The following is a 56,759-nucleotide window of genomic DNA, read 5'->3' as shown; positions in this document are numbered from 1 at the left end:
GTATCCCCACAGTTCAGGTTTGCCTTTATTCAGGGGTTGTATGTAAAATAGCGTACTTTTAGGAGCAGCAAAAGCACTGCGAACTTCGTCTTTGTGGAGAACAAAGGTGCTGTAATCAGTTTTAACCGCGAGTTCAAGGATGCGTCCACTCTGGCTTCGCTTCACTACTGCCATAGCCTGAATTGTCTTAAATTTGGCATCGGGACTGTTTTTCACCTGCAAAAATTTCTGCAAGTCCTTGATAATATCCTTTAAAGGGGTTTCCTTGTGCCAACGAAACATATCCCACTTGCTTTCATTAAATCCTTGTTGGATATTAATAAATTTCTGGAAGTTCTTTTCATCTGCTAAACTTTGCTTAGACAAGTTCCAAAAATTAGTCGGAGCATCCAGTACAGGATGCAGATAGGGACGATCATCGCCATTCCAGACATCGCTGAAGGAGGCGGTGACGCCACCAGTGGTGGAAGAATACAGCGCGTCTACTAGTTCATTTTTATATGTTAGTACCTTACCCCTAGTTGAGGCGATCGCTTGGTCTGTTTTGGCAGCTGCTCCATTCAGCCCATAATAAACTTGGCAGTGAGTATCAGCACACAACTGATAGTTATCTGCGGCAAACCTGCGTAAATTTCTCAAGGCATAAGTCCGGGCGAGAATTGCTTGAGCTTCCAGGGACGCTTTTGGTGCATCCGTGCCTATTTCGTAAGGCAAAACCCCACGCAAATAAGTTTCTAAAGGTACTTGGTTAACTAGAGTGTATGTGCCATAAGCATTTGGCTGCAAATTCAGTTGCCCAGCATAAAGACGAGCATTTTCTGGTTTTTCGCTTTTATTCACCCGAATCAAATTTTTATCAGTGCTAATTTCTAAATCATTCGGGCTGTAGCGTTTACCATCCACCACCCAACTCACTCGCGGCACTTGTTTCAAAATTTTAGTATCAAGATATACTTTTTCTTTGGTAGAAGCTTGGATGTTGTGCAATAGCAAGCGTCGCAGTAAAGGAGTGCTGTAAACATCTCGTTTTGCCCAAACCTGCCAGCGTTCTGGCTGGGCTATTTCCACTTCCATTCCCTGAGAACGCCATTTATTAGCACTGTCTTCCGCAGTTTCAAAGGTGCGATATGTGCCCAAAACTACCACTTCTTCAACTGCTGACTGGGGTAAAGCTTGCATGAGAGTTTCCAGCTTTACAGGGTTCTTGGTAACTAGGATTTGCTGCTTGTTGCCCACTTTAAATCTTAGCTTTAAGCGATCGCCTTTTGTGGGTTCGAGTTGCAGCTTCGCTGTGGGTTGTGAGCCAAATCGCTGCACAATCCCAATTTTCAGTTCCATATCCTGGGTGTTGCTCTCAGGACCTGATGCAGCAGTTAGTCCCAATAGACAAAATGTTGTCAGCACAGTGCGGGAAAAACGCCAAAACGAAAATTTCATGGCTACCTGATTCTGCCCCTTAATGCGGTGTTGGAGCTGATTTTCTAATTGCTTTGTAGCGCGGTTTTTTTGTCGCATGAGTGCTCCAATGATATCATTACCAGTTTTGCCCAAAGTAGTTGCAAAACAAAGTCATAACGACTATGATTTATTTAGAGACAGAAAACAGAACTAGTTGGATAAACTCCTTATGGTTAGAGTCCAAGAAATTCCATTAAATCAGATAAAACGGCCGTTACCCCGTGTAAACGATCCAAATAAAGTGCAAGCTTTAATGGAATCGATTGCGGAGATTGGGCAGCAAGAACCTATTGATGTCCTAGAAGTAGATGGACAATATTATGGCTTTTCTGGTTGCCATCGGTATGAAGCTTGCCAGCGTTTAGGCAAAGAAACCGTTTTAGCCAGAGTCCGTAAAGCACCCCGGAGCGTTCTGAAGATGCACTTGGCATAGAGAATGGGGAGTGGGCATGGGGCATGGGTAAGCAGAGAGAGAGAAATAACTTTTAACTCCTAACTCACTGTGCCCAATACTCAACCCCCAATTACATATAACCTAATTAGGAGAAAATTATGTCATCGAAAGTAACAGTCAAAAATATAAATATCGGCATTGACGAGGCGAGTAGGGCTAAAATTGCCGAGGGTTTATCTCGCCTGTTGGCTGACACTTATACACTGTATCTGAAAACTCATAACTTCCATTGGAATGTTACTGGGACGATGTTCCAAACGCTACATCTAATGTTTGAGACACAGTATACAGAATTAGCTTTAGCAGTTGATTTAATTGCGGAGAGAATTAGAGCGCTTGGCTATCCGGCACCTGGAACCTACAGCGAATATGCCAAATTGAGTTCGATTCCAGAAACTCCCGGAGTTCCGAAAGCTGTGGAAATGATCGACTTACTTGTGGAAGGGCAAGAAGCCGTAGTCAGAACTGCACGGTCTATTTTTCCCGTGGTTGAGGAAGTTAACGACGAACCTACCGCCGATTTATTGACTCAGCGGATGCAAGTACATGAAAAGACAGCTTGGATGTTGAGAAGTTTACTGGAAGAATAGGGAATGGGGCATAGGGCATAGGGAATAGGAAATAGGGAATATGGAACAAACTAAACTTAATCGCCAATGTCCAATGCCCCTGATCAGTGCTGAGTTTTGAGTGCTGTTAGCGGATAGCTATGGTTTAGCCCGTGCTGAGTGGGGAATCTCACTTCTTTACTCGGAAAAGAGGAACTCGGAACTGTTTTGCCCAATGCCCAATCCCCGATGCCCCATGCCCAATGCCCAATGCCCAATGCCCCATACCCAAAAGTTGCAAGATTTAATGCAACAGGTAGGTATTTCTAGTTTTAAAGCGCTGAGTCGCGCTGCTGGTGTCTCAGAGCGTCAACTTTTGCGGTTACGCCAAGGAAAGCTAGAGCAGATGCGGGTAGATGTGCTGCTCAAGCTGTCGTCAGTGCTACAGATGTCATTGAATGAATTAAACGCAACTTTTTCAAGCGTAGAGTTGTTACAAGAGAAAGTAGCACCTACTCAGGAATTATTAGAAGAAATTGCAGATTTAAGAAAAGAGTACCAGCGATCGCAGCTGCAACTAGAACAGCAGCGAGAGATATTACTACAAGAATTCCAGCAGTCGAGTTTGCAACTGCTGGAGTCTTTATTATTGCAATGGCCAACAGCAGCACACAAAGCGCAAGAAAATCCACAGCTAGCAGCAGTCAAAATAGTACCGTTGGTGCAGAAACCCCTAGAAAAACTTTTACAGGCGTGGGGAGTAGAAGCGATCGCACCCGTGGGAGCAGAATTACCTTATAACCCCCAACTGCACCAATTAATGGAGGGAACTGCACAACTAGGTGAAATAGTCAAGGTGCGCTACACTGGCTACCTTCAAGGTGAGAAGCTGCTTTACAGAGCTAAAGTGAGTCCTGTTTAAGGGAGTTAGGACGCAAATTTTCGCTTCCCTTTTATATCAAGTTCGGGTGATTACTTGTAATAAAATCTATCAATGTAGGTTGGGTTGAACGGCAGTGAAACTCAACATGAACAAGGATCAAATGTAGGGCGAGGAGTATGTCAAGTATATCTCTGCGTTTATTCCATCAAAATCAAGCGCAGAGGATCTAAACGCACATACCAAGGAAAGGGTTGGTCTTTCATAGTCGCCCATTTTTCTTTGAAGACTTCAGCTTGCAGATGGTAATCTTGAGAATTCTTGGCAGCCGAATGTAATTTGAGAAACAACGTCATTCGATGGGGCGTTTCACTTGTGCCTACTACCCAGCAGGGAAAGGTATTTTGCTGTGATGAGTCGTTGGTAAAAATGAATTGATGGGCACGAATGCCGACGTGGGATAATTCGCTCTTGATTGGTTCAATTACTTGAAGAGTACAACCCCAATCAGTTGCCTCCACCTGTTGCGATGACTGGAGAACAGCACGGGAGAAGTTTTTGCATCCGGTAAGTTGGGCAACACTCACAGTAGCAGGATGCTCGAAAATCTCATGTTTATTGCCATAATGAACGGCTCTACCATGCTCCAATACCAACAGATTCGGGCAAATCCGATAAGCTTCTTCCATATTATGGGTAACAAATAAAGTCACACCTTGGTAGTTAGCAAGAGTTTCTGTCATTTGCTGCTCTAATTGACTACGCAGATGGGTATCGAGTGCTGAAAACGGCTCATCTAAAAGCAATGCTTCCGGTTGACTTGCCAATGCTCTTGCCAAGGCTACCCGTTGTTGTTGACCCCCAGAAAGTTGGTGCGGATAGCGATCGCCTAATCCCTGCAACTGCATCGCTATTAGTTGCTCCTCTACCTGCACCCTAATACTTCCAGCAGATAGTTTTTTGGGCAAGCCAAAAGCGATATTTTGCGCCACACTCATGTGTGGAAATAGGGCATAATTCTGCACTAAAAAACCGATGCGGCGATCGCGGCTGGGTAAATTAATTCCTTGTTCCGAGTCAAACAGTACTCTACCATTTAAAACTATGCGCCCGATTGTAGGCGTTTCTATCCCCGCAAGGCAGCGCAAAATCATGCTCTTACCTGCTCCAGAACCCCCTAACAATCCCAAGGGTTGCTCATCAGTAGTGAAAGCAACTTTTAAATGAAAGCTAGGAAGTATTTTTTCAATATTGACAAACAATCCACCAGATTCAAAGCTAGAGTGCGCCGTATTAAGAATTTCTCCCCCCGCTCCCGTTCGGCTGACGCTCCCGTTCGGCTGACGCTCACGGCCGAAGCCTGCTCCCCTCTTCTTTTCCCTCAATTCTTGCCAGAAGTTGACTGCAATAATTCCAGATAGAGAAATCACCATAATTGCGATCGCCCAAAACCACGCCTCGTTCATTGCTCCCGCTTCCACAGCAAAATAAATTGCCATTGGAATTGTCTGCGTTTGTCCGGGAATGTTACCAGCCAGCATCAACGTCGCGCCGAATTCTCCCAAAGCGCGGGCAAAAGCGAGCATTGTGGCGGCGACAATACCAGGTAGTGCTAGGGGGAAACTGATGCGCCAAAAGATTGTGGCTTCGGTTGCGCCAAGGGTTCTAGCTACTCGCAGCAGATTACCATCTATTTGTTCAAAGGCTCCCAGTGCAGTTTTATACATTAAAGGAAAAGAAACTACGGTAGCTGCGATCGCAGCACCATACCAAGTAAAGACGATGCTGAAGTCAAAAGACTGCATGAGTTTCCCTACAGGGCCATTTTTCCCAAAAAATAGCAGCAACAAGAAGCCGACAACTGTGGGCGGTAAAATCAGGGGCGCAATAAAGATACCCTCAATCAACGATTTACCTTTGCCACGATATCCCAGCATCCAGTAGGCAGCAGCGATACCCAAGAAGAAAGTGATAAATGTAGCAAGTAATGAAGTTTTGAGTGATATCCAAAGAGGCGATAAATCCAATGGCATAGTTGCGTAGGCAAGAATTAGCTCAATTAATCCCTAATTTACCAACTTTATTTCCAATATGTTGGGGAAAGTTGGTGAAATAAAAAAATCTCAAAAACAGGATATTCATATTGGAAAATATGTTTTACTCAGATCTTGTATCAATCTCAATTAGCCCGCTCCCGCCAAGAAATAAATTTCCTCTCTTAGAGGATGTTTGAAAAGTATTGGGCGAATAAAATAGAGCCTCCGGCACGCTGACGCGAACCCAGGTCGGTGGGTTTTGTCTGTATAGCCAAGCCAGTGCGGTCTTGGGGGTTTCCACGCCACTTGCTTTATGCCGGGGAACCCGTCCACCGCAGTGGCTCCCCATGAGCAACTGGCGTGTGACTTCTAGTCGCCAGGGCTAGTAATAAATTAGACTTGTTCATTCAACCTCTTATAGCCAAAGTCCACTCAAGCAGCCTTAAGCTGTTGCTCAGTCTTCTTTAGAAGACTTTAGCTATTAGCCTCAGAATTCATTCTAAGGCGGTTGTTGATAATAGTGCAAGATTCAAAAATAAAAGCACAACATTATTGTGCTTCTGTAAATTATTTGTATTCAGTTAATTTTGACAACAAGAGAGTTTCTTAATTATTCCAGTTGACTGCTATAGGCACTAAAACCATAAGCCAAAGTTTCTTTTAGAGCATCTGATGGCTTGAGACTTCTGTTAATAGCATTAGCAAATGGGACTGGAATTGCTTTAATAGTTTCCGGCAAAATTGCATATTCTTGCGTTGGTTCGACAATGTATTGTGGACACTTCGTTTTTATCCCAGCAGTCGCTAACATTTCATCTATTTCAGTAGAGGAATATTGCTTGAGATAAACTGGATTTCTGACGAATGGGTTCAGCTTTCTCACAAAATTATGAATAATATGAGAAGGACAAGATTTATTGTGAAAGGAATGATTAAAAACGAAAATCCCACCAGGTTTTAGTACGCGAGCTATGTCAGTCAACAAATTTCTTAATTGTGCATCTGGGATATGCATAAAGACGCAGTTAGAAATGACTAAATCTATAGAATTATCTTCTAAAGGCAATATTTCCGCAGAATCGCAAATCAAGTTAAATTCAGCTTCTGGGAAAAAATTATATTCTTGTTTAAACTTGATTAATCGCCGCAACAAAGGTTCAGAGATATCAATTCCATAATATTTTTCACATCTCAGATTTTTAGCTTTAGAGAGATGTAAAGGTGCGCGACCATAACCAGAACCAATCTCTAAAATAGAACCAACAGATTTATTCAACGGAAATTTATTCCAAGTACCTCCCGGCGTGCCAGTTAGCAAAGTGTAATCTTGTTTAATGGGCGATGTATCTGCAAGCTTTTCAACTTTTTGGGAACCATAATATGTTTTACCAATTGCGTCCCACGTTTTTTTATGTTGAGTATTATTCAACTGTTCATAGTCGCTAGGAAAATAAATGCCATCTCGTAATTCAAAGTCATTTAGACTGAATTTTGCATTTGCTAATTGATTCATTATGATTATTCCTCATAAATAGTTGAGTCTGTTTTCTGTTATACTCTTAACTCAGCATGAACCGCAAGTGATTTTTACTGAATTGCTTCACCTTGGCCTTTCTTTAAAGTCTATAATTGTTTTCAATTTGATAGAATATATAGCGGTTTTAACTTCGCTGCAATACAGTCTGAACCTCACCCCGTATTTGCTTCAGCAAACACTCCCCCTCTCCTTACCAAGGCTACGGTGTACACACAAGTCCTAAAAACCTAGTTTTGTAGGGCGTGTTATGCCGTTAGCCAAAAGATTCCTGAGAAAATGCGATGTCTACGACGGGCTGTTCGGCGTCGCGCTGATTAAATATTGCTAGGCGATCGCATTCTCAAGATAAAATTTAGCTCATAGCAACGTCGTGATTGACTGCAATCAAATCCCCTCCAAAGACCTACTTAGAACTGAGAGACATAAGTAAATTATAATACTAAGTGTAAAATTGTCCAGCAATCTCACTATCTTCTCTGAATAATTATTATATTTTGCGAGTTCAGCTAAATTTTTTCTAGCTGAAATAGTCTTCAACCTTTTCATCCCCCACCCCAGGATTGAGAGACAGGAAATTTAGTGATAGTCTATATTCGATGACAGGATGAAAAAAAACTCTTTGTATACCTAGTTCAAGATATCTATGAAGGAGACGAAAGTCTCTAACTCAGAATACTCACTGCTTATTCATCGCCCTTGGTTTTTTATCTGCAAGGTGCGGATAAAGATAAATTCAACATTAAAAATGTTACAGTTTACACTTTTGGTTCTTATGCCAGCAAAATTTTATATTCAGACAGAATGGGCAACTGGTTTTCTTCACTAAAAGTAGGCAGAAGATGCCCTACACAAGTTGCATATCTGCAATAAGACCAAATGGCTGGTCAATAGTTCCTAGCTATTTAGATATTCAGAAAAATCCATCACTATCCAATAATAGGTCTTGTCTTTGACATCAAAGATAGGCGAATTTTGGAAGTTGCGCCTTTACTCTGATTGTAAATAGCGCCCTGAAATTAGGAATTATAAAACTAGGACTTACACACTGTACAAATTAATCATGGTAATGCATTTACCAAAATAGATCGTTTCAGGCTTGATTAATCATTTTTTGATGGTAAATAGCCCCTAGAACAGATGTGGTTTTTCAAATAATCCATATTTGGTCTTTCCTGTCAATGCGTAACTTCTAAAAACAAAGAACGAAGCTGGATTTTTCCATGCTTCATGCTCATACCTGTTGAATGACTCATTAGACTGGTAATCATTCAGGTGTTTTTTAGTCTTATTTCAACCTCTCAAAAGTATCAGGAGTAAATAAATATGCAAGCAGCAAACGTAACTCTGGGAATTCCTAATTTCAACACTATGAATAACCAGGATTATATTGAACTAGAACAGCAATATGGTGCTGATAATTATCATCCTTTAGATGTAGTTATCACCAAAGGAGAAGGGGTATGGATATGGGATATAGAAGGTAAAAAATATCTGGATTTTCTTTCTGCTTACTCAGCATTAAATCAGGGTCATTGTCATCCTAAAATTCTTGAAGCAATGATCAAGCAAGCTCAGAAAGTTACACTGACTTCTAGGGCTTTTCGTAATGATCAATTAGGAAGATTTTATCAAAAGCTTTCTGAGATTTCTGGTTTGCCCAAAGTGCTACCCATGAATTCAGGAGCCGAAGCTGTAGAAACTGCTATTAAAGCCATTCGTAAATGGGCTTATAAAGTAAAAGGTGTACCAGAAAATCAGGCGGAAATTATCGTTTGTACTAATAATTTTTCTGGGCGTACTATTAGTTTGATTAGTTTCTCCACAGAAGAACAATATCAACATGGCTTTGGGCCCTTGACGACTGGATTTAAAGTTATTCCTTTTGGTGATGCTGAGACATTAGAAAAAGCGATTACTGCTAACACTGCTGCCTTTTTGGTAGAACCAATTCAGGGTGAAGGAGGTATTATCATTCCTCCCAACGGGTTTTTAAAGCAAGCAGAACAAATTTGTCGCCATCATAATGTATTACTAGTTTTTGATGAAATTCAAACAGGCTTGGGAAGAACAGGTAAAATGTTTGCTCATCAATATGAGGATGTTAAACCAGATGGTATCACTGTAGGTAAAGCTTTGTCTGGAGGCTTTTATCCAATTTCTGCTTTTATTTCCACTGATGAAGTAATGGGTGTATTTCAGCCAGGAGATCATGGTAGTACCTTTGGTGGAAATCCTTTAGCCGCTGCCATTGGAATTGCTGCACTTGATGTAATTCTGGAAGAACAATTGCCAGAAAAAGCCTTACAACTAGGAGAATATTTTTTGACGAAATTACAATCAATTGAGAGTTCATATATAAAAGAAGTCCGTGGCAAAGGCTTATTAATTGGGATGGAATTGTACCCCGAAGCTGGTGGCGCTAGACGTTTTTGTAAAGCCTTAGCTAAAGAGGGATTATTAGTTAAAGAGACTAGAGATAATGTCATTCGTTTTGCTCCACCCTTGGTTATTTCCCAAGATGAAATAGATTGGGCATTAGAAAAAATTGAGCCAGTTTTGACAACCACTTGTTAGTTTAATGTAAATTGAGTATCATAGGTGACTTGTAGTGTTTGAGAAGTCATTAGTAGCAAAATTGATCAATCGTCTCACCCAACTCATGAGTATCTGGGATTTGCATGTCAAGTTAAACAATCATACGGCAATCTGATCCCGGTTTGTCCTGGTACGACCACTGCGAAGCGCCTAGTACATTGGCAAGACTTGCCTTATAGTCGCGTGAGCAGACCGGATGATTTTGATTTTCAATAAAAAGGACAATCTACCATGAATCGTGAAGAACTTTTGCAACAGACTGTGCAACCAATTGACATTAAAGCTTTCGATGTCGTCGGTTTAGTAGAAGCAATGGGGAAGACGGCTTTCCAAGCTCGAAATTTGGGGCGTGCAGCGAAAATTTACGATGCAATGCTGCAAGATAAAGAATGCACGATTATTCTCTGTTTAGCGGGGTCTTTATTTAGTGCTGGACTTAAGGGAGTAGTCCACGATTTAATTACTCATAATATGGTAGATGCGATCGTGTCTACCGGTGCTAATATTGTTGACCAAGATTTCTTTGAAGCGTTGGGTTATCGTCACTATGTCGGCGACCCCTTTGCTGATGATGAAATACTAAGACAGCAACGGATAGACCGCATATATGACACCTACATTGATGAGGATCAACTGCGGGTGTGTGATATGACGATCGCCAAAATCGCCGAGAATTTAGATAAGCGTCCCTATTCTTCACGGGAATTTATCGCCCAAATGGCAGTTTATTTAGAACGTCGGGGTAACTATGGTCAATCTGTGGTGCAAGCCGCTTATCAACACCAAGTACCAATTTTTGTCCCCGCTTTTAGTGACTGTTCTGCTGGGTTTGGTTTAGTGCATCACCAGTGGAATTCTCCAGAATCTCATCTAACGATTGACTCGGTGCGAGATTTCCCGGAGTTGACGCAGTGTAAACTAGCTTCCAACTACACGGGATTGGTGATGATTGGTGGCGGTGTACCGAAAAACTTTGCCCAGGATACTGTGGTAGCAGCAGAAATGCTGGGGTTTGAAACGAGTATGCACAAGTATACAATTCAAGTCACGGTCGCCGATGAACGAGATGGAGCTTTATCTGGTTCCACACTCAAAGAGGCTCATTCTTGGGGAAAGGTAGATAAAGCTACAGAACAGATGGTATTTTCGGAAGCGACTGTGGCATTTCCGTTAATTGCGGGGTATGCCTATGGTAAAGGTAACTGGCGCGATCGCCAACCCCATCGTTTAGCTGAGTTATTCACTAAACCTCAATTAAAAATAGTGACTGCATAGCAATTTTCTAGGAGCAAGAGAATTTCTCTTGCTCTTCATTTTAATTAGTGCTAATCATTTGTTTGTGAGGCTGCGCCAAGTTTTCTTGGCTTCTTCTTTCTTTCTCTACTGTAATAGCAAGCCGTCGCCTGATCAGAGCGGCAAGTTCGTATACATTAGTTGATGGACTGCAACAATTGGAGGCTGTGATGGTAGAAGGGTTACAACGAAAACGGGTAGTAGTTGTAGGTGCTGGTTGGGCTGGTTTAGGAGCAACTTACCATTTGGCAAAGCAAGGTTATGATGTGACACTTCTAGAAGCAGGCCCCTATCCCGGTGGATTGGTGGCAGGTTGGCAAACAGCCGCCGGAAAATCTGTTGAAGCTGGCATTCATGGCTTCTGGTATCCTTACAAAAATATTTTTTCCCTAATCAATGAATTAGAAATTAATCCTTTTACTACTTGGACTCGTTCTTCGCAATATTCGCCAGCAGGTTTGGAAGTTGAATCACCGATTTTTCAAGACTTACCGCGACTCCCCTCCCCACTAGGAACTTTTCTCTACACTCAGTTTAAACGCCTGCCACTAATTGACCGCCTCAGCGCCCTGCCTTTACTTTATGCGGTTGTTGATTTTGACAATTCTGATGCAGCTTGGCGGCGCTATGACTTTGTAACTGCTCGTGAATTGTTCAAAGACTTTAACGTTTCTGCACGGCTTTACCGTGAGGCTTTTGAACCAATGTTATTAGTGGGCTTGTTTGCCCCTGGTGAACAATGTTCAGCCGCAGCAACTTTAGGGATGCTTTATTTTTTTATTCTGGCTCATCAACCAGATTTTGATGTAGTTTGGTGTCGGGGAACTGTTGGAGAAAAGATATTTCGTCCTTGGGTAGAACGCATCGAAAAAGCTGGTGTGCGAGTGCTACCCAAGCGACGGGTTACAGACTTAATTATTGATAGTAATCATCGAGCCAAGGGTGTAGTTTGCGGTGATGAAGTATTTGATGCAGATGCCGTGATTTTTGCGGTTGGGATCACGGGGATGAAGAAAATTGTCTCAACTAGCCCTAGTTTACAAAGTCGTGAAGAATTCCGTAATTTGAGCAATTTAGGAGCAATTGATGTTTTAGCAACACGGCTATGGTTTGACCGCAAAATTGATATTCCTCGTCCTTCTAATGCTTGTTTTGGATTCGACGCAAGTACAGGTTGGACATTTTTTGATTTGAATGCTTTACATGATGAATATCGGGATGAGCCGGGAACGGTGATTGAAGCTGATTTTTATCACGCGAATCAGTTTCTCAGTTTGAGTGATGAGGAGATTTTAACAATAGTTCAGGGTTATTTAGCAACTTGTGTACCAGCGTTTCGAGAGGCAAAGGTAATTGATAGCAGTGTAATTCGGCTACATCAGGCGGTGACTCATTTTGCACCTGGTAGCTATCGTTATATGTTACCCGCTAAGACAAGTTTTGAGAATGTGTTTATGAGTGGGGATTGGATTGTCAACCGTCATGGCTCTTGGTCACAGGAAAAGGCTTATGTTACTGGTTTGGAGGCGGCAAATTTGGTGGTATCTTATTTGGGAGAAGGTCAGCCATCTGAGATTTTAGCTGTAGAAGAGGATGAACTGCATATACAAGTGGCGCGATCGCTCAACCAAACCTGGCGCGATTTGGGCAAATCTATCCTGCCTGACTTTTGGTTGCCATAACCTGTAGGATACAACAGCTGTCATCCCTACTGTATGTATATTTCTCGCAATAAGAGTCAATTATTAATTGTAATCTAAATTCGGTAAGCTAAAGAAAGCGATCGCGATACCATCCTTATAACGTAAATCAAATTACATAAGCTTATGGAGCCAGACTCTTTACAAACCGAGGTAATTCTGACGCATCCGCGTGAGTCTCTCGGCAGAGTGCAACTTGATTGGACACCCCAACCCGGAAACTATCTCGATTTTGAAGGTAAAACCTACGCGGTTTTAGAGCGCCGCCACAAATACCAACTTAAAGCAGGACGTTACCGTTTGCATAATATTGCTATTTACGTGCAGTCTGCTAAACGACCATCTGAGAAAAGTTTGGTAGCGGGACGTTGGGTAATCGGTGATGCCACCTGCTGCTACAATGCTCATTCAGAAATTATTCGTTGTGCAGTCAACCCAGATGGCCCTTGCAAATCTTGCCGCTTTTATGAAAATAGACGCGATTAATCGCGTTTGTACAGGAGTTTGGAGTTATCTACCCGCACCAAAAACTTCTCCCACAGTTAAGCGGGTACCATTAACAAAATCCCATCCCGACTGGGGACGTTTACCAGCTAGCTGAACCTCTCGCAACAGCAACAAACCTTCCCCAGTTTGGACAATCGCCCCAATTCCTTTGGTAATGCTCACTACAACTCCGGGTTTGTCTGATATATTTGACAAATCAGGTAATTTATGCACTAATTTTTGTAATTCTGATGGGAGATCGCGATCGCCTACAGAACCAAGGGTAGCAGAAGCGGTGATTTTCAGCAGGTTGTCACGAAAGGTAGCCGTGCAGTTAGGGTAAAAGCCTCTAATTTGATTGTGTAATTGGATAGCGCTTTTTGACCAATCCAAACTATAATCTTGTTTTTGAATCAGAGGTGCATAAGTAGCTGCTAAATTATCTTGGGGAATTGGTTGAATTTCCTGACGTTCCAACTTCAACAGAGTTTCTACCAACAAATCCCCACCGAGCGCAGCTAGTCTGTCGGCTAAATCTTGGGCATTATCCAGTAATCCAATCGGTGTAGTGGCTATTTGGAGCATTGCCCCAGTATCCATCCCCACATCCATTAACATGGTCGTGATCCCCGTCTCCTTCTCACCGTTATACAAACACCACTGAATCGGCGCTGCACCCCGATATTTGGGTAAAATTGAGCCATGCACATTAATGCAGCTCAACTTTGGCATATTTAGGATTTTTGACGATAAAATCTGTCCATAGGCGACAACAACAAACACGTCTGCGTCTAATTGTTTGAGTTGGGTTAAAATTTTAGTATCTTTTTTTACTCGTTCAGGTTGCCATACTGGTAAATTGTGAGCAGTAGCGATCGCTTTTACTGGTGAAGGGATCAGTTTATTTCCGCGTTCCCGGCGTTTATCTGGTTGAGTAACAACTGCCAATACCTCAAATTCTGAATGATTCAATAACTTTTCCAACGTGGGCACAGCAAACTCAGGTGTACCAAAGAATACAATTTTCATTAATAATTAGTTGTTAATCGTTAGTCATTAGTTAATGGTAAATAATATCGGCTGTTTGGTGGTACAATATTTTCGTATTGGTGAAACCGAAGGCTGCAAGATTTAACTGAATAGTTAAGTTGACAACTGTAAAAGCTAGTATAAGCTGCATCTACCTTTAGTGAACCTAATCGTTTAGTGGTGTTTCGTCACGAGCCGCTAGAGCATCTACCGAGTAAATTTTGTTGTGTTTCTGAATCATTTCCCCCAAATTGGCGTTAAATGCAGTTAGGTTTCTAAAACACTATTGCATCTTCTAGCTATTTTTGTAGTTGAGATTGCAATTTATAACTTTAGGTTGCTGACAGCAGTATTTTCTGAGTATGATTTATTATGCGTCCGCTTTCTGAGCTTATTCACGTAACGCCTCACATTTACCATTACCGGGGTTTGCGCTGTTATATTTAGTGTATAACCTGACTTGTTTGCTGCGTACTAGCGATCGCTAGTACGATCCCCAATAACTGGATCATCTCATTCTTGGTTGCCAGCTTCATGAGCCACAAGTTATACCTTGAATATCCCTCGACTAATACCTGTTTTTGGTGTGGTTGGGTATAGCAACAGCAACATTATATATCGTGTAGTAATTACTGGGTTCTCAGTATAATTATTATACTCGCATATTTTTGGGAAACATATTCAGTACCTGAGTAATAAAAGGTGTAGACAATGATACTTAATTTTTGTAAAGCTCTGCAAACTTTGAATAAAATATTTAGTCATTGCTTTTAGTTTCTTGTTATACATATAATTACTGGCTGCCCCATTGCTGCATCGGTATTGCTTCAGACATAGCAACCGCCCCTTCTAGAGAGTTTACAAATGCTTAAACCCCTTTTGCTGTCAGGATGGTTCCGCGCGCAACCATTTTTCAATTATGTTGTCGTTGTGATACTTCTTACACCCTTGCTAGCGGCATCGGGTCACTCAATCCCCGTCAGATCCGAAGTAGCTAAACTAACTTCGATTACTGAAGGATCTGACTCTATATCAAAGGAAGTAGCTGTAGTTGGGGAACCTGAGATAGCTAAAATATTAAAAACAGATCAAATCGACTTGTTAACAGAAGAAGTTGACTCTGTGCCAGCACAAAATACTGCTGTCCAGGAACCGCAAGTATTACCAACGGATAAAATTGAGTCTTTGGATCAAGCAGATAGTTCTGTGTCAAAGAGCGATTTAACTGTTCCTGATCCTTTGGTAGCAGTTGAACTCGCACCATTAGCAGATGTTCCTGTTAGTCAACTTAATTTAATCCGAAAACTCAAAGCTGCTAATATCCAGTCTTTGAGAGAACAAGAAAATTATCTCAGTAGAGAAAAATCTTTTGCTGAATCATTGACAGCAACTCAAGTAGCACCAACTCTTAGAGAATCACAACCAACCACGACGACGGAAATACATGTTACTGAACCACGTGATCAACCCCAAACAGAACAAATAGATCCCATAGGTAGTCCTCATCCTATTCCTTGGAAATGGATCACAGCGACTCAAGAGGCTATTGGTTCCAAGGGTGGTTCGGGAGTGCGTCACTACCGCAGCATACCGGTAGTTTCTCCAGATGGTAAATATGCCGTTTATAGCCGAGTGCAACTAGAAGTAAAACCCCAAATGTATAACAGCCGTGTCACCAGCATTCTGTTTGTCCAAGATATGCAAACCAAGAGGTTGTGGGTGATGGCTTCAACTACTGCTGTTAGCGATCCTTTATTAAATACTAAAGCTGCAAAGGCGGCGTTGTCAGAAGAAACTAATACGAACGGTCAGATTGGGGTATTAGTTCCAGTTAGCTGGTCGGAAAAAGGCGATCGCTTCTTAGCACGCAAGTTTCAAGGTATATTTAATACAGGTGATTCGACAGATAGTGCAGTGATTTGGGATCGGCAAAAAAATCATGCTAATACAGTTGCTCCTGCTCATGAGGAAGATCATGAGCAAATTGCCGTATTGTTAGGTTGGAGTAAAAGCCAACCGGATCATGTGCTATTTCGTGCAGGTGAATTGGGCGAGGAAAACTGGCCACTAATGCAAGTTGCTAATGATGGCAAAACTATAACGACAACAGACAAAGATCAGCCGATTACCTTTGGTAAAAAGGTTACAGAAATTTGGGCAGGCCCACAAGTAGCCTACCGATAGTTTATTAAAAATCTTATATTCTCCCGTTGTCGTCACTAGCAACAACGGGAGATTTTTTTGGCGTTGCATAAAATAGGGTTGATTTTTGTGGGGTGGGCATCCTACCACTAATGTCAACATTATCGTGCGGCGCAAAACTTTTCAAACACTCTCTTAGACTGTACACCCTGTAATCCACAGCCTACAATGTTTCTGACCCCAATTAGTCAGAATTGCTTGACCAGGTTTTTTGAAAATTTTACTTTATCAATTTCTGTTATGTAACGAGAAAAGCATCAACCTGTACAGACTTTCTGTACAGCTGAAGCGAGAATGTACTTAATTCAATTTACAAGTAAAAACAGGACTTTTGATACTTATGGTTTCCGCTAGTTATACTTACACACAAGCACGAGAAAAGCTGTCTGAACTGTGCCAGAAAGTTACTTCAGAACGCGATTTTGTAATCATTACACGTCGGAATGCTGAAAATGTAGCTTTAATAGCTGTTGATGAACTTTCTAGTATTCTAGAAACTGCTCATCTTTTACGTTCCCCCCGTAACGCTGAACGTTTGCTAACAGCTTTAAATCGAGCTAAATCAGGAGTTGTGGAATCTCAAAGCTTGGATGATCTTAGTAAGGAGTTAGGATTTGACCAAAAAGAAGAACCTCAAAAACCAATCAAAACAAGAAATTCCAACAACTCCAAAGCAAAGAAAAACAGTATTTCAACCTGAATTTTTAGAAGACTTAAAATTTTGGGTGGAAAATGATCAACGAGTTCCCCTTAAAGTTTTGGATCTTGTCAAAGATACTTTTAAGGGGAAAGGTAAACCTGAACCTTTAAAATATTTAGATCCTAATACTTGGTCTCGCCGTTTAACACAAGAACATAGAATTGTATATCTTGTAAAAGATGATGAAATAAATTTTTTACAAGCTCGTTATCATTATTAACTATTAATTATCCCAAAATATAAGTAGGATTATTTAGTTTTGCGTAGCTTGCCGCACTTCTCTACGAGAGGCTACGCCAACGGCAAGGCTTAGTGACCACCGTAGGTCTTACCCTGAGCCTGCGCCGAAGGGCATCGCCCAAAACTTCTTGCAGGTTTTAGGTCATATCTCGGCTCAATACCTATCTGAGTCAGATGAAGATAGTTTTGCACTTGGCAAATGATAATATGTTGCAGAAAGTTGTGCCACCATCGCTGCACGAGATGACACCTCAAGCTTACGGAACATTCGCTTCAAAGCCTGCTTGACAGAATTTTCAGTAATCCAAAGTTCAGTCCCAATTTCTGCGTTGGTTCGTCCCAACGCAACCAACGCAGAAATTTGCAACTCACGAGACGTTAAACGATTGATTTTAAACGGTTGATGCTGCGCTTCTTTTGGAGTTGCACTTTGCGTTAATCGCATGGTTGTAGCCCAAACCGATAAGTGCAAGCAGATGGCGCTCAAATCAGCTAGATTTTGAGTATCAAAGGCAGGCATCGACTTTTCACGAGTGCAGCCCACGATACCTACTAATTGACCACGATCAATAATCGGTCCTGCCATCACATGCCAATGATCGGGACGAGGACAAATGATTGCCCAAGCCTTTGGTGATGTTACTAATCCTTCATGAACCGGAGTATGACGCTCTGCTATATAACGCGCCACCGGATTATGCTCGATCGAAAGTGCAACGTTCAATATTTTCTGAACGTTGCGATTGGCTAAGGGCAGTTGGTCGAAGAAGAAAATCCCCGATCGCTTGGCTGCAAAATATTCACCAATTTTTGGCACGGTTTGTGAGCGCAACTCGCGTTCATCTTTTACCTGGTTAATCGCTTCAAATAAAAGCTGCAAGGAAAGCGTCATGTGGCGAAAAGAGTACTCGTTCGAGGACTGGGCGAGGTCGGTTGCCACTTCTAGTATAAGGATAGATTTCGTAGCAACTCTCATCAAGAGATTGATTTATGACTAACTCACAAAAGCACATTATTGGCTTGGTACTTTATCCTGGCATGACGGCACTTGATATTGTGGGACCCCAGACAGTTTTTAGTTCACTTCCCGGTGTCCATATCCACCGCATCTGGAAAGCTTTAGACCCGATCAAAACTGATGACGGAATGATGATTTTGCCTGATACCACCTTTGAAAATTGCCCGCCCTTAGACGTGATCTGTGTCGGCGGCGGTTTAGGACAGAGTGCAGTAGTAGATGATCCAGAAGTGCTTGAGTTTTTCCAGAAACAGGGGAGCACAGCAAAGTTCATCACCTCTGTATGCGGCGGGTCTGAGTTTTTAGCGAAGGCAGGACTGCTACAAGGCTATCGAGCGGCGACTCATTGGATGATGCGTGAACAACTCGCAAGGTTGGGCGTTGAGGTCGGAACGGAGCGAGTTGTGATTGACCGAAATCGCATGACTGGTGGGGGGGTTACCGCAGGCATTGATTTTGGTCTAACGATTGCTGAAGTGCTTTGTGGTGAGGAAGCCGCCAAGATCGCTCAACTATTAATGGAGTACGATCCAGCCCCTCCATTCGATGTCGGTTCACCCGAAAAAGCGGGGGCTGAGTTAGTCAACAAAGCGATGTTATATGCTGCGGGGACATTTGGTTTAGAGGTAAAATAGGCAGTCTGACATGACCACAAATTTAGAAATTAAGAGTCTTCCCACACGTTGGATACAAATTGGTTTTTATACGACTTCAATCGTCTTTAACCTCTGCTTGATCGCTCAGTTATTAACGGTTGGAGTTGCCTACTTCAACGATCCTGCTTGGTGGACTATTCATGTTTGGCTGGTGCGAGGGTATAGTGGACTATCCTTTCTATTACTGGGAGGGTCGTTCATCGCCCCATTCTCAGACAGAATCCGATCTCTGTCCGTCAGTTTACCTGTCCTGCTTGGACTTCAATTTGCCAGCATTCATCTCAAGAGTCCGCTTCACCTAGAGATTCTCCATCCTCTGATTGGATTCATGTTGCTCTATGTTTCTTCAAGCCTTGTCCATCATCTAGCGCGGACGTTATCGCCTACCCACTATCAGACTGAGTAAATTTGAGGGGTAAAAAGGATGACTTTGTTGCAAAAACTACTTCAGGATAAAGGGGTCAAATGAGCAATCGTAGTGACTAAGCCGCCCTGTCACCACGATTACTACGAGAACGACTTTGAATAGATAATCTTGCAGAAACTTAACTATCAACTCCAATAAAAATTATTGAATCTCGATTAAAACTAATAAAGACTTATTTATCACCTCTTTCCCACTCAGGTATGACACCTTTCACCCGGCGGATAGGCAAATTAGCAATTAAAGCTGTGGTTCGTTGGTTGCTTTCTAAAGAGAACTCCAAGCCCTCTGTCTCAATTTCGACATAGCGACAGACTACATCTAGGATTTCTTTCCGCATTTTTTCCAACGTTTGAGGATCTAAATCAGCGCGATCGTGAGCAATCACCAATTGCAGGCGACGTTTCACTTGAGTTCGACTGCTATCAGCACCGCGAGAAAAAAGTTTTTCTAGAAGTTCAATCATTACGAATAGGTCTGGGGCGGAGACTGGAAAATAAGTTAAACAATCTTTGTCCACAACAACCTTCGTAGACGGGCGAAGATGCTGTCTTGGGACGAGTCGATCTCCAGAAATTCGACACTTTCCCCTTCTAATCTACGAGCAATGTTCTCAAAGGCTATGGCAGCTAAAGAGGGATTTTCCGCTAACACTAAGGGTTCGCCGCGATTGGTAGATACAATAACACGCTCGTCGTCAGGGATTACCCCGATCAGGGGAATGGCGAGAAGTTCCTGAACATCTTGCACTGACATCATATCATTTGCTTTCACCATTGCGGGTCTGATGCGGTTAATTATTAAATGAACACGCTTGATGCCTTGTGCTTCTAGTAACCCTACTACCCGGTCAGCATCACGAACTGAGGAAATTTCTGGCGTGCTGACAATTAGCGCTTCTTTTGCCGGACCGATCGCATTTTTAAACCCATTTTCAATACCGGCGGGGCTATCAATAATTACATATTGATACTTTTGTGCTAGTGCATTCACCAATAACTTCATCTGTTCTGGTGTGACTGCATCTTTGGAGCGATTTTGGGCTGCCGGTAAGAGTACGAGATTGGGTTGGCGCTTATCTTTCACCAAGGCTTGTTCTAAGCGGCACTCTCTGGCCAAGACTTCCACCGCAGTATAGACGATGCGGTTTTCTAGCCCTAGCAGCAAATCCAAATTTCTCAGACCAAAATCCGCATCAACCAAGGCAACTTGACGCCCCATTTTGGCTAAAGCCATGCCCAGATTTGCTGAAACTGTGGTTTTACCCACTCCTCCTTTACCGGAGGTAATCACAATAATGCGAGTCATGATAGAAATGCGGTCAATGAGGGTTCAGGAAATATAAAACAGTAAATTGCAGTATAAAGTATGAAGTATCGGATCAAGTATGAAGAAATATCTGATCTTCCTGATTCGGGTGAGGTATGAATATTTTTTTGAGCGCGATGTCTGACGACAAGCCCTTCTCTACGAGAGGCTGCGCCAACGGGTTCGGGGGTGACGCTCCTAACGTCGCTAACGCTACGCTATCGCAATCGACGGGAGCCGCCATCGCTTTTAGCGTCTCCCCTTGGGAGAAGACTGCGACCCCCTCACCGCTTTGCGTCTACGCTCGGTTGTGTGCAATACACTTCTCTAGGAGAAAGGAGAAAGGAGTTAGGGATTAGAGTAGTGTATTCCATCTACATGAAAACCGCTATATTTCATCCTTCGTATTCTTCATCCTTTAAGTAAATATTCCGGGTTACTGATTGCTCTTAGTAAATTGGTTTCTGGAAAAATCACTAGCTCTAGCGATGCGAATCCCTTGGGGTGTAATATGTGCCACTTCTGGAGAAAATTGCATCGGTAACTTTTCTGGTGCCCTAGCTACAGCATCTGCGATCCGCAATTGGGTTGGTTCCATTTGCAAGGCCATAATTAGACATTCACTATTGCCTCCAGCCCCAGCATGAGCGATTCCACGTAGACGGCCCCAGATGATAATATCTCCATCTGCAATTACAATACCACCTGGATTTAAATCTCCCAATAGAATTACTGTCCCAGGATGACGAATTTCTACTCCAGAACGGACTGTCATTTCCAGATAGAGGGCATCTGCCTGGGGTATGGCTGTGGCTGTTGGCTCTGAAACCAGAGAACTTACTGGCTGTAGTTGTTCTACAGAATACCCGGATGTGACGGCTGCGATCGCAGTTTGCCTACGACTTGTGGAGACAGATATGAGCCGGAGTTCGACTTCACTCAAAGCTTCGCCAAGTTCTTGCAGTTGTCTGGCATCTACTAGGCGATCTTGTGCCATTAGATGCACAGTGGTATTCGATATACGGAAGCGATCGCCTGCATTCAGACGCTGTTTTATTTGTTGCCAAATATCAGACCAACTGAGTTCTGAGGCAGATATTTGAGACTCTGGAGGCAAAATTAATAACAGTCGTCCCTCCTTACTCTTTAACTGGACTTGAGTATTGTCATTTAGGCGATGCCCTGGTAATGCTGACTCATCGGGATTTAAATCAGTTAGGATAAAATCTGATGCGGCATCAGGATTTGACTCTACATCTGAGTCAGCAGGATTTGACTCTACAGGAGCAAGGACAGTATTTGATTTTAAATAAAGGAGGACAGATTTTAACTCAGCATCCGGGAGGATAGAATCTGACTCTACATCAGAAACAGTAGGATTTAGCTCTACCTCAGAAAGGATAGAATTTGGTTCTGCATTAGGAAGTGCAGAATTTGACTCTAGATTGGGAGTCGCAGAATCAGAAGTCATGCATTACTAGCCAAAAGACAAGGGACACTCCGAATAATAATTACCAATATCAGTTGCAAAATGCAACAACATCCTCAAACAAGAAAGTGCTGATACTAATTCTAGGTGAGGCTGTGCTTTATTCACGTAGGGGGAATTCATGAATTGCCCTTAGAGGATAGTCAACCTTTGATAAATTGTCCCCAAGGCATCAGCATCGCCGACATTACCTGGAAACAGCACCACAGGCAAATTCGGAAACTGGGGATGATCGGACGGCGTTAACACCATTGAACAACCAGCTAAAATTTGACCGAGTAAGCGGGCTGAAGTTAAAGCTAGTCCAGTACTCAAAACATCGTTTGAGGTAATACCACCCTTGCTGATTAAGAATCCGATATCAGATGGTAAACCACGCACAATATCCATCAATAAACTTGAAACTTTTGTCCCAAACTCCAATCGTGTGTTGACATCTTTAAAACTCAGTTCCTGACGGCTAGTATAAACCACTGGTGTTTTGCCAGCCTCGTGTACCGCCCGTGTACTTTCCTGAATTTCATTTAGCAGTGCCGCAGATTGATTTGCCCGATCATCAAGTAATCGCGCTACATTCACTTCGATTCCCACTGTTCCTTCTACTTGCAACAGCGCCTCTAATTGCTGAGTAGTCTTTTTCACATGGGAACCAACAATCACCGCACCTGGTTTGCCTTGCCGCACGTACTGCGCCATCTTTTCGGCGGCAATGGGTTGGGGTGGTAAAGCTGCTAAAGCCGTTAAAATACTTGCTGCACTGCGAAACAGAAAGCGTTTCCCTTGACTTGCTGCTGCTAATATGTCTACTGCAAAGCGGTTAAGATCATCTTGAGTCTCACAATCTACGACAGCGCACTGATTACCATTGAGTTGTAACAAGCGTTCCAAACTCCCAGCGCGAATATCGGCCAGGAGAAATCTTTCTACAACTTCGGCACGAATTCGTCCTTGAGTCTTTTCTTCGACATACTTGGGTAAGTAACTGTGATGGTAGCTGAAGACTGAATCACGGGCAAATTCGGTTTCATGGACTGGGGTAGGTACACCAGCAATCATCAAGTAATGCACGCTGTCGCGGGTGATGCGTCCGCCCTCAAAAAATGCTGGTACGAGAAAATGAGCATCAAAGGGGCCAAGTTCTTGTGCGATCGCATCAGTTTCAATGGGATAATGCCCCCGCAAAGTAGAATCAGAACGGCTGACAATCAGAAAATCGTCAATTCCTTCAGCATCCAAGGCGATTTTCAGGTTTTGACAAACTTGTGTGGTTACAGATGCGGCTGACTCTGGCGTTAAGGATCTAGTGTTAGTCAGTATAAAGAAAATTGGCGAATCATCCTGTAACCCACTGCGTAGAGTGTCCACATCCCAGTGCATTAGCAGCAAGCAGCTGTGGACTGTTTGAGAACCTGTAGGATCATCATCCAGGACAATTATTTTGGGTTTTTTGCTCATTTTAAATTTTAAAAGTTTTAGGCGAATAGAATTCGCTACTACACAGGCAAAGTCCACCTCCGTGGACTAATACACAATCAAGGGTTTTCTAACCTGCGGAGGCAGGTTTTGTCTGTATAGCCAAGCCAGTGCGGTCTTGGGGGTTTCCCCCATGAGCAACTGGCGTGCGACTTCTAGTCGCCTTCTAGTCGCCCAAGCGAGTAATAAATTAGACTTTACAAACATCCACTCAGCCTTTGTGCAATTTTCTGATTTCTGCTTGCACATCGATCGCAATTTGCAATGATTGATTTAGTAGTTGAGCATATTCGCCTGCTTGACTACTAACTTCTAAAGCTTGCAGACTGGCTAAATTATTCACAAATAACTCTTGGTTATTAGCAAGCAATTTTTTATTATCTCGCAAAATCCGTTCCGTTTTCAGAGCGCGGACTAAATCTTCTCTAATCAGTTGCAGAGCGGCGGTTACTTTATCTCGGTCATGGATGCTGCTTTCTACGTTTCCTGATGCTGCCAATTGGTCATTAATATCTATAGCGCCAATCAGGTCATGATATTTATCAACTTCATCTAAAAGTATTGTCAGTCCTTCAGGACAGGTTAATTGTCGCCAGAGCGATCGCCCAACTAATATCGGGATTGGGACTAGAATTAGTAAGAGAATTCCTAGTCGAATTGAAGAACCAATAGTCGGCAGAATAATAAACGCGTAAACAGAGCCAACAATTATTGGCGTTAGCGCCAGCGTCACCAGCATTTCATTGATAAAAAACCCTAATCGCTTTTTGCTATCTCGCATAACCGAGGGTCGAAAAACGTCTTCTGGATCGAACCCAGTCAAACGTCTCAGTTCCCCCTTGCTAATTTCCAAGCCTATTAAGTCCGGCTGCACGGATTGATACTCCTTGAGGAAGCGCGAGTTGCGTATTTATTTTAAAGGGTAAACGTCAATTTAGTCTCCCGTCATTTATCCTAAGTCGGGTAGACATCAAATATTTCTATATAATCAATAACTATAGCAATCCTAAATCATTCGTGAGAGAGAAAATCGCTGAAAGGCTTTAAAATACGTACTTTTAATCTCAGTATTTTCTCAGGTTTAAATTCGGATTGCTATATAATAATTCAGTAAATAAATTTATGAGCATAGTTAACATCACATTTGATTCCAATGTTTGGCCTATCGTGGTCAGCCCAAATCGAGATAAATTTGGAAATGAACAGGCTCTCCCTAGCTTCCAAACAATAAATTTATCCATCAGAAACGGATATGCAAAAGGTTTCTTGGCTGAGACAGTTTTTACTCTAGAAGCCGTTAAAAGGGTAGATAGGCGTAAATTTATTCAAGACTATAATCCACCCTTTATAGTTGAAGAATATATTCAAGGAAACAATATAGGATTGGGAATTAATATTGCTCCAGATAAAACCTCTCATCCTGGAAATAATACATATTTTATTTCAGACTTACATGATGCTTTGTTATTGGGATTTAGAGTTTTACCATGTAAAAGATTCGGTTGGATAAAGAATCCTGACTTAAGAGATGAATGGTTTACAAAATTAACAGATGCAGAAATATCTTCCTATGAAGATGCATTTGGAGAAGTAGTAAATAAAATCAAAAACTACCTCTGTGGTAGTTACGAAATTAATCGGTTGCTTAGAGCGATGCCTACGGCGGTAAACTACGCACTTTTTATTACACATTGGTCAAGGAGAGTTTGTTAATTCCTCAATTAATTGTTCAGCAGTTAGAATTCGGGGAGTAACAACAGGGAAATCTTGAGGGTTACGGCTAATAATTGCATCTAATTGATTCAATACAGCCGTGGAGTATTGAATAGCATCTTCAAAATCTCTAAAATTGGCTGTTAGAGCCATTGTAATTACAGCCTGATTTACTGTAGCAACTTGGCAAAAGACAACTAACTGCTTTAAATAAGTAAGCATCCAATCTCGACCTCTTGCTCTACGAATGATGTAATATAAATCACTAAACGTTGAAGCTGAAATATAACCTTCAATTTGCCCTTGTTCAATCAGTGATAAAATTTGTTCACTTGCATCCCAAAAGGCTCTCTTTCAAGGGCATTATCAACAATGATATTGGTATCTAGCAATACTTTCATAGATTATACTTCTCTTTCAAACGCTCCCACCTAGCTTCGTCTGTGTCAAACTCTGGTGGAACGGCTGGGGCATTTTCAAATAAACCCTCAAATGCTTTCACCCTAGATTTTATCTTAGGTGTTTCTGCTGCTGGTTTACGCGGTGGGACTATAGTATTAACTGTCTGTAAGACGATCACTTCCACGTCTCCGGAGGGTAAATCCACAGATTCACTAATCACCAAGTTACCTGCGAGATCGATTTTCCCCTTTAATTTGTAAGCTTGCATAATATTTCTCCTACGACTCTATTTTTAGATTATCCCGCGCTGACCAAATTGTATCATCTTGAGAAATGTTTAAAGGAGACTTTGCTTTTGCAACCATGATACCGATTGAAATTTTTATTTTATAAATAACCCCTAAAGCTTGGTTAAATAACATTAGAACAATCAAATATGCACGTTTAATTTCAGCCGTATTTACGGAATCATCATCCCAGACATGAAAGCCATCAATTCCCGCATCGCCCTTTGTATGAAAGCAATTCAGAAAAAACTATTATCATTTTGATTTAGGTTATGATCCTTTCTTTGGTCAGCACAAATTAAGTATCTATTCTAATCAGCTTTAGCGTGATGATTGTGGTTATATTCGGGAAACTAGTTTTCATCTAAAATTTGCTCTAAAGAACCAATTGGTATACAGGGGAATAGTCAATGGAAAGTTGAGAGCGATCGCTTTTACTTTCTACTGATACTGCCTACATAACAGTAAAGCATCCTAGACTGAAGATATATCTTCTAGCTAGAATGCTTCACAATAAAAAATTGTTGCTGATACAACAATTATGAACAAAATGTGATATTTAAACTAGAGCTATCAGCTACCAGAAACCATCAAACTACCGGGTTTCTGAAGATCACCTTGCAAAACTACACCTCGCTGATTGGCATGGATATGACGCAAAATCTTGTAAATTGCCTCAACTTGCTCTGATGCGCCTGCCTTCTTTGCGAGTTCGTCAAGAGAAAGGGGAGTTTTTTCTTTTTGTAGCACTGCTACCACTCGTGTTTGCAAATCGAGAATGGTGGCGGCAGCTTTTTTGCCAGCTTCTACCCCTGGTTGATGGTAGGCGTTGACGTTAATCAAGCTAGCGTATAAACCAACAGCGCGTTCATACAAAGCAATTAATGCGCCTACAGTTCGGGGGTTAACTTGGGGAATCGTGACTGTAATCGAATCGCGGTGATTTTCATAAAGCGCTTGTCGGGTTCCTTGGAGAAAACCGGAAAGATAATCGCCTGTTGTAACTCCGGGATCTATTTCAGTGGATGGGCCTTGACGATCTTCCAACACTTCGATGAAGGTAGCAAAGAAATTCGCTACACCCTCACGCAACTGCTGGACATAAGCGTGTTGATCTGTTGAGCCTTTGTTGCCATAAACGGCAATGCCTTGATGGACAATGTTGCCATCTAAGTCTTTTTCCTTGCCCAAGGATTCCATCACTAGCTGTTGCAAATAGCGACTGAATAAAAATAAGCTGTCCTTGTAAGGTAGGACAACCATATCTTTTTCGCCTTTTCCATTGCCAGCAAAGTACCAAGACAAAGCAAGCAAGGCTGCTGGGTTATTTTTGATATCTGGGACGCGGGTAGCGTCATCCATTTCTTTTGCACCATCTAGGATGGCGCGAACATCAATGCCCTGCAATGCTGCTGGTACTAGCCCCACAGCAGACATTTCTGAGGTGCGTCCTCCTACCCAGTCATACATAGGGAATCTGGCCAGCCAGCCTTCATCTTTGGCTAGCTTATCGAGGTTGCTATCAACGCTAGTAATAGCTACCGCATATTGGGCAAATTCTAAATTGTGTCCAGCGTAGGCTTTTTTAACTTCAATCATACCGTTGCGAGGTTCCGGCGTTCCCCCAGATTTGGAGATTACCAATACCAAAGTGCTGTTGAGGCTATTTCGCACATGATTGAGAACGCGATCTATACCTGCCGGATCGTTGTTATCGATAAAGTGAAGTTTCAGGGGCGGGAAATCAGGAGCGAGGGCTTCAGCCACGAATTGGGGGCCGAGGGCGGAACCACCAATGCCAATGGAGATAATATCCGTGAAGCGGCTTGCTCTAGGAGGATGAATAGCACCTGTTTGGACTTTTTCGGCAAAGGCTTCGATTTGTTCTAGGGTTTGGACAATTTCTTGTGTAAGTTCTGGAGTTGGCGCTAAATCAGGATTTCGCAGCCAGTAATGTCCAACCATGCGGTTTTCGTCAGGATTTGCGATCGCACCCTTTTCCAGTTCAGCCATATCCGCAAACGCCTTCTCAAACTTCGGACGCAACGAATCCACGAAGGCATCATCGAACTGAATTCGACTCACATCTAAGTACAGTCCCAATCCCTCGTGGAAATATAACCAGTTTTGGTATCGTTGCCAAAGTGCCCTAGCATCCATAGGGAAATCTCAAATAAAGTGTTTTTCAAAACCAGTTTAATGTAAGGTTATAGCAATCCCTGCCTAGCCTTATACTATTTACAGTTTTAAGTATTCGCTTAACTCCTCTTGTTAAACATCTGGCATAGGGATGACACGCAGAAATTTCACAATTTCACCCCTGATTTCTATACCAATCAGATAATTATCGAGGGTGAAGCGGTGAAAAATGCCTTCACTATTAAGCTGTCGTAGTTCTTTTAAATCACTCAGCTGCCACTTTTGGGCTAACTCAACAAAGACAAAATCATGCACCCGCTCGTAGGCAGCAGGCTCTAAATTCTTCAGGTCTAGCAAAAAAGACCTTGCATAGCGTATTTCTAGACTCACTAGACGTTACCTTAACCAAAACTTGAGGGACGACACCAAAAGAGTGGTGAGTTGAAAGTGCTGAGTCAATAAGTAGTACTAAGACTTACAATTCAGCACATGGATCTAAAATCCTCTGGCTTTAGCTCTAAATAAATAATAAACAAATTTCTTCCTAACTAATCCCTTCGCTTTAACTATGGGCTACCACTCAGCACTACTAAAAGCGCTGCTGAATCAGAAAAACATCAACAGTCTTATCGCTTCTTCATGGGTTAAGATATCCCACGGTTGCTGCGATCGCTTAACTTCTTCTATGGCTTTGAGCATATGAAAGTCATAATATAAAGCTTCGATAACATCCCAAATGTCTTGCAAATCCTCATCGGCTAACTGCTCGATTAAGTGATGCATTCTAAGTCGCAGCAAATTCATACGTTAATTATTCTCTACAACCCAACACCAACAATAAATAGTATTCCCAAAAAATTAGCACCGCTCAAGCTACGCTAAAATTTATTCGCCAAGCGTTGAGAGCAGAAGGGCAGGGGGAGCAGGGGAAGCAGGGAGAGAGGAAGAAATAAATATACTAATGCCCCATGCCCAATGCCCCATGCCCCATGCCCAATGCCCAATGCCCAATGCCTAATGCCCCATGCCCCATGCCCAAATAACTATTTTTTAATATGGTTGAATATCTCATTTTCTTAGCAATTTCTACAGCACTTTTCGCTCTATTTGCACTAGGACTCAATTTGCAGTGGGGCTTTACCGGGTTAATTAACTTTGGTCATATTGCTTTTATGACCCTCGGAGCATATACAACCGTATTGTTAAGCTTAAAGGGCGTACCCCTACTGATATCGGCAATAGCTGGGGCAATTGTCGCCGCCTTGTTGGGTTTGATAATTGGTTTTGCAACTCTACGCTTGCGGGAAGATTACCTAGCAATTGTCACTATTGGTACGGGCGAACTAATTCGTTTGGTGGTAAATAATCAGCAATTACCTGTCGGTGACACCTGGATTTCGGGGGCGTTTGGCGTACAAAGTTATCGCATACCCCTATCCACAGAGCCGAATTTGTTTGTCAGATTTGTGATGATTGGGCTGTTGACGCTGCTGGCTGCTGTAACTTTCTTTACGTTGTGGCGATGGATTCGCATTACCCAAATATCTCGGACTACTGATTTAGGTAAAAGGATAACTAGCAAACAAGAATTTGCATCGCGCTTAGGTGTGGGAATTGTGTTAGCAGTTTTGGCAGCAGCGATTTATATTTCTGGGGTGATCGGACTGTATAATTACAACCCAAAAGCGGGTCTAATGCTGGTGTTGCTGTTGGTTTTAGCGTTTGTATACTGGCGCTTAGAAATTTTGGTGCGATCGCCTTGGGGTAGAATTCTCAAAGCCATCCGCGAAGATGAAGAAATTCCCAAGGCGCTAGGAAAAAATGTCTTTTGGTATAAATTACAATCTCTCATGCTTGGAGGTGCGATCGCCGGGATTGCTGGTGCTTTCTTCGCTTGGCAACTGGGCGCCATTTACCCGGATAATTTCCAACCGCAGATCACCTTTGACACTTGGATAATGGTGATTTTAGGTGGTTCTGGGAATAATGTTGGCACAATTTTAGGTGCGGTAATTTTCTTTGCTTACGATGCATTGACACGAGAAGTCTTGCCCAGAATCGTTTCCCTTGATGAAGCACGTTTAGGTGCATTTCGGATCATGGTAATCGGACTAATTTTGATGGTACTGATGATTTGGCGACCTCAAGGTATTCTAGGGAAAAAGGAGGAACTCACTCTTGGTAAATAACCAGTCATCGCCACTTCCCCTTTTGGTAGCCACTGGACTTTCTAAAAGCTTTGGTGGTGTCAAAGCAGTTAATGAGGCGAAAATCGAAGTTGCTAAAGGCACCATCACGGGCTTGATTGGCCCCAATGGTGCTGGTAAAACTACTTTATTTAACTTACTCTCAAACTTCATTCGCCCAGATAAGGGACGAGTGATTTTTGACGGCGAACCTATTCACAACTTGCAACCATATCAAATCGCCCAGCAGGGAGTAATCCGCACTTTTCAGGTTGCACGGACTCTCTCGCGGTTGTCGGTGTTAGAAAATATGCTGCTGGCGGCGCAAAAACAAACGGGTGAAAATTTTTGGCAGGTGCAGTTGCAACCGCATGTTGTCGCTAAGGAAGAAAAGCAACTGCAAGAACGGGCAATGTTTCTATTAGAATCAGTCGGTTTGGCAAAAAAAGCACACGATTATGCTGGTAGTTTGTCTGGTGGACAACGCAAGCTGCTGGAAATGGGACGGGCGCTGATGACTAATCCCAAGTTAATTTTGTTGGATGAACCAGCAGCTGGGGTGAATCCGAAATTAATTGATGATATTTGCGATCGCATTATCACTTGGAACCGTCAGGATGGGATGACCTTTCTGATTATTGAACACAATATGGATGTAATTATGTCCTTGTGCGATCGCGTTTGGGTACTTGCCGAAGGACAGAATTTAGCTGACGGTACGCCCGCAGAAATTCAAACTAATCCCAAAGTTCTAGAAGCGTATTTGGGACAATAGAGTGCGATTGGCTTTCTGTTTCAAAGCTCTCCCACACCTATGTATACACACAAGTCATCGAATTACCCAAAACAAAATAAAAACCTCACCCTGTCCTATCTTTAATCCCTCTCCTTACTAAGAAGAGGGACAGGTTTTACTACGTAAAGCCAGGGTGAGGTATCTCAAAGGCGGTTTGGGGCTTAGGTTTGAGAGACACTCGTACACAGCATCAAATCTTCGGAAATTTGGCTCGTGTTAAAATCAAAGCAAATATTATATCATAGTGGAAAAAATCTATGTCAATGATGACAGTCAAAGATTTAGAGCAAGTTCAAACCGTTTTTACCGAAGCAGGTTTAGATTACCAGCTGGAACTCGAAAATGGGATAATTTCAATTATAAGCCCGTCAGATATTGTATCCAGCGAAATCAGTAGTCGTCTCATTGCCTTTCTCTTTGCTTGGGTAAGTCCTCGTCGCTGGGGAAGAGTGTTTGCTCCGCAGACGGTTTCATCATGCCAGATACAAACCTTAAAGCACCCGATGTTTCCTTTGTTCGAGCTTCCCGACTTCTCCAAAGTCCTCGTTACTTTGGAGAACTTGTCCCCGACTTGATGGTAGAAATTAAATCTCAGGGCGATAGAATTAAACTTATAACAACCAAAATTCTAAAATTTATAGAACTAGGAGCGATCATCGGCATTCTGATCGATCCTGATGAAGAGACAGTTACAATTTATCGCTCTATAGGCGAACCTACAGTTTTAGAAAATGGTGAGATTTTAACTATACCAGAACTTTTTCCCGGTTGGGAATTGCCCATTACTGAATTGTGGCCTCCTATCTTTACCGAGGAAGAAACACAAATTTAGTGAATAACTTTGGTAGCGACTGAACCAATACGCTTGGGTTAAGGATAGTTGTAGGTTGGGTTTCACTTCGTTCAACCCAACAAACCACGAAAAATGTTGGGTTTTGTTCCTCAACCCAACCTACGCTGGTTAAGGTTTTTGGCTTTAACTGAACTGTATTGGCGACTGAACCGCATTATCACTTGGAACCGTCAAGATTGGATAGACTTTTGTAGGCAAATTACGAATTACGAATTACGAATTATTTTAGTCTTCGTTATTTTCTGCAAAATTGACTTGCTCGTAAAGGTCGCGCAATTCAATTTTAAAATCAACCGTTTGCAGTGATAAGGTTGCAGATTCATGTTCAAATTCAGTAAATGACCATTGACTTTCCGCAGTTTTTACATACTGCATCACATGATAGTGATATTGGTCAATTAAAATATATTCCTTGAATTCTGGAATAGAGCGATAATAAAGAAACTTATCGCCTTGGTCATAATTTTTAGTCGATTTAGATAAAACTTCAGCAATTAACATCGGGTTCATAACGGTTGTTGTGCTGGTTCCTGTATAAATAGGTTGTCCCTCAATCACCATCACATCGGGATACGTATGCTGCCGATAACGGGGTATCCACAAACGCACATCACCAATATAAACATCATAATTTTTACGCCTTAAAGCAATTTTTAAGGATGCAGCTAAATTCAAAGCAATTTTATTATGATTTGTAGTGCCACCCGTCATCGGTACAATTTCTCCATTACGATATTCGCTTTTATATTCCGCCTTTTCTTCAATTTCTAAATACTCTTCAGGTGTGTAATAGAATTTTTGTGTTTCTAACTGCATAAACATACGACCTATGATTGTAAGGCTATTGTGCGGCTAAAATTTTTTGATGATATTACCATTTTAAAGTGCTGTCTGAAGTTAGTCGGCTACAAGTTTGATGTTTGGTGGGGAACGGGTTGGGGCTTAGGTTTGAGAGACAGTCGCACACAGCGTCAAATCTTCGGAAATTTGGCTGGTGTTAAAATCGAATTTAATATTGTAGTTGATTGATGATATTTGCGATCGCATTATCACTTGGAATCGTCCTAAACTATAAGAAAGCCCAAGAGTGGAGGCATAGCATTATGGTAATCACTCCTAATACCGCATCTGAGGTCATCTACCCCACAAACTTTAGAAATATATCGCCTTGATGGATACAAGTTTCTTGCACCCGTTGAGCTTGACCAAATACGTACACAAGAACGTCAACGTGCTGAACAAGAACGTCAAGCCAAAGAAATAGCTCTCCAACAACTAGAGGAAGAACGCCAACGATATCAAGATTTATTGAAACGACTACAAGAATGGGGAATTGACCCAGAACAACTTTTGTGAAACATCTTTTATATCTATGGTGGTCCCCTATCTTTACCCAGGAAGAAACACAAATTGCCACTATCAACTCTAAGCTAAGAGGTGGTTATATCTTCTAAGGATTTAGGCTACTCAAAGACATATAAATATTGAGTTAAGGCACCGCTTTATAAAAGTAGTAGTTAGAGCTATAGCTAACTGATAATTGAGAATTTCTGTGAGTTATGTCACATCCTCTAGTAGGTGCTTTACCTCCTACAGTATTTACCCGTTGGATGTATTTCACTTTGCTGAATATACCATTACCCTCATTTGATTTTGCTTCAAGGAGCAACCAAGGAATGGCACTCTGGTTTGGTGAGTTGGCACGCGATTTTACTTGACCGATAACCTTGCTGCCATCATTTGCTTCCCAAGTAGGACCAGCATAGTGCTTGCCGATTTTCTGCCCTTTGTTATCGAATAAGTAAGCCTGTGGTGCCTTGAAAATCCACTCGAATTCGTAGAGATTGTCAACCTTAGCCTGACACTGATAAATTTGCGTCCCTTTAGCACTTACCTTTAGCACAAGCGTCTGTCCTGTTGGTACTTTCAAGTTCTCAGGAACGTTTAGCTGCGATATCAGCTTTTGTTGTTGGTTTTGAGCTAATCCAGCCTGCGTCACCAATAACGGAAGTAGGACAAAATATTTATATCTAAACTTGTTGTTTATTTTCATACTTTAATACCCTGAGAGTAATCCACAAAAAAATTTATTTGATAACTAAGCTGACTTACCAAATATTTTAACAAACTATCTCTTAAGATTTTGAAACCGCTTTGAGCTGTTTTTCAAAGAGTAACTAAATAAACTGGTTAGATAGCTACTCCTAATTCAGTGGTCATAATTACGAATTAGTAATTACGAATATTTCAGAAATTAAATATGAGTCCTATATCTACGTTGTTCGCCAATAAACCCCATTCTCTCGCTGCATTAACTGGGAAGCAATAAACTCCCGTCGCAGGGTGGCGCAGTCAGGATGGTAGCGTTTGAGAATGTCATTTACCAGGCGTTCAGGGTAGTTGACTCCTACCTCAAACTGGTTTGCTAACCATTTGAGAATAACTAGACGCTTTTTGCGACTAGCGGGGATTTCCTTGAGACATTCGCCCTCAAAATAGTTTTTTAATACTTTGCTTTCCCAAGCCTCAGTATCCACATCCTCTATCAAAGATGCTATTTTCTCAGGTGTGAAAATTTCCTTACTAATGCTTTGCAAAGCTTCGCTATCCAATTGATATATACGGCTATTGCCATCAGGGCGCATCGTCACCAAATTTAGCTCCTTAAGTTTCGCTAAATGATGGGATACCGTCGGTTCCTTGAGTTGCAGTAGCACCGCCAATTCTTCGACGCTGCACTCTTGGTTCGCCAAAATACCTACAATCTTCAATCGGCTATCATCCGCTAATGCTTTGAAAAAGCGCAGTAAGATGTTAAATTGCTCTGCTTGCATAACTAACTTCTAATTAGATAGATGTCTAATTAGAAGTATATCTAATTGAAAACCTGAGATCCCCGATTTCTCAAAAAAGTCAGGGATTTTGTTGTTCAGTTTAACTGAACTGTTCCTCTGCATCTAGGTTGAACAGCATTTGCAGAGTTTGCATACAGCGCCGTCTAGCTTCAACATCTTGCTGCGATCGCAATTGCACCATCGGATCATGTAAAATTTTATTGACAATTCCCCGCGTTAATGCTTCAATCACCTCTTGATGTTTTTCAGCGAATTCTGAACCTAATCTCGATAAAGCTTTTTCTAATTCTTGTTCGCGAATGGTTTCGACTTTATTTCGCAGACAGCTAATAGTGGTAACAGTTTCAAGAGAGCGCCACCAAATATCAAAGGCTTCCACTTCTTCCTCTAAAAGTCGCTCGGCTTCCTGTGCAATCTTTCGACGGCTTTCGTAGTTTTGCGCCACCACAGCCTTCAAATCATCCACATTAAACGCTTGCACATTTTCCAATTCATTTACATCCGCATGAACATTACGCGGCACAGAAATATCAAATAACATCAGAGAGCGCTGAACTTCTAAAACCATTTCTAACTTGGCACGGTCAAGTATCGGCTCTATTGCCGAAGTACTTGTAAACACCAAATCACTATCGGCAATTACGGTCATCATTTCCGATAGCGGATGAATTTGGATAAGTTGTTGAGGGAACTGCTTTGCTAATTCTTGGGCGCGATCGCGAGAGCGATTTACAATACTAATTTGCACAGCACCTTTAGAAAGCAAGTGTTGCACCAGCAACCGCGACATTTTACCAGCACCCAAAATTACCACTCGACAAGCAGCTAAATTTGCCACTTTTATCTGTGCTAACTCCACAGCTGCCGAACTAATAGAGACAGCGCCAGTACCAATACTAGTTTCAGTGCGAACCCGCTTACCAGCTGTTAGCGCTTGTTTAAATAATCGATTCAAAATGGTTTTTATACCGTTATATTGCTGCCCCAGTTTGTGAGTAGTTTTCACCTGAGCCAGAATTTGACCTTCTCCGAGTACGAGACTATCTAAACCACCTGCTACCCGCATGACATGCATCACTGCATCATCATGTAGCAGCATAAATAAATGTTGTCGCAGAGAAATAACGGGCAATTTACTGTATTCCGCAAGAAACTGAGTTATTTCCCGGATACCTTGGTCTGCTTCATTGGTAACAATGTAGATTTCCAGACGGTTACAAGTACTAAGAATTGCAACTTCTTCAATATGAGGATAGCTGGCCAGTTGAGCGATCGCACTTTCAATTTGTGGTTCTGGAATGCTCAGTTTTTCCCGGACTTCTACTGGGGCTGTTTTATGGCTTAACCCCACCACTGCTATATTCATTTGCTAAATCGTAGTTACTAGTTGGTAGTTGCGAATCGGGTATTGAGTGAGAATAGGGAATGGGGAATTGTTTATTTATTGTTTGGTAGTTTTTCCCAGCAACAAACAACAAATAATCACTAACTACTAACTACTAACTACTGTAAGGATGAAGCATTTTGGTGACTATTTTTCCCTTTTATAGAAAGATTTCTTTCCAAATGCTCCGCCCCTACTTTTACCATTCCCCATTCCCAAAAAATTAGTTCAGCTGGAGAACTTTTGGTTCACCAAACAAGTGAATTGTGTCAACAAATCGAGCCGTTTTCGACTGGTTGGAAATAACCAAGCTTTGAGTTCTTGCTCCGTCCTTGAAGAAACGTACACCTTGCATGAGATTACCACTGGTAATACCGCTAGCAGCGAACAGAATAGTTTTACCAGATGCCAGTTCATGAGCATCATAGACCTTATCGGCGTCATTGATATTCATAGACTTTAAACGATCAAGGTTAGCTTCTCTGCTTTCTCCAATCAGACCTGTTTTTACTACTGCGGGATCGTAGATCAGTTGACCTTGGAAATGTCCACCCAAAGCACGCATTGCTGCTGCCGAGATTACACCTTCAGGAGCCGCACCGATACCCATCAGCGCGTGGATATTAGTTCCAGCAAAACCACAGCTTATAGCTGCACCCACATCACCATCTGAAATTAGGGCGACTCTCGCTCCAGCCTCACGAATTTCTTTAATTAAATCGTTATGGCGTTCGCGCTTCATGACTACTACTACAAGTTCATCAATACCCCGGTCTAAAACCTCAGAGAGAATCTTCAGGTTTTCCGTGGCTGACTTGTTGATGTCTACCTTGCCCTTAGCTGCGGGAGGTGCTGCTAACTTCTTCATGTAAAAGTCAGGAGCAGCAAATAATCCACCCTTTTCAGAAATTGCCAACACAGCCATCGAACCAGGTTGTCCATAAGCTACCAGGTTCGTACCTTCGCAGGGGTCAACTGCGATATCAATTTCAATTAGCTCATCTGGGTTACAAAAATTTTGGGCATCTGGTTGGGTACAGATACCAACTTCTTCCCCGATGTATAACATCGGCGCGTCATCGCGTTCGCCTTCCCCGATCACGATGCGACCACGCATGTGGATTTTATTCATCCGTTCCCGCATAGCTTCTACAGCTACCTGGTCAGCGATGTTTTTTTCGCCTTTCCCCATCCACTTTGCGGATGCGATCGCGGCTTGCTCTACTACTTCAATAATCTCTAAACCAAGTGTATTTTCCACAGAGTCCGCCCTCTCAACTGCTTGAATTTCTGTCTTTTATCTGGCTATTTCAGACTTCAAGTCTACCAAAGGGCGGATACACCTGGAAGAAAGTTAAGTTTTACTGCTAACTGGTTAGAAAAGTGCCAGTTAACACATCCTTATTTTTTACTCTCTAACTACTTCAGTATAAAGCGTGTTCAAAAGTAACTAAGTTAATAACTGGCACAAATGGGTAGCAGTGTATACTTAGAATATTGCTTGTCTTCAGTATCTATCTTCAGGTATAAAATAATAAAGAAAAAAGCTGGGAAATTCATTAAAAACTCAAAAATAAGCGAAAAACGAGGCGTAGAGTAAATAGCTTGTCAAATTAAGAGGTTAATCGTGTTTATCGACTACATCACACTAATGTTAATCAATATGGTAGCTGGGTTATTTCTACTAGCTGACTATGTGTATCGTGGTATAGATAGTTCTAATCAAAGACAGTGGATTCCGGGATTTGGGATTACGGGTGCGATCGCACTAACAACTGGTTTACACATGAGCTTCACCTGGCCAGTAATCGGTAGCTTTAACATTGCCTATGGTGAGACAAGTGTCTTATTTGGTATCTTGTTTGTTGCGGCGGCGATCGCTCTGGCTCAAGGTTGGGATTTATTCACAATAGCAGTTTACGGCTTTTTTGCTGGTGTAGTTGCGATCGAAGTAGGTATCCGCATCATCAACTTGAATTTGACAAAGCAACCGCTTTTGTCGGGAATCGGCTTTATTTTAACTGGATTAGGTGGTATTTTTGCAGCGCCAACTCTCTATTGGAAAACCAACAGAATTTGGCGGCTAATTGGTGTAGCAGTACTGATAGTAGCCGCTCTAATTTGGGCATTGACTGGATATTTATCTTATTGGAATCATTTAGAGAGTTTCCAAAAGTGGGTTCCAGCCTCAATGCGGTAAGCAATGCCAGCAATGATCTAGGCTAGAGATATAGTTAAAACCTTGCTTAAGAAAATATGCTGGACTTTCTTAATCCCCTCTTAAATCGCCATCCAGAGCGAGTCAAAGCCAACGTTGAACTTTACACATGGCAAACTTGTCCATACTGCATTCGTGCCAAGATGCTGCTGTGGTGGAAAGGTGTAAATTTTACTGAATATAAAATCGACGGCGACGAAGCAGCCAGAGCTAAAATGGCAGAACGCGCTAACGGACGCCGTAGTGTACCGCAAATTTTTATCAATAATCAGCACATTGGCGGCTGCGATGACCTCTATCAGCTAGACACACAAAGTCAACTCGATCCTCTTTTAGCTCAAGCCGCTATTTAGAAATCAAATTAGCCTCCAACGGTTAGCTTGGTAATGCTAAGTTAGGCAACTTTGGATTTTAAATTGTTTAGCCGTGTGTGGCGAAAGTTTGCCTACCTTTGTCTCGTTCCCAGTCTCCGACTGGGAATGCCTAATAGGAGGCTCCGCCTCTTAACTTAATGTGTTGAATTTTGAAGTTTTTATATTGATAAAAATATGTTAACTAAGTATACAGAATATCTTATACATCAAAAATGGATGAGTTATGCCCTAGAACTAGCAAAAGCAGCAGGTAATGTAGGTGAAGTCCCTGTAGGTGCTGTTATCATTGATTCAACAGGCAAATTGCTAGCACAAGGAGAAAACAGAAAAGAGCGCGACAAAGATCCTACCGCTCATGCGGAAATTCTTGCTCTCAAGACAGGTGCAACAACTTTACAAAATTGGCATCTTAATGAATGTACCCTCTACGTAACTCTCGAACCTTGCCCGATGTGTGCAGGTGCTATTGTGCAAGCGCGTTTAGGACTACTTGTATATGGAGTAGACGATACAAAAACTGGCGCGATTCGTACAGTTATTAATATACCCGATAGCGCTGCTTCTAATCACCGTCTCCAGGTAATCGGAGGTATTCTAGAGTCAGCTTGTCGTCAGCAATTACAGGCTTGGTTTGCCAGTAGGCGACGTAGCGGAAACTAACGGACAGAGGTAAAACTGTCCATTTAGTACAACACAAGTCACGCAAGAGAATCTACGGTGTAACTAATCAGGCTTCTCATTAAATTTTACGCGTAAATCATCTGCATCCTTCATGATGGAATTTTACTCTTCATCCGATACCTGCCAGCACACAGCAGCAAATCCTCAGGTGGCTGCTACTACCTCAAGGGTTTCTCCTTGGTTAAGTCCTCTGGCATATTTATTAGGGCGTCACTGCCTATTACCATTATTCTTTGGGCAAATTAGAATAACCGGACAAAAAAATATCCCCACAACTGGGCCTGTGATTCTTGCGCCTACCCATCGGGCGCGTTGGGATGCATTACTCGTACCCTACGCCACCGTTGATTGTCTGACAGAACAAGACTTGCGGTTCATGGTGACTATTGACGAATGCCAAGGTTTGCAAGGCTGGTTTGTCCGACGTTTGGGGGGGTTTCCTGTAAATTCTAAGCATCCGTCAATCCGCACCCTGCGGCATGGAGTTGAGCTACTTCAGCAGAAAAAAAACCTGGTCATCTTTCCAGAAGGTAACATTTTTCGTGATGGCCAAGTTCACCAGTTGAAGCCGGGAATTGCTCGTCTTGCTTTGAGTGCTGAATCTAGTCATTCCGGGCTGGGAGTGAAAATCATCCCCATAGGCATTAATTACAGCCAACCTTATCCAAATTGGGGTACGGATGTGAGTATTCACATTGGCTCCCCAATCAGAGTAACGGATTACATTAGTGGCTGTATAAAACAAGATGCCAAAAGCATTACAGCTGATTTAGCAAAGGCACTGCAACAATTAAGCCATCAAGAAACAAAAATTACTAATCACGCATTTGCAGAAATCACTAATTCTTGATTTGGAAAATCAGAGGAATTAAGGCGTTGAGGCAGTCTACCATAGGTATCGCTTATCAGAGGGATTTAAGTTAGTTACTATACAAGGGTAATGGGAACTCTATGAAACCGATTTTTAGTCTAAATCAGAGATACTTAGGATGTAGTTTTGCTTTCTTCAAGACCAAAACAGAGTTAAGATACCCGAAGTTTCCATAACTTTTTAATATAGTTGTCGCACTAATTGATCCCATGAACACTGCTGCCGCTGTTACCTTGATGCACCGTACTTTTTTATCAGTCATAGCAGTCCTCAGCCTGCTATCACCTGTGAATGCTCAGGTATCACAGTCACCAGGCACTACCAGCCAACCACAACCGATTGACCCCAACGATCCCAATAATCTTCGCCCCATAACCCAAAGTAGCAGCATTTTGAGCATTGAGGGTGGCGATCGCTTAGTAAAAGAGGCAGACCAAGCCGTTTCTGCTCAAAACTACCCCTTAGCTGTTAAGAAACTGCAAGAAGCACGTCAGGTTTATAATCAGCTATCTAATTTTTATCAAGAGTTAAATTCTAGCTTTTCGGGAATTGACAACAGAGTTTCTGATTCTCAGCGTCAAAAAGCTCTATTGACAGCCCAAAAGCGAGATGAAGCCACCTTTCAGCTAGCATTGGTACATCGGGCACAAAATCAGCCAGAATTAGCCGTACCGTTGTTGATTCAAATAATTAAAAGTCAAAACCCGACGCGGGATTTAGGCAAGAAAGCCTATAAACAGTTGTTTGAATTGGGTTTTGTAGATTCTCCCTATCCGAGAGAAGGTGGGAATTCATCTTCCTCACCGCAAAAAAAATAAATTAAATTTTTGTTGCCTGTTTTTCCCCATCTCCCCCATCTTTCACATCCTTCTCTCCCTGAACAGCACCTTAGAACGCCCCAGTGTTAGAATAGAGCTATCGGCCGTAACCTTGACCCAGCGTTCTCAAAAATACACCTCAGAGGCGCGTTTATCTACAGCCTTGCCAAAACCTGAAGTTAGCACAGGTCTTTGCTCCATATCTGTTAATAATAGAAAAGTAAGTTTTTTCAGGAATAGCGATGATTAGTCCGCAGCAGGTTGAGGCAATGATCAAGGCGGAACTGCCAGACGCCCAGGTTCAGGTGCAAGACTTGACTGGTGGCGGGGACCACTATCAGGTAACAGTTGTTTCATCGCACTTTGCAGGTAAGGGACTAGTGCAGCAGCACCAGTTAATTTATGGTGCGTTGGGGCAAGCTATGTCAACTGAAGCGATTCATGCCTTGGCAGTAAAAACATATACTCCCGAAGCTTGGCAAGCAACACCAGCTTCGTAAACATAGAGTTAGGAATTAGGAGTTAGGAGTTATGAATTTAACTTCTCACTCGTCATCGTTGAATGCAACATAGGAAACACAAATACCATGACGCCAGAACTCAAACAGAAAATTGCTAACTTGCTACAACAGAACAAGATTTTAGTTTTCATGAAGGGAAACAAGTTAATGCCCCAATGTGGTTTTTCCAACAACGTTGTACAGATTCTCAATACCTTGGGAGTTCCCTTCGAGACAGTTGATGTTCTATCAGACTCTGAAATCCGTCAAGGAATTAAAGAATACTCTAACTGGCCGACAATTCCCCAAGTGTATATCAATGGTGAATTCCTTGGCGGTTCTGACATCTTGATTGAACTGTACCAAAAAGGTGAATTGCAGGAAAAGGTAGAAGTAGCACTAGCCTCGTAACGTCCTGTTTACACCAAAGCAGAGGGTATACTGCTGAATTTGCGCTTCGCAATCAAGGCAATGTGCCGTTTTTAATGTCCTTGAAAGGGGAGAGAAATAGTATCTCCCCTTTCAAGGCTTTTTTAATAGGTTTTTGACAAAAATACTTGACCTGTCTTGGAATTGATTTCAGGGCTAGTCAGCCCCAACTCTAGGAGACGCTACGCGAACGGGGAAGTCAAAAGTCAAAAGTCAAAAGTCAAAAGTCAAAAGTCAAAAGTCAAAAGTCAAAAGTCAAAATTAAGAACCACCAAAATAAATTTAGGCGATGCACTGAGCGTAGCCGAAGTGGGTTTGTACCTTTTTCCTTCTGGTCAAAAATCCCCTCAGTCGAATTGGCAAGACCAAGTTTAGGGCTGAGGGGATGCGTTTTCTCAATACAATATCTCCAAAATCTCACACCACGGTAACCCATTGACGAATACAGATAATATGCTATAATTATCTGCGGTAATTAACGGTTACTATCAATGGCCAGGTAAATGGTACTTAGTAGTAATCGGGTTGTGGCTGTGGTTGCGGCACTGCAAAATTTGATCCATCGTACAAGTAGCGGCTGGCTTCCTCTTCTAAGCGATGAATCAGAAAAGGTTCAATGATGTTACCATGTCGCAGTGCGGCTAGATATCCATCCAAATACATCCGCATATCATCCGTACGATAACCGCGATTCCATAACTCGACGAAGGCGTCGGTGAGTCTTTGGTAATAGCGGATGGTTTGTGTGTCTTGGAGCATAACTGCTGTATTAATCTCTTTGGAATGAGAATTGTAAATGATTCACGCTCAAATGTGAAGTGTAATTTCACTTTGGCATCAACTCAAAGTCAACACATCTACTTTGGGCAGTACCCTCATAGCAGCTACAAGCTACTTTAATCCTATTCCAGAAAACATCGATTCTAGTTATCTGCTAAGTTATTTTTATAATTTTCATGGTCAACAGCCCAATTGTATTGGTGTTATGTTCGTGAATGTGGGCACTAATTTTTGCGAAAAAAACCTCCTTTCACCATCAGGTTAAAAAGCTGTTGTAGTAACGGTTAGCCGATTGGGTTATAGATATTTTCCACATTACACCCATCTGAAAGCAGAATGTTAAGCTAAAAGAACTTTTGATAAGTCTAGCAACACTTTCGATAAACTTAATAAAAATTTAATAATATTTCTAATCGCCTTTCGGCAAGGCATAAATTAAAGATATTGCCACGCTTTTTATGAGGAAATGTAAAGCTAATAGCAATTGAAGTAACAAAGGCTACAAAACCTTAGAGATGGGCTTGTTACTTTGAAAGGCATCGACGCTAAGGGATCTTGCCACCGTGGGTTCGGTTTGTATAGAAATCATTGAGGGGAATCCCCATCTAAGGTCGTTGCTGGGTTGGCACTTGCAACAACTAGAATACCGTGTGCATCAAGCTGCCAGTATTTATCAAGCTAGGGAAGTATTTTTAAGCCATCAACCAACACTGGTCGTCTTGGATGCAGACCTGCCTGATGGTGATGGCATTGAGTTTTGTCGTTGGTTGCATCGTCAGCAGCAGCCTCTAATCTTAATGCTATCTGCCCGTAATAGTGAAGGTGATATCGTCGCAGGTTTAAAGGCGGGTGCAGATGATTATCTGAGCAAACCTTTTGGGATGCAAGAGTTTTTGGCACGGGTAGAGGCACTGATTCGCCGGAAGCGCACACCAACTGCACCAGCTTATTTGGATTATGGCACTTTGCAAATCGATTTAGTTCAGCGCCGTGTTCGCTTCCAAGGGGAGTTTATCGACTTAACGCCCCAAGAATTCAGTTTGCTGTACGTTTTGGCACAAGCTGGGGGAGTGCCTCTGAGTAGGTCGGAATTGCTGCGTCGTGCTTGGCCTGACGCTATCGATAACCCTCGTACCATTGATACTCACGTTTTGTCGCTGCGGAAAAAGGTTGAACTTGATCCCCGTCAACCCAACTTGATTCAAACTATCCGCAATGTAGGATACCGTTTTAACATGGAAATTTTGAATATCAATATTTCACAGTCACAAACAACAAAGTTAGCTAGAGAGAGATTTAGTAATCAACGTTCAACACTTAGTAGTAGTCAAGTGTGAATGGGGCATGGGGCATTGGGCATTGGGCATGGGGCATTGGGCATTGGGGAGTAAGATAACGACTCCTCACCAATTCAAAATCTAAAATCCAAAATCGTCTTGAGCTTCTGCTTGAATTAAGCTTTCTCGTAATTCAACCCAGTTTATTTCAGAGGCTCTTTGATTTGCCAATAAATGACCTTGTTGTAGGTGTAATAACCGAGTGCAAAACATCTGGGCTAGTTCCAGTTGGTGATTTACCATCAGAATCGTAGTTTGATGAGTTTGACTTAACTGGATTAAGACTTGCATTAGATTAGAAGCAGTACTAGCATCAAGGGCAGAGGTTGGCTCGTCTAATAATAATATTTTAGGCTGGATGACTAAGGCACGAGCGATCGCTACTAATTGTCGTTGTCCCGCAGATAGTTGCACCTCTGTTCGCCCTAACCATTCACTGGGAATGTGCAGTTTTTCTATCCAGTGACTGACTCGTTGCTGAATTATCTGTTTGGACAAACCACGTAAAACTAAAGGATAAGCCAAGGCTTGCTGAACTGTCATCCCCAACAGTTTTGATTCTTGCAATACAAGTGTCACCATCTGGCGTAGCTGGATAACAGGAATTTGGCGATATTCTTGATTTTCTAGATAGATTTTGCCACTAGTGGGTTCAATTAGGCGGTTGAGGAGGTACAATAGCGAAGTTTTACCAGCGCCAACTGACCCCAAAATGGCAATGCGTTCGCCGCAGGCGTTGGCAAAGCCATCCCCGTGGAATACCTCCAAGGAAATATCTTGCAATATGGGGTATCCCTGCTGATTGCCTGGAAGTTGGGTTTTCAGGCTTGTAAATAGATTAACTTGCTCTAGCCTGAGTGTGATATTATTCAAGGTGAGTGGGGAGTGGGGAGATGGGGAGAAATAATTAATGCCCGATTTTAAGTTAATTGTCTAGTAGTTAAGGCTGTAGCGATCGCCCAGCCATCGACCAACAGTAACAGTAGCGTTAATCCCAGTAGAATCAAGTACATCCACGGTTGTGCTAAAGGGCGAACATCTCTGGTATCAATACCTGTCTTTGCTTGCACAATTTGGACAAAACGGGCAAATCCGGCTACACGCATCGGTAGTAAATAAGCTTTCCCATCTTGGCTGACGAAGTAATAAACTAGCCCTCCTTGACCAGTGGTGCGGGGTTTTAACTCTTTCACCTCTGACCAAGGTAAAAACCAGCCTTTACGAAAAAAGCGAGGCACCCAGGCGGGGTAAGTAACCTGAATTCCTTCGTCATCTACCATTACTTGTTCAGTCAATACAGCATACAAGGCAACTAAGCCGATGCTAATCCCTATCCACAATAATGATGGGGGTACGGGTGCAGCTGTTACCTGCGATAAGAAGGGTAATGGGACTATGAGTGCTATGTACAGACTCAGCAGCGTTATCCGAATCAAAGGAGACAGACGAAAAACAGAAGCTGAGATATTGGCTGAGTTTGCTATCACGGCTCAATTACAATACTTTTCTTCATTGTAGGATAGGTCTATGTCTTAGCTGGACTGTTGCACAGAAGCTAAGTAGGAAGGCACAATTAAATATAAGATAAAACCTCACCCTCAATCCCTCTCCTTACCAAGGAGAGGGAAGCCGGAGGCAGAGTGAGGTTTTATATTTAATTTGATCTACTTACTTATGCCATTTTCAAAGGGCAAATTATCCTTCACGGTAAATACTTTTGCACTACAATCCAACCAGTAAGGGATACCCAGGCAAATCCTACAAATAGAATAATATTTATGCCGATGTGTAAAGGTCTAGCCCAAGGTTTTCCGGTACTAATTTGCGTGGCAGTGAAAGCAGACAGTAAAACGAATGCTACCACTATCAATCCAGCAACTAAATGTGACGAGTGACCTAAAGAACCAAAATGACCGAAAGTGCCAACAATACCGATCGCTAGCAACAGTAGCACTAAACCTACCATGCTGATGCCCATTGTATAGTGGAGCGATCGCACCTCTCTATTTCCGCCCAGAAATGGCGTAATAAAAGGGAATTGTTGCGAAGTTCTCGCCCGAAACATCCAAACGCCAGTAACTGCTAACATCAGATATGCCAGCAGGGACAACCCCATCGACCACGCGGCTATTTTCCACAACCAAAGAAATGAAGGCAGATTCATAACAATGATTGTAGATGGAGATGAGGGAGATGAGGAGAATAACCAATGCCCAATGCCAATCCCCAATCCCCAATCCCCAATATCCAATAAATAATAAACAAAAAGGGCTGCTAAATTAGCAACCCTTAAATTTAGTAAAATTGTTTTTTTTAATCAACCGATGCTAAACCAAGGATTTGTAAGGGTTTTGTAGTATCTCCGATTTTTGTATTAATTTGCTGCACCATTGGTTTGGTATTAATAGGGTCTTTTCCATCTGATGAGTCGGTATCAAACTCATAAGCGCTGGGTTCGTCGAGTATCAGGCGATCGCACGGTATTTTATCAGATAAAATTGAACTTGCCATCATCCCTGTATGAATCTCCATTTGACCTTTTCGCGGAGCTTCAAAGACTAAACGTTGTCCTGGAAAAACAACCCTTTCAAAGTACCAGTTGGGAATATTGGAGATGCGAGCTACCTGTATTTTGCTCGTGGCATTAATGTAGCAGCAGAGAATTTTCCCCGATTGCTCAGGTGGTAGAGGATCTAATATTTGAGCCATAACTGCTGAGGAGCTTTACGCCACAATTTTACATTACACTAGCCAAGCCTAACACCCACTGATCCCCACTTGTTGTAACTGCGAATACCAACTCAAGTCTTTCTAAGATTTTTTCTACCTAAAGATATATCGGAGGTTATAAAAATTTTGTAAATATTTATGATTTTTCTAAAATTTTACACTATGTAAACATCATTGAGTTTTTAATCTCTGGCAAAAAACCTTTAACTTCATCAGGGCAGATAATTACAGAGTAGGTATGGTGAAGATCCCCTTAGCTTGAGCCTAGTTCAGGAGTGTATTTTTGTGTTTCATCTATCCCACGATTAAAAACCTGGGATCATCGCTTAATGAATAAACTCAATGTTATCGTAAAGCTATATGAAAAATTTCTTCATAAAGCCTCTCTTGATACCCTGCATTTGAGATGCAAAGCAATTTTATTGATACCTACATCTGTGAACAAAAATTTCGCGCCTATCAATAATCGGCTTCAATGTCAAGCAAGATTGTCAGAGATTAAGAGCAAACAAAACAAAAACACCCCTTAAAACTGGGATTTATCTCGTTTTCCCCCAAGATTGGCAAGATGGAAGTCAAAATACCCATGATGGAAAATCGAATTCTTTACGTTCGCCTTCCTTGTAACCCTATCTTTCCCATTGGGGTTGTCTACTTGAGCGATCATGTCCACAAACAGTTTCCAAATGCCGAACAGCGTATCTTTGATTTGGGAACAGTGCCACCTTTAGATTACGCTACCGCCTTGGATCTCTGTATTGATGAATTTAAACCGACACTGCTAGTATTTTCTTGGCGGGATATTCAAATTTATGCCCCAGTTGGCGGGCGTGGTGGTAATCCACTACAAAACGCCTTTGAATTTTACTACGCGAAGAATCCTCTATTAAAACTACGCGGTGGATTCGGCGGTTTACGAATCTTCATCGCTTACTATGTGGAATTGTGGCAAAATCAGGGCTTAATCAAACGCGGTTTAAAGCGTGCCCAAAAATATAATTCTGATGCTCGTGTAGTTGTAGGTGGTGGTGCAGTTAGTGTATTTTATGAACAGTTGGGTAAAAGCTTACCTCAAGGGGCAATTATTTCTGTGGGTGAAGGCGAAACCCTGCTAGAAAAACTTTTAAGTGGCAGAGATTTTCGAGATGAACGCTGTTATGTTGTCGGAGAAACTCAACCACGGAAACGGCTAATTCACGAACAACCCACCCCACTAGAAAAAACAGCTTGTAACTACGACTATATCGAAAGCATCTGGCCAGAATTTAACTATTACCTGCAAGAGCAAGATTTTTATATAGGTGTACAAACTAAGCGCGGCTGTCCTCACAACTGTTGCTATTGCGTCTACACTGTTGTCGAAGGCAAACAAGTACGCATCAACCCAGCAGATGAAGTAGTTGCTGAGATGCGCCAATTATACGATCGCGGCATTCGCAACTTCTGGTTTACCGATGCCCAATTCATCCCAGCGCGAAAATTTATCGACGATGCCATAGAACTATTGCAAAAAATCGTCGATTCTGGTATGACAGATATCCACTGGGCAGCTTACATTAGAGCCGACAATTTGACACCCCAGTTGTGCGACTTGATGGCGAAAACCGGGATGAACTACTTTGAAATCGGGATTACCAGTGGTTCTCAAGAACTTGTTCGGAAAATGCGGATGGGGTATAACTTACGAAACGTCTTGCAGAACTGCCGCGATTTAAAAGCAGCTGGTTTCAACGACTTAGTTTCCGTCAATTACTCCTTTAACGTCATTGACGAACGTCCCGAAACCATCCGCCAAACCATCGCCTACCACCGTGAACTAGAACGGATTTTTGGTGCTGATAAAGTCGAACCTGCCATTTTCTTTATTGGACTACAACCCCATACCCATTTAGAAGAATACGCTTTTAAAGAAGGCATCCTCAAACCAGGATATGATCCAATGAGTTTGATGCCGTGGACAGCCAAAAAACTCCTCTGGAATCCCGAACCCCTTGGTTCATTCTTTGGTGAAGTCTGCTTGCAAGCTTGGCAACAAAACCCCAACGATTTCGGACGCGAAGTCATGAAAATTTTAGAAGAAAAGCTGGGTTGTGCCGACTTAGAAGCAGCACTTTCTGCACCAATTGAGACAAAAGATAAACAGTTAGCAGCTGTTTGATAAAATTCTCAGAATCAGACAAGAGTAAATTTCATCTCCTTGTCTCTCGCCTGCCCCCTGCCCTACTTACTCCCCCTCTGCGGTTATTTTCACCCAATCCCATGTTAGAAGGTTCAATCCTACAACAGCTAGAAACAGCCCATCGCCATACTACCAGGCCAATTCGATTCGGTGTTTACTACAAAAATACCTTAGTTGCCCTGTGCCACGCTCTAGAAGACCATATTTTAACCGACGACGGTACACCCCTAGTTATCACAGCCTTCCAACAGGGTAAATGGTATCTACAAGAAGCTCAACGATATGCAGATATCGCCCAGCGCAGCCGCCAAATTGCGATTATGGCTGCCTCTGAATCCGGCTTTGCTGAACATCCCACAAGCCTTTTACCGAATGTAGACTTAGTGGCATTAGATTCAGTCGATCCTGTAGCTCAGGAGTGGCATTTAATTATTTTATCGCCTAAATACACAGCAATGGTAATTTGTCAAGAATTATCAGAGGCTGATTATGGCAGCACTGGAGTCCCGACATCAGACTTAGAGCGTAAATTCTATGGCTTGTGGACATTTGAGCCAGAGTTAGTGCAAGAGACAGCAGAAATAGCGATCGCTCACATCAGAAAATACAACCCAGAACTGGCGAATAAACTCACAGCCGATAAAGAACAAATTGTACCGTCAATGGCCAGATCAGAAAATTTAGGTGCAGTTGTCTCCCGTGTAGTAGATTACCTCCAGACTGGGCAAGATAATTTATCCATCCCAACAGCGCTTCGCCAACAAACGCTAGATCGGAACTTGGTTTCTAACGAAATCCAAGCCTTTTTACGAATGGCGCAGCTGATGGATATGGCAGATGTCAACAATCCAATGGCAGCTGCGGAAGTAGTAGTTCTTGCTGAAGCGATCGCCCAGCTTTTGGATCTTCCCGCATGGCAGATTAAGAGATTGCGGCTGGCGAGTTTGTTGCATCGCATAGATCCATTACAGAAAGCAGAAAGCGTTCTCACTGGCGGTATATCCACACGCTACCAAGAAGATGCCCCCAGTTCTCCCTTAACTTGTCCCTTAGTACCGGGGGCGCAAGTATTGCGAACCATGCCACGACTGCGAGCAGTTGCCCAAATTATTACTCACCAAACCGAGTGGTGGAATGGTTCAGGGGAACCAGCAGCTTTAGCTGGAGATGAAATTCCCCTAGAGTCGAGAATTTTGGCTTTATTGGCAGACTTTCAGTGGCGAATAAATCAGCGAAAGTCGTCAAATCAAAGCCGGGAACAGATATTTACTCAAGCTTTAGATGAGTGCAAAGAGCAACAATCTACCCGCTTTGACCCTAAACTTGTAGATACGCTAGCTTTGTTAGTTATGGGTTTACAACAGGGACTCGACTTACCCTTGATGACACCCAAATTCAGCGCCGGTATCTGGATACTTGATTCCCAATGGGATAGCCACAGCAAGATAAGTGAGGAGATTGGTAGTTACTTTACATGAATATTGAAGCCATTAGATTAGGAAAACTCAAACAACTTCCAGGGGCAAATTTAGAAGACGAGGAACTCTCCCGACTGGATTTAAGCCGGATTAATCTTGCTGGCGCTACCCTTGTCGGCACTAATTTCGCTGGTTCTAAACTCGAAGGTGGGCATTTGGAGGGGGCGAATTTGATGGGAGCCAACCTTCAACAAACTGACTTACGGGCGAGTTTGATGGGAGCAAACCTGATGCAAGCAGATTTAACAGGTGCTGACTTGCGGGGTAGTAATTTGCGCGGCGCTAACTTGATGGGAGCGAGACTCAGTGATGTGTCATTGGCGGGTGCTTTCTTGAGTGGTGCCAATTTAATGAACGTGAACTTGCAAGGCGTTGATTTGCGGGGTGCTGACTTGCGCGGTGCAAACCTAACTGGGGCAAATCTCAAGGGTGCAGATTTGAGTCGTGCTGATTTGCAAGGGACGTTGTTGAGTGAAGCAAATCTTGAAGAAGCTGACTTGCGAGGGGCGAATTTGGCGGGGGCGAATTTGACGGGAGCGAATTTGTTGTGTGCAGAGTTAGAAGGTGCAAATTTGAGCGGCGTTAATTTGGATAAGGCGTGTTTGGTGGGTACAGTTGTGGAGGCTGCGTTTTAAATAGGGGTTAATTTATACAAACTGCAATGAATAATAAATACTAAAGCACCCCAATGTATGCCTTCAAAGTAGCCAATTTTCTACCCTTAGACCAGGTACGCGCTCAAATTCGCGGACATTTGCTGTAACAAGCGTCAGGTTAAGGGCTAGGGCATGGGCAGCAATCAGTAAGTCATTAGGGCCGATGGGTCTTCCTGTTTGCTCTAGGTGTGTACGAATTACCGCATAGTGCTGATCCACGGGAGACGATAGCGACAAAATAGGTAACACTTCAAGAATGCTTTCTAGTTGATGAACAAGACGGAGAGAGCCACTTTTAGCTGCACCAAATCGCAGTTCACACACCACGATAATGCTGGTACAAATGCAGTTTTCCTTTACGGCTGCGAGTCGCTGAAAAACCAAACCTTGAGGATGTCTTACCAAATCTGAAATGATGTTAGTGTCTAGCAGGTATTGATAGGTCATTGGGCAGGATTAAAGCACAATGTCATCGAGTGGCAGTAACCCTTCATCTATGTTAGGAAAGTTTTCTGTAATGTCTTCCAAAGTGGCAAGCAGTGAAAGTAGAGAACCAGAAGAAATCGGTTCGATGATTAATCGATTACCTTCTTTGCGTAACAAAACTTCTGTGCTGGATAGAGCAAATTCATCAGGAATGGTTAGGACTTGATGTTGCCCATCCCGTAAGAGGTAAACATGGCATGAGTTTGGCATCAAGCAATCTCCTTAAAGTCATAATTATTTCGCCCCAGTGTGTTATTTTACAATATCATGTCAAGTTTTATCCTGCACGGTCGAAATAACTGATGGGTATTAAGCGTTAATTGTTTTGTCTCACTTGGTTGAACTGAAACGCTTTTGCAAAGTTGTATGTGCCTTCAAAATATATTCTAATAAATCTTGTGGCAATTCTGATATTAAAGCAACTCTATCAGGATTCTGCTTATGTAATATGTACTTTTTTTGAATTGACGATAAACACAATACCAGCCCTGTGAGTTCATAAAAACTTTCTGGTGTTGCCCACTTGTATATATTAAAAATACTATCAGTGAAACACAGAAAGTCCAGAAAACTAACTTGGTAATCCGAATCAAGACTGACTAAATAAGTTTGGTTAAACTCATATCTAGCAATTTGCCAGTAGCGCAGGTTTTCCAGAAACTCCGCTTCATCACTTAAATCAGCGACCCACTCCCATTCAGTAGATTCATTGCTGTCATCAACAAATAAGTTTGTATGGAACTTTCGTAAATCCATTTCTCTTACTCCGATGGAAAACACTACCTCAACTCTTAGTTGATGATACACTTAATAAGCTGTAAGTTGAACAGCTTATCTAAGCCCTTAGTGAAGAATGGGCTAGCTTTCCACGGGAGGATATTTGATGCTGTGTGCTGTATTATCAATATATTCTTGTGGAAAAATTTGCCTTCCTAATACCAACGCTTCTTGCCTTTCCTCATCTGTCATATAATCATCTCCCTTGAGTCCCCTTGGGGTGCGTCGAGGATTTCCTCCTGCATCTAAATATCGCTGACGTGCGATCGCAAATAGTTCTAGTATTCTTTGCGATCGCTGTTGTTTAATGGTATTAAATTGCGTCATCGTTTAATTAAAGACTTCTCCTAAGTGCGCTCTTAATTTATCGATACTATTATCCCACTGAGACATCAAGCCTGGACTAGACAACAATTTAGCTTTAGTGTCAAAATAACCCCAGTTTGCCCTCATTTCCTTCTTATCAAGAGGAATACGGCTGACATCCGTAAAATCAGCAATCCAATGAACCTTAACCCATCGCAAAATACCCCATGTACCTGTTTCCCATTGAGGTTTATCTTCACTGCCCTCATTAACCAGTTCAACTACATGCGTCAAGTATCGGTCGTCGTACCCATCTGGTTTTTGAGAAAGGATGATAAGAGATCCTTTTGGTAAGTTAAATACATGAGTATCTACACCTGTATTTACACCTGTATCATTATTCTTTTTAAAGTTCAACTGAAAGTAAGATCCAATAGGAGAACTTTCATACGCCCAATCTTCCTCATCATTGACATTTTTGATATATTCCAGACGACTACAATCCATTATTTTCAACCATAAATAATTGTTTGATGTTGAAGAATCTCTAAAAGCTTTTTGGCTACACTCTGACACTTTACCTAAATGAAATATTAATGTAGTTCCTTTTTAGTCGATATTTTATTTTTTCACAAGTTCATTACCAATTTTTAATTTTTCACTGTTCGCCCTCGTATCCACAAAGCTAGTACACTCATTAACAACACCCCCATCACTCCTTGCAGGGGATTATTATTCACACCAGTTACCCAATCAGGAACTTGACCAGAATATTTCACTAATTCTCCAACATTAATAATGTAGTAGCCTCCCACTAAACCACCATGTAAACCAATTGGTAAACCCAAGCGTCCCCTCCGCCAACGCTTTCCCCATACTTGTGTTAACCCCAGCAGTACTAAAGCTGGAAATTGCGGCAGTGTATGAATAATTGCCTCCAAGGGTTTAATAAAGTGCAATGTTGCAAATGCAGTTGCATCTGTCCACAGTGCTACACGCGGACTATAATCTCGTTGTAATTCATCTAACAACCAGCCTCGGAATAACAGTTCCTCAGCAAATCCGATGCCCAAGCCAACAAGTAAACCCTCTAAAATAACTTTCAGTAAAAAAACTTTCGGTTGTTGCCACACCAACCAACCCAACAAACTTTCTACCCCAAAAAGTATCAGAATGTTAATTATGCCCATAGCCAAGCCACGCAGTAAATCCACACCGTTTTGTCGCGTGAATTCTAAGCCATAATGCCGTAGAATTTGGGGCTGCTGGTAGACATACTTACCCCATAGTCTCAGGAGAAAAATAAATACTGCATATAACAATACCAATGTCAATATACTTTCTAAGTTTGAATCATGCACTAGTAAGTATATTGGTGCAGCTAAGGGCAACCATAGCAGCAATAAAGTCACAAGAAAAGAACCCAGCCTAATGGGGGCAGGGCGTTCAGCTAGACGGACAAGGTTTTTTTTCATACTAAATAGGTCAATAATCAGCAGTCAATACTCCAGATTATGACTCTTGATTATTGACCAATGGCTATTCGTCAGGTTCAATCGTGCTACTTAAACCGTGACTTTTCAATGTTTCGCTATAGAACTCAGCGTGTTCCAGAGCGCAAGTAATGACTAAAGCTAGCCCGTTAGTATGGGCTTCCATCATGATGCTAACAGCCTGGGGTTGGGTAAGGCTTGGCACAGTAGCTATTAGTGACTGCACAACATGCTCCATAGAGTTGGAGTCGTCGTTATGGAGCAAAACGCGATACCGAGGCGCTAGCTTACGGGTTGTGGAAGGCTTTTGAATAGTTTCAACTGACACGGCTCTTTGCTCTTTTCTTGTTGATTCACTACAAAAAGTGTCTGTGTAGCGATCGCTTAACAGTTATTTACCTATTCTATAGTATTTCTGTCCAGATACTATCCTAGAAAAACGGCTCTACTTAGTTTTGCGTAGCCACTTGTGAGGCATATGTCTTAGACACCGTTGCCGTGAGAGTGCTAGCCTAATGTTAAATGTAGCGCATTCTAACTTTGAAGATTAAGGAAGTTGCAAAACAATCCCTGCCCCTGCCCAAACTGCATAATGATGGACATTAGCCGAGATTTTCTTCAACCAGGACAAATTGTGTCTTTAGAGCATGGCGACAGGAATCTGTATGCAGAAGTCATTCAATTTGTGGTTTCCCGCCAGTTGTGCTGGGTACGTCCTTTATTAATGGTTACTTTGATTCCAGAATCGCCCCTAATTACCGATTTGCGAGATGCGTCTGACTTGCTTTGGCCTGCCAATTTATTTCGGCCAGCTTTAGACACAGAAGTAATTACCTTTTTGAGCCAAGTTTTAGCAAAAGAACCAAAAACTGAACCTGACTTGGCTGCCAAACAGGAACTCAATCAGTTTATTCACCAACTTTGGCAAGCATACCAAGATAGTGCTGAGTCACACAATTTTGGATTTTAGACTTCGGCGTGAGACTTCGACTTAGCTCAGTGCAAAGACGCTCAGTCCTTCGACAAGGCTCAGGAACCATCGAACGCTTTTAGATTTTAGATTTGTTTCACGTAGCTTGCTTCTCGCAGAGCGAGTATAAATTTGCTTGCTTGCAACCCTTTTGAAATTTTGGACTTCGGCGTGACACTTGGACACGCTCAGTCCTTCGACAAGGCTCAGGAACCATCGAACACTTTTGAATATTCAATTCCATTATCCAAAATTAAAATCTAAAATTTGGTCTGTAGCGTATACCAGCATCTTTCATGCGTTGAATTCCTTCTTGCAAGCGTTTATCAGAAATAGTTAAAGCAATTCGGAAAAAGCCTTCTCCAGATGCACCATAACCACTACCCGGTGGCACAAGAATGCCACATTTGTCAAGTAGTAACGTTACAAATTCTGCTGAGGAATATCCTGGAGGAACAGGTGTCCAGACGTAAAGGGTAGCTTTCGGAGGCTGAATCGGCCAACCTAGAGATTGCAGCCCCTTGATGATAATGTCGCGGCGATTTTGGTAAACCGACATGATGGCTTGGAGTTCTGCTTCAGTGGTAGTAGAATAAGCTGCGATCGCACATGCTTGAATTGCCTTAAACACCCCAGAATCAACGTTAGTTTTTACCTGTGTCAAGCCTTTAATACCCACAGCATTACCAACAACAAAACCAACCCGCCAGCCTGTCATATTGTACGACTTAGACAAACTGTGAAATTCGATCGCTACATCTTTCGCGCCCGGAATTTGCAGCACACTAGGCGGTTTATAGCCATCGTATGCCATTTCTGAGTAGGCGTTGTCATGACACAACAAAATATCGTACTGCTTGCAGAAACCTACCAATTCCTCAAAAAACTCTAATGTTGCCAACGCCCCAGTCGGATTATTGGGATAATTAATCCATAACAGCTTTGCTTTTTGGGCGACTTCTTCAGGTATCGCACTCAAATCAGGCAAAAAACCGTTTTCTGCCTTCAGGGGCATAGGAAAAGACTCACCACCAGCGAAGATTGTCGAAGTCCGGTACACCGGATAACCAGGATCTGGTATTAGTGTATAGTCACCTGCTTCCACAAACGCTAAGAAAGTATTATGAATTGCTTCCTTGGAACCAATTGAAGAAACAACCTCTGTATTCGGGTTCAACCCTGTTACCCCAAACCGACGTTCCATCCACTTCGCCGCAGTCTCCCGGAATTCTTTCGTACCCTGGTAAGGTGGATAATTGTGGTTGGCAGCGTCGTCAATCGCCTCATGCATTACCTGAAGGATATGACTGGGAGTAGGTTTATCTGGATCGCCAATAGCCATATTGATGATATCAACTCCCTTAGCAACGAGTTCATTCTGCTTCTGGACAATTTCAGCAAACAGATAGGGAGGAATTTTTTCTAGGCGTTTAGCGAACTGCATAGCGATTTACTACGAATGCACAATGTAGACGGTCATTAGCACAGTTTACGCCACTTGAGGTATTTAAATAATCAACCTCATAGAAAAATAC

General features: G+C 42.3%; 62 protein-coding genes (1 of these 62 only partly in view). 29 read left to right on the top strand and 33 right to left on the bottom strand.

The window, feature by feature from the left end; all coding sequences use genetic code 11:
• Window positions 1–1,515, bottom strand: the 5' portion of a protein-coding gene (locus V7K36_RS09205; RefSeq protein WP_335115043.1) for a SpoIID/LytB domain-containing protein. The gene continues 192 nt to the left of window position 1, outside the view; only the first 1,515 of its 1,707 coding nucleotides appear in the window; it begins with the start codon at window positions 1,513–1,515; its stop codon lies off the left edge, out of view.
• 112 nt (window positions 1,516–1,627) lie between these two features.
• On the opposite strand from V7K36_RS09205, the gene V7K36_RS09200 reads away from it, so the two are divergent.
• The 3 genes from V7K36_RS09200 (at window position 1,628) to grpE (ending at window position 3,382) form a co-directional block, all read left to right on the top strand.
• A complete protein-coding gene (locus V7K36_RS09200) occupies window positions 1,628–1,891 on the top strand; it encodes a ParB N-terminal domain-containing protein (RefSeq protein ID WP_094329374.1) in 264 nt (87 codons plus the stop codon).
• A 119-nt stretch (window positions 1,892–2,010) separates the two neighbouring features.
• Window positions 2,011–2,502: a Dps family protein gene (locus V7K36_RS09195; protein WP_335115041.1), complete on the top strand. Its 492-nt coding sequence runs from the start codon at window positions 2,011–2,013 to the stop codon at window positions 2,500–2,502.
• A gap of 193 nt (window positions 2,503–2,695) precedes the next feature.
• The gene (gene grpE, locus V7K36_RS09190; protein ID WP_335115039.1) at window positions 2,696–3,382 is read left to right on the top strand and encodes a nucleotide exchange factor GrpE; all 687 of its coding nucleotides are present in this window, start codon (window positions 2,696–2,698) and stop codon (window positions 3,380–3,382) included.
• A 158-nt stretch (window positions 3,383–3,540) separates the two neighbouring features.
• Here the strand turns inward: grpE and modB are convergent, their stop codons facing one another.
• On the bottom strand, window positions 3,541–5,373 hold the full coding sequence (modB, locus tag V7K36_RS09185) for a molybdate ABC transporter permease subunit (RefSeq protein WP_335115037.1): 1,833 nt from the start codon (window positions 5,371–5,373) through the stop codon (window positions 3,541–3,543).
• 613 nt (window positions 5,374–5,986) lie between these two features.
• A complete protein-coding gene (locus V7K36_RS09180; RefSeq protein ID WP_335115035.1) occupies window positions 5,987–6,889 on the bottom strand; it encodes a class I SAM-dependent methyltransferase in 903 nt (300 codons plus the stop codon).
• A 1,347-nt stretch (window positions 6,890–8,236) separates the two neighbouring features.
• Between V7K36_RS09180 and rocD the strand changes: the two genes are divergently transcribed.
• From rocD to V7K36_RS09160, 4 genes are all read left to right on the top strand, one after another.
• Window positions 8,237–9,487, top strand: a complete 1,251-nt coding sequence (gene rocD, locus V7K36_RS09175) for an ornithine--oxo-acid transaminase (RefSeq protein ID WP_335115033.1) — start codon at window positions 8,237–8,239, stop codon at window positions 9,485–9,487.
• 252 nt (window positions 9,488–9,739) lie between these two features.
• Window positions 9,740–10,783 (top strand): 1,9-bis(guanidino)-5-aza-nonane synthase, encoded by a 1,044-nt coding sequence (locus V7K36_RS09170; protein ID WP_335115031.1) that lies wholly within the window; start codon window positions 9,740–9,742, stop codon window positions 10,781–10,783.
• A 188-nt stretch (window positions 10,784–10,971) separates the two neighbouring features.
• Window positions 10,972–12,483, top strand: coding sequence for a hydroxysqualene dehydroxylase (locus tag V7K36_RS09165; protein WP_335115029.1), 1,512 nt, complete (start codon window positions 10,972–10,974; stop codon window positions 12,481–12,483).
• 144 nt (window positions 12,484–12,627) lie between these two features.
• On the top strand, window positions 12,628–12,987 hold the full coding sequence (locus tag V7K36_RS09160) for a DUF6464 family protein (protein WP_335115027.1): 360 nt from the start codon (window positions 12,628–12,630) through the stop codon (window positions 12,985–12,987).
• A 24-nt stretch (window positions 12,988–13,011) separates the two neighbouring features.
• On the opposite strand, the gene fmt is transcribed toward V7K36_RS09160, so the two are convergent.
• Window positions 13,012–14,016 carry a methionyl-tRNA formyltransferase gene (fmt, locus tag V7K36_RS09155; protein ID WP_335115025.1) on the bottom strand — a complete coding sequence of 335 codons (1,005 nt, stop codon included), beginning with the start codon at window positions 14,014–14,016 and terminating at the stop codon, window positions 13,012–13,014.
• Between the two features lie 864 nt (window positions 14,017–14,880).
• On the opposite strand from fmt, the gene V7K36_RS09150 reads away from it, so the two are divergent.
• The 3 genes from V7K36_RS09150 to V7K36_RS09140 all read left to right on the top strand — a co-directional run bounded on the left by V7K36_RS09150 (window position 14,881) and on the right by V7K36_RS09140 (window position 17,138).
• Entirely contained in the window at window positions 14,881–16,200 is a 1,320-nt protein-coding gene (locus V7K36_RS09150) for a hypothetical protein (protein WP_335115023.1), read from the top strand.
• Between the two features lie 358 nt (window positions 16,201–16,558).
• Window positions 16,559–16,918, top strand: coding sequence for a type II toxin-antitoxin system Phd/YefM family antitoxin (locus tag V7K36_RS09145; protein WP_335115021.1), 360 nt, complete (start codon window positions 16,559–16,561; stop codon window positions 16,916–16,918).
• 25 nt (window positions 16,919–16,943) lie between these two features.
• Entirely contained in the window at window positions 16,944–17,138 is a 195-nt protein-coding gene (locus tag V7K36_RS09140; RefSeq protein ID WP_335115019.1) for a Txe/YoeB family addiction module toxin, read from the top strand.
• A 174-nt stretch (window positions 17,139–17,312) separates the two neighbouring features.
• Here the strand turns inward: V7K36_RS09140 and V7K36_RS09135 are convergent, their stop codons facing one another.
• Window positions 17,313–18,050 carry a helix-turn-helix transcriptional regulator gene (locus V7K36_RS09135; RefSeq protein WP_335115058.1) on the bottom strand — a complete coding sequence of 246 codons (738 nt, stop codon included), beginning with the start codon at window positions 18,048–18,050 and terminating at the stop codon, window positions 17,313–17,315.
• A gap of 98 nt (window positions 18,051–18,148) precedes the next feature.
• On the opposite strand from V7K36_RS09135, the gene V7K36_RS09130 reads away from it, so the two are divergent.
• Both V7K36_RS09130 and V7K36_RS09125 read left to right on the top strand, forming a co-directional pair.
• Window positions 18,149–18,811 carry a DJ-1/PfpI family protein gene (locus V7K36_RS09130; protein ID WP_335115017.1) on the top strand — a complete coding sequence of 221 codons (663 nt, stop codon included), beginning with the start codon at window positions 18,149–18,151 and terminating at the stop codon, window positions 18,809–18,811.
• A gap of 10 nt (window positions 18,812–18,821) precedes the next feature.
• A complete protein-coding gene (locus V7K36_RS09125) occupies window positions 18,822–19,238 on the top strand; it encodes a DUF6220 domain-containing protein (protein ID WP_335115015.1) in 417 nt (138 codons plus the stop codon).
• 193 nt (window positions 19,239–19,431) lie between these two features.
• Here the strand turns inward: V7K36_RS09125 and minE are convergent, their stop codons facing one another.
• From minE to V7K36_RS09100, 5 genes are all read right to left on the bottom strand, one after another.
• A complete protein-coding gene (gene minE / locus V7K36_RS09120) occupies window positions 19,432–19,722 on the bottom strand; it encodes a cell division topological specificity factor MinE (protein WP_334946203.1) in 291 nt (96 codons plus the stop codon).
• Between the two features lie 35 nt (window positions 19,723–19,757).
• The gene (gene minD / locus V7K36_RS09115; RefSeq protein WP_334824548.1) at window positions 19,758–20,564 is read right to left on the bottom strand and encodes a septum site-determining protein MinD; all 807 of its coding nucleotides are present in this window, start codon (window positions 20,562–20,564) and stop codon (window positions 19,758–19,760) included.
• A 436-nt stretch (window positions 20,565–21,000) separates the two neighbouring features.
• Window positions 21,001–22,035: a septum site-determining protein MinC gene (gene minC, locus V7K36_RS09110; RefSeq protein ID WP_335115013.1), complete on the bottom strand. Its 1,035-nt coding sequence runs from the start codon at window positions 22,033–22,035 to the stop codon at window positions 21,001–21,003.
• Window positions 22,036–22,185: 150 nt separating this feature from the next.
• On the bottom strand, window positions 22,186–23,508 hold the full coding sequence (locus V7K36_RS09105; protein ID WP_335115011.1) for a four-carbon acid sugar kinase family protein: 1,323 nt from the start codon (window positions 23,506–23,508) through the stop codon (window positions 22,186–22,188).
• A 229-nt stretch (window positions 23,509–23,737) separates the two neighbouring features.
• The gene (locus V7K36_RS09100) at window positions 23,738–24,400 is read right to left on the bottom strand and encodes a hypothetical protein (protein ID WP_335115009.1); all 663 of its coding nucleotides are present in this window, start codon (window positions 24,398–24,400) and stop codon (window positions 23,738–23,740) included.
• 248 nt (window positions 24,401–24,648) lie between these two features.
• On the opposite strand from V7K36_RS09100, the gene V7K36_RS09095 reads away from it, so the two are divergent.
• On the top strand, window positions 24,649–25,239 hold the full coding sequence (locus V7K36_RS09095; protein WP_335115007.1) for a hypothetical protein: 591 nt from the start codon (window positions 24,649–24,651) through the stop codon (window positions 25,237–25,239).
• Here V7K36_RS09095 and V7K36_RS09090 read toward each other — a convergent pair.
• From V7K36_RS09090 to V7K36_RS09070, 5 genes are all read right to left on the bottom strand, one after another.
• A complete protein-coding gene (locus V7K36_RS09090; RefSeq protein ID WP_335115056.1) occupies window positions 25,222–25,524 on the bottom strand; it encodes a PIN domain-containing protein in 303 nt (100 codons plus the stop codon). The two genes, V7K36_RS09095 and V7K36_RS09090, sit on opposite strands and share 18 nt — an antisense overlap.
• 112 nt (window positions 25,525–25,636) lie before the next feature.
• Window positions 25,637–25,909, bottom strand: coding sequence for a hypothetical protein (locus tag V7K36_RS09085; protein ID WP_335115003.1), 273 nt, complete (start codon window positions 25,907–25,909; stop codon window positions 25,637–25,639).
• 592 nt (window positions 25,910–26,501) lie between these two features.
• Entirely contained in the window at window positions 26,502–28,088 is a 1,587-nt protein-coding gene (locus tag V7K36_RS09080) for a glucose-6-phosphate isomerase (protein ID WP_335115001.1), read from the bottom strand.
• Window positions 28,089–28,199: 111 nt separating this feature from the next.
• Window positions 28,200–28,457 carry a cytotoxic translational repressor of toxin-antitoxin stability system gene (locus tag V7K36_RS09075; protein WP_334824577.1) on the bottom strand — a complete coding sequence of 86 codons (258 nt, stop codon included), beginning with the start codon at window positions 28,455–28,457 and terminating at the stop codon, window positions 28,200–28,202.
• Between the two features lie 216 nt (window positions 28,458–28,673).
• A complete protein-coding gene (locus tag V7K36_RS09070) occupies window positions 28,674–28,871 on the bottom strand; it encodes a hypothetical protein (RefSeq protein WP_335114999.1) in 198 nt (65 codons plus the stop codon).
• Between the two features lie 251 nt (window positions 28,872–29,122).
• On the opposite strand from V7K36_RS09070, the gene V7K36_RS09065 reads away from it, so the two are divergent.
• From V7K36_RS09065 to V7K36_RS34070, 3 genes are all read left to right on the top strand, one after another.
• Complete coding sequence (locus V7K36_RS09065; RefSeq protein WP_335114997.1) at window positions 29,123–30,256, top strand: branched-chain amino acid ABC transporter permease; 1,134 nt, start codon at window positions 29,123–29,125, stop codon at window positions 30,254–30,256.
• Window positions 30,246–31,028 carry an ABC transporter ATP-binding protein gene (locus V7K36_RS09060; RefSeq protein WP_335114995.1) on the top strand — a complete coding sequence of 261 codons (783 nt, stop codon included), beginning with the start codon at window positions 30,246–30,248 and terminating at the stop codon, window positions 31,026–31,028. The genes V7K36_RS09065 and V7K36_RS09060 overlap by 11 nt, the downstream gene beginning before the upstream one ends.
• A 496-nt stretch (window positions 31,029–31,524) precedes the next feature.
• Complete coding sequence (locus tag V7K36_RS34070; RefSeq protein WP_442948450.1) at window positions 31,525–31,881, top strand: Uma2 family endonuclease; 357 nt, start codon at window positions 31,525–31,527, stop codon at window positions 31,879–31,881.
• A 246-nt stretch (window positions 31,882–32,127) separates the two neighbouring features.
• Here the strand turns inward: V7K36_RS34070 and V7K36_RS09050 are convergent, their stop codons facing one another.
• Window positions 32,128–32,718, bottom strand: coding sequence for a Uma2 family endonuclease (locus V7K36_RS09050; protein ID WP_335114993.1), 591 nt, complete (start codon window positions 32,716–32,718; stop codon window positions 32,128–32,130).
• A 30-nt stretch (window positions 32,719–32,748) separates the two neighbouring features.
• Between V7K36_RS09050 and V7K36_RS09045 the strand changes: the two genes are divergently transcribed.
• Window positions 32,749–32,931 carry a hypothetical protein gene (locus tag V7K36_RS09045; protein WP_335114990.1) on the top strand — a complete coding sequence of 61 codons (183 nt, stop codon included), beginning with the start codon at window positions 32,749–32,751 and terminating at the stop codon, window positions 32,929–32,931.
• A gap of 460 nt (window positions 32,932–33,391) precedes the next feature.
• Here V7K36_RS09045 and V7K36_RS09040 read toward each other — a convergent pair whose 3' ends face one another.
• The 4 genes from V7K36_RS09040 to glpX all read right to left on the bottom strand — a co-directional run bounded on the left by V7K36_RS09040 (window position 33,392) and on the right by glpX (window position 37,402).
• The gene (locus V7K36_RS09040) at window positions 33,392–33,955 is read right to left on the bottom strand and encodes a DUF3455 domain-containing protein (RefSeq protein ID WP_335114988.1); all 564 of its coding nucleotides are present in this window, start codon (window positions 33,953–33,955) and stop codon (window positions 33,392–33,394) included.
• A gap of 220 nt (window positions 33,956–34,175) precedes the next feature.
• Complete coding sequence (locus V7K36_RS09035) at window positions 34,176–34,736, bottom strand: DUF2087 domain-containing protein (RefSeq protein ID WP_335114986.1); 561 nt, start codon at window positions 34,734–34,736, stop codon at window positions 34,176–34,178.
• 100 nt (window positions 34,737–34,836) lie between these two features.
• Window positions 34,837–36,123 (bottom strand): glutamyl-tRNA reductase, encoded by a 1,287-nt coding sequence (locus V7K36_RS09030; RefSeq protein ID WP_335114984.1) that lies wholly within the window; start codon window positions 36,121–36,123, stop codon window positions 34,837–34,839.
• Window positions 36,124–36,364: 241 nt separating this feature from the next.
• Window positions 36,365–37,402, bottom strand: a complete 1,038-nt coding sequence (gene glpX / locus V7K36_RS09025) for a class II fructose-bisphosphatase (protein WP_335114982.1) — start codon at window positions 37,400–37,402, stop codon at window positions 36,365–36,367.
• A gap of 366 nt (window positions 37,403–37,768) precedes the next feature.
• On the opposite strand from glpX, the gene V7K36_RS09020 reads away from it, so the two are divergent.
• The 7 genes from V7K36_RS09020 to grxD all read left to right on the top strand — a co-directional run bounded on the left by V7K36_RS09020 (window position 37,769) and on the right by grxD (window position 42,014).
• Window positions 37,769–38,341 (top strand): DUF981 family protein, encoded by a 573-nt coding sequence (locus V7K36_RS09020; RefSeq protein WP_335114980.1) that lies wholly within the window; start codon window positions 37,769–37,771, stop codon window positions 38,339–38,341.
• 56 nt (window positions 38,342–38,397) lie between these two features.
• Window positions 38,398–38,712 (top strand): glutaredoxin 3, encoded by a 315-nt coding sequence (gene grxC / locus V7K36_RS09015; protein WP_300414710.1) that lies wholly within the window; start codon window positions 38,398–38,400, stop codon window positions 38,710–38,712.
• Between the two features lie 195 nt (window positions 38,713–38,907).
• Window positions 38,908–39,393 carry a tRNA adenosine(34) deaminase TadA gene (tadA, locus tag V7K36_RS09010; protein WP_335114978.1) on the top strand — a complete coding sequence of 162 codons (486 nt, stop codon included), beginning with the start codon at window positions 38,908–38,910 and terminating at the stop codon, window positions 39,391–39,393.
• 112 nt (window positions 39,394–39,505) lie between these two features.
• The gene (locus V7K36_RS09005) at window positions 39,506–40,264 is read left to right on the top strand and encodes a lysophospholipid acyltransferase family protein (RefSeq protein ID WP_335114976.1); all 759 of its coding nucleotides are present in this window, start codon (window positions 39,506–39,508) and stop codon (window positions 40,262–40,264) included.
• 230 nt (window positions 40,265–40,494) lie between these two features.
• Window positions 40,495–41,103 carry a hypothetical protein gene (locus tag V7K36_RS09000; protein WP_335114974.1) on the top strand — a complete coding sequence of 203 codons (609 nt, stop codon included), beginning with the start codon at window positions 40,495–40,497 and terminating at the stop codon, window positions 41,101–41,103.
• Between the two features lie 242 nt (window positions 41,104–41,345).
• Window positions 41,346–41,603, top strand: coding sequence for a BolA family protein (locus V7K36_RS08995; protein WP_334824601.1), 258 nt, complete (start codon window positions 41,346–41,348; stop codon window positions 41,601–41,603).
• Between the two features lie 87 nt (window positions 41,604–41,690).
• On the top strand, window positions 41,691–42,014 hold the full coding sequence (gene grxD, locus V7K36_RS08990; RefSeq protein ID WP_335114972.1) for a Grx4 family monothiol glutaredoxin: 324 nt from the start codon (window positions 41,691–41,693) through the stop codon (window positions 42,012–42,014).
• A 528-nt stretch (window positions 42,015–42,542) separates the two neighbouring features.
• On the opposite strand, the gene V7K36_RS08985 is transcribed toward grxD, so the two are convergent.
• Entirely contained in the window at window positions 42,543–42,791 is a 249-nt protein-coding gene (locus tag V7K36_RS08985; RefSeq protein WP_334824605.1) for a DUF6761 family protein, read from the bottom strand.
• Window positions 42,792–43,375: 584 nt separating this feature from the next.
• Between V7K36_RS08985 and V7K36_RS08980 the strand changes: the two genes are divergently transcribed.
• Window positions 43,376–44,149, top strand: coding sequence for a response regulator transcription factor (locus V7K36_RS08980; protein ID WP_292763508.1), 774 nt, complete (start codon window positions 43,376–43,378; stop codon window positions 44,147–44,149).
• Window positions 44,150–44,230: 81 nt separating this feature from the next.
• On the opposite strand, the gene V7K36_RS08975 is transcribed toward V7K36_RS08980, so the two are convergent.
• The 4 genes from V7K36_RS08975 to V7K36_RS08960 form a co-directional block, all read right to left on the bottom strand.
• The gene (locus V7K36_RS08975) at window positions 44,231–45,022 is read right to left on the bottom strand and encodes an ABC transporter ATP-binding protein (protein ID WP_335114970.1); all 792 of its coding nucleotides are present in this window, start codon (window positions 45,020–45,022) and stop codon (window positions 44,231–44,233) included.
• 47 nt (window positions 45,023–45,069) lie between these two features.
• Window positions 45,070–45,636: a hypothetical protein gene (locus V7K36_RS08970; protein WP_335114968.1), complete on the bottom strand. Its 567-nt coding sequence runs from the start codon at window positions 45,634–45,636 to the stop codon at window positions 45,070–45,072.
• Window positions 45,637–45,851: 215 nt separating this feature from the next.
• Window positions 45,852–46,313: a DUF4079 domain-containing protein gene (locus V7K36_RS08965; RefSeq protein ID WP_335115054.1), complete on the bottom strand. Its 462-nt coding sequence runs from the start codon at window positions 46,311–46,313 to the stop codon at window positions 45,852–45,854.
• Window positions 46,314–46,462: 149 nt separating this feature from the next.
• Entirely contained in the window at window positions 46,463–46,858 is a 396-nt protein-coding gene (locus tag V7K36_RS08960) for a DUF1830 domain-containing protein (protein WP_335114966.1), read from the bottom strand.
• Window positions 46,859–47,447: 589 nt separating this feature from the next.
• Here V7K36_RS08960 and V7K36_RS08955 point away from each other — a divergent pair.
• From V7K36_RS08955 to V7K36_RS08945, 3 genes are all read left to right on the top strand, one after another.
• Window positions 47,448–49,037: a photosystem II high light acclimation radical SAM protein gene (locus V7K36_RS08955; RefSeq protein WP_335114964.1), complete on the top strand. Its 1,590-nt coding sequence runs from the start codon at window positions 47,448–47,450 to the stop codon at window positions 49,035–49,037.
• A gap of 101 nt (window positions 49,038–49,138) precedes the next feature.
• Entirely contained in the window at window positions 49,139–50,536 is a 1,398-nt protein-coding gene (locus V7K36_RS08950; RefSeq protein WP_335114962.1) for a DICT sensory domain-containing protein, read from the top strand.
• Window positions 50,533–51,171 (top strand): pentapeptide repeat-containing protein, encoded by a 639-nt coding sequence (locus V7K36_RS08945; protein WP_335114961.1) that lies wholly within the window; start codon window positions 50,533–50,535, stop codon window positions 51,169–51,171. The genes V7K36_RS08950 and V7K36_RS08945 overlap by 4 nt, the downstream gene beginning before the upstream one ends.
• Before the next feature lie 63 nt (window positions 51,172–51,234).
• Here V7K36_RS08945 and V7K36_RS08940 read toward each other — a convergent pair whose 3' ends face one another.
• The 7 genes from V7K36_RS08940 to clpS all read right to left on the bottom strand — a co-directional run bounded on the left by V7K36_RS08940 (window position 51,235) and on the right by clpS (window position 54,582).
• Window positions 51,235–51,639, bottom strand: a complete 405-nt coding sequence (locus V7K36_RS08940) for a type II toxin-antitoxin system VapC family toxin (RefSeq protein WP_334941963.1) — start codon at window positions 51,637–51,639, stop codon at window positions 51,235–51,237.
• Window positions 51,640–51,648: 9 nt separating this feature from the next.
• A complete protein-coding gene (locus V7K36_RS08935; RefSeq protein ID WP_298911707.1) occupies window positions 51,649–51,888 on the bottom strand; it encodes an antitoxin in 240 nt (79 codons plus the stop codon).
• Between the two features lie 120 nt (window positions 51,889–52,008).
• Complete coding sequence (locus tag V7K36_RS08930) at window positions 52,009–52,434, bottom strand: hypothetical protein (RefSeq protein WP_335114959.1); 426 nt, start codon at window positions 52,432–52,434, stop codon at window positions 52,009–52,011.
• A 102-nt stretch (window positions 52,435–52,536) separates the two neighbouring features.
• On the bottom strand, window positions 52,537–52,782 hold the full coding sequence (locus V7K36_RS08925; protein ID WP_335114957.1) for a hypothetical protein: 246 nt from the start codon (window positions 52,780–52,782) through the stop codon (window positions 52,537–52,539).
• 3 nt (window positions 52,783–52,785) lie between these two features.
• Window positions 52,786–53,337 (bottom strand): hypothetical protein, encoded by a 552-nt coding sequence (locus V7K36_RS08920; RefSeq protein ID WP_335114955.1) that lies wholly within the window; start codon window positions 53,335–53,337, stop codon window positions 52,786–52,788.
• A 74-nt stretch (window positions 53,338–53,411) separates the two neighbouring features.
• Entirely contained in the window at window positions 53,412–54,236 is an 825-nt protein-coding gene (locus tag V7K36_RS08915; RefSeq protein WP_335114954.1) for a CPBP family intramembrane glutamic endopeptidase, read from the bottom strand.
• 64 nt (window positions 54,237–54,300) lie between these two features.
• Window positions 54,301–54,582: an ATP-dependent Clp protease adapter ClpS gene (gene clpS / locus V7K36_RS08910; RefSeq protein ID WP_335114953.1), complete on the bottom strand. Its 282-nt coding sequence runs from the start codon at window positions 54,580–54,582 to the stop codon at window positions 54,301–54,303.
• A 267-nt stretch (window positions 54,583–54,849) separates the two neighbouring features.
• Here clpS and V7K36_RS08905 point away from each other — a divergent pair, with 267 nt between their 5' ends.
• Window positions 54,850–55,224: a hypothetical protein gene (locus V7K36_RS08905; RefSeq protein WP_334824685.1), complete on the top strand. Its 375-nt coding sequence runs from the start codon at window positions 54,850–54,852 to the stop codon at window positions 55,222–55,224.
• Between the two features lie 253 nt (window positions 55,225–55,477).
• Here the strand turns inward: V7K36_RS08905 and V7K36_RS08900 are convergent, their stop codons facing one another.
• Complete coding sequence (locus tag V7K36_RS08900; RefSeq protein ID WP_335114951.1) at window positions 55,478–56,668, bottom strand: pyridoxal phosphate-dependent aminotransferase; 1,191 nt, start codon at window positions 56,666–56,668, stop codon at window positions 55,478–55,480.
• Window positions 56,669–56,759: the final 91 nt, after the last annotated feature.

Source organism: Nostoc sp. (assembly GCF_036919555.1).
In the GTDB taxonomy this organism is placed as follows: domain Bacteria; phylum Cyanobacteriota; class Cyanobacteriia; order Cyanobacteriales; family Nostocaceae; genus Nostoc.
This window is presented reverse-complemented; position numbering and strand designations above follow the sequence as displayed.

What these genes read in the sequence shown, in the direction of transcription:
- V7K36_RS09200 (WP_094329374.1), top strand. Translation starts at nt 1,628, where the DNA reads ATGGTTAGAGTCCAAGAAATTCCATTAAATCAGATAAAACGGCCGTTA.
- V7K36_RS09195 (WP_335115041.1), top strand. Translation starts at nt 2,011, where the DNA reads ATGTCATCGAAAGTAACAGTCAAAAATATAAATATCGGCATTGACGAG.
- grpE (WP_335115039.1), top strand. Translation starts at nt 2,696, where the DNA reads ATGCCCAATCCCCGATGCCCCATGCCCAATGCCCAATGCCCAATGCCC.
- modB (WP_335115037.1), bottom strand. Translation starts at nt 5,373, where the DNA reads ATGCCATTGGATTTATCGCCTCTTTGGATATCACTCAAAACTTCATTA.
- V7K36_RS09180 (WP_335115035.1), bottom strand. Translation starts at nt 6,889, where the DNA reads ATGAATCAATTAGCAAATGCAAAATTCAGTCTAAATGACTTTGAATTA.
- rocD (WP_335115033.1), top strand. Translation starts at nt 8,237, where the DNA reads ATGCAAGCAGCAAACGTAACTCTGGGAATTCCTAATTTCAACACTATG.
- V7K36_RS09170 (WP_335115031.1), top strand. Translation starts at nt 9,740, where the DNA reads ATGAATCGTGAAGAACTTTTGCAACAGACTGTGCAACCAATTGACATT.
- V7K36_RS09165 (WP_335115029.1), top strand. Translation starts at nt 10,972, where the DNA reads ATGGTAGAAGGGTTACAACGAAAACGGGTAGTAGTTGTAGGTGCTGGT.
- V7K36_RS09160 (WP_335115027.1), top strand. Translation starts at nt 12,628, where the DNA reads ATGGAGCCAGACTCTTTACAAACCGAGGTAATTCTGACGCATCCGCGT.
- fmt (WP_335115025.1), bottom strand. Translation starts at nt 14,016, where the DNA reads ATGAAAATTGTATTCTTTGGTACACCTGAGTTTGCTGTGCCCACGTTG.
- V7K36_RS09150 (WP_335115023.1), top strand. Translation starts at nt 14,881, where the DNA reads ATGCTTAAACCCCTTTTGCTGTCAGGATGGTTCCGCGCGCAACCATTT.
- V7K36_RS09145 (WP_335115021.1), top strand. Translation starts at nt 16,559, where the DNA reads ATGGTTTCCGCTAGTTATACTTACACACAAGCACGAGAAAAGCTGTCT.
- V7K36_RS09135 (WP_335115058.1), bottom strand. Translation starts at nt 18,050, where the DNA reads ATGACGCTTTCCTTGCAGCTTTTATTTGAAGCGATTAACCAGGTAAAA.
- V7K36_RS09130 (WP_335115017.1), top strand. Translation starts at nt 18,149, where the DNA reads ATGACTAACTCACAAAAGCACATTATTGGCTTGGTACTTTATCCTGGC.
- V7K36_RS09125 (WP_335115015.1), top strand. Translation starts at nt 18,822, where the DNA reads ATGACCACAAATTTAGAAATTAAGAGTCTTCCCACACGTTGGATACAA.
- minE (WP_334946203.1), bottom strand. Translation starts at nt 19,722, where the DNA reads ATGATTGAACTTCTAGAAAAACTTTTTTCTCGCGGTGCTGATAGCAGT.
- minD (WP_334824548.1), bottom strand. Translation starts at nt 20,564, where the DNA reads ATGACTCGCATTATTGTGATTACCTCCGGTAAAGGAGGAGTGGGTAAA.
- minC (WP_335115013.1), bottom strand. Translation starts at nt 22,035, where the DNA reads ATGACTTCTGATTCTGCGACTCCCAATCTAGAGTCAAATTCTGCACTT.
- V7K36_RS09105 (WP_335115011.1), bottom strand. Translation starts at nt 23,508, where the DNA reads ATGAGCAAAAAACCCAAAATAATTGTCCTGGATGATGATCCTACAGGT.
- V7K36_RS09095 (WP_335115007.1), top strand. Translation starts at nt 24,649, where the DNA reads ATGAGCATAGTTAACATCACATTTGATTCCAATGTTTGGCCTATCGTG.
- V7K36_RS09085 (WP_335115003.1), bottom strand. Translation starts at nt 25,909, where the DNA reads ATGCAAGCTTACAAATTAAAGGGGAAAATCGATCTCGCAGGTAACTTG.
- V7K36_RS09080 (WP_335115001.1), bottom strand. Translation starts at nt 28,088, where the DNA reads ATGGATGCTAGGGCACTTTGGCAACGATACCAAAACTGGTTATATTTC.
- V7K36_RS09070 (WP_335114999.1), bottom strand. Translation starts at nt 28,871, where the DNA reads ATGAATTTGCTGCGACTTAGAATGCATCACTTAATCGAGCAGTTAGCC.
- V7K36_RS09065 (WP_335114997.1), top strand. Translation starts at nt 29,123, where the DNA reads ATGGTTGAATATCTCATTTTCTTAGCAATTTCTACAGCACTTTTCGCT.
- V7K36_RS34070 (WP_442948450.1), top strand. Translation starts at nt 31,525, where the DNA reads ATGCCAGATACAAACCTTAAAGCACCCGATGTTTCCTTTGTTCGAGCT.
- V7K36_RS09050 (WP_335114993.1), bottom strand. Translation starts at nt 32,718, where the DNA reads ATGCAGTTAGAAACACAAAAATTCTATTACACACCTGAAGAGTATTTA.
- V7K36_RS09040 (WP_335114988.1), bottom strand. Translation starts at nt 33,955, where the DNA reads ATGAAAATAAACAACAAGTTTAGATATAAATATTTTGTCCTACTTCCG.
- V7K36_RS09035 (WP_335114986.1), bottom strand. Translation starts at nt 34,736, where the DNA reads ATGCAAGCAGAGCAATTTAACATCTTACTGCGCTTTTTCAAAGCATTA.
- V7K36_RS09030 (WP_335114984.1), bottom strand. Translation starts at nt 36,123, where the DNA reads ATGAATATAGCAGTGGTGGGGTTAAGCCATAAAACAGCCCCAGTAGAA.
- grxC (WP_300414710.1), top strand. Translation starts at nt 38,398, where the DNA reads ATGCTGGACTTTCTTAATCCCCTCTTAAATCGCCATCCAGAGCGAGTC.
- tadA (WP_335114978.1), top strand. Translation starts at nt 38,908, where the DNA reads ATGTTAACTAAGTATACAGAATATCTTATACATCAAAAATGGATGAGT.
- V7K36_RS09005 (WP_335114976.1), top strand. Translation starts at nt 39,506, where the DNA reads ATGATGGAATTTTACTCTTCATCCGATACCTGCCAGCACACAGCAGCA.
- V7K36_RS09000 (WP_335114974.1), top strand. Translation starts at nt 40,495, where the DNA reads ATGAACACTGCTGCCGCTGTTACCTTGATGCACCGTACTTTTTTATCA.
- V7K36_RS08995 (WP_334824601.1), top strand. Translation starts at nt 41,346, where the DNA reads ATGATTAGTCCGCAGCAGGTTGAGGCAATGATCAAGGCGGAACTGCCA.
- grxD (WP_335114972.1), top strand. Translation starts at nt 41,691, where the DNA reads ATGACGCCAGAACTCAAACAGAAAATTGCTAACTTGCTACAACAGAAC.
- V7K36_RS08985 (WP_334824605.1), bottom strand. Translation starts at nt 42,791, where the DNA reads ATGCTCCAAGACACACAAACCATCCGCTATTACCAAAGACTCACCGAC.
- V7K36_RS08965 (WP_335115054.1), bottom strand. Translation starts at nt 46,313, where the DNA reads ATGAATCTGCCTTCATTTCTTTGGTTGTGGAAAATAGCCGCGTGGTCG.
- V7K36_RS08960 (WP_335114966.1), bottom strand. Translation starts at nt 46,858, where the DNA reads ATGGCTCAAATATTAGATCCTCTACCACCTGAGCAATCGGGGAAAATT.
- V7K36_RS08955 (WP_335114964.1), top strand. Translation starts at nt 47,448, where the DNA reads ATGGAAGTCAAAATACCCATGATGGAAAATCGAATTCTTTACGTTCGC.
- V7K36_RS08950 (WP_335114962.1), top strand. Translation starts at nt 49,139, where the DNA reads ATGTTAGAAGGTTCAATCCTACAACAGCTAGAAACAGCCCATCGCCAT.
- V7K36_RS08945 (WP_335114961.1), top strand. Translation starts at nt 50,533, where the DNA reads ATGAATATTGAAGCCATTAGATTAGGAAAACTCAAACAACTTCCAGGG.
- V7K36_RS08940 (WP_334941963.1), bottom strand. Translation starts at nt 51,639, where the DNA reads ATGACCTATCAATACCTGCTAGACACTAACATCATTTCAGATTTGGTA.
- V7K36_RS08935 (WP_298911707.1), bottom strand. Translation starts at nt 51,888, where the DNA reads ATGCCAAACTCATGCCATGTTTACCTCTTACGGGATGGGCAACATCAA.
- V7K36_RS08930 (WP_335114959.1), bottom strand. Translation starts at nt 52,434, where the DNA reads ATGGATTTACGAAAGTTCCATACAAACTTATTTGTTGATGACAGCAAT.
- V7K36_RS08925 (WP_335114957.1), bottom strand. Translation starts at nt 52,782, where the DNA reads ATGACGCAATTTAATACCATTAAACAACAGCGATCGCAAAGAATACTA.
- V7K36_RS08915 (WP_335114954.1), bottom strand. Translation starts at nt 54,236, where the DNA reads ATGAAAAAAAACCTTGTCCGTCTAGCTGAACGCCCTGCCCCCATTAGG.
- V7K36_RS08905 (WP_334824685.1), top strand. Translation starts at nt 54,850, where the DNA reads ATGGACATTAGCCGAGATTTTCTTCAACCAGGACAAATTGTGTCTTTA.
- V7K36_RS08900 (WP_335114951.1), bottom strand. Translation starts at nt 56,668, where the DNA reads ATGCAGTTCGCTAAACGCCTAGAAAAAATTCCTCCCTATCTGTTTGCT.